This is a genomic window from Labrenzia sp. 011, assembly GCF_003075075.1.
In the GTDB taxonomy this organism is placed as follows: Bacteria; Pseudomonadota; Alphaproteobacteria; order Rhizobiales; family Stappiaceae; genus Roseibium.
In genome coordinates this window covers 230687-288357 of record NZ_QCYM01000002.1, presented here as the reverse complement: position 1 = coordinate 288357, position 57671 = coordinate 230687, and the positions used below count along the sequence as shown (strand labels likewise).

The following is a 57671-nucleotide window of genomic DNA, read 5'->3' as shown; positions in this document are numbered from 1 at the left end:
CTGTTTGCCTGTCTTGCGGAAGATCATGCGGCGCGTCCCGGAAAAGTGGCTCCCAGTGTTGAAGGTATCTTGAAAGAATTCTTGTGACATGCGCCACAACCCGGTAGTTCTTCGCCCCATGTCGATTTCGTCACCGGGTCCATTCAGCAACGTGTTCAAAAGCCTTGTCGTTGCGGCGTTTTGCCTGATCGCCGCAGCCTTCGCGGCGCAGCCTGTGCAGGCGCTCGAGCCGATCCCCGTACCGATCGATATCGAGGCGCTGGACATCACCAATTCCGTCGAACTTCACCGGGAGGCGGGCTCCCGCCTGCAGGTGTCGACCGCACCGGGCGCGGACGGCATCGTCCGCCGCATCGAGGTGCCCTCGCGCGACGGCTCCAACACGAACTGGGCCGTATTCGCGCTGGCCAACACCAGCGACGAACAGATCGACCGGCTGATCGTTGCGCCGAACTACAAGCTTGTGGGATCCAACCTTTTCTGGCCGGACCTGGGCTCCTCGCGCATCGCGGCCATCACGCCGAGTCAGGGCATCGCCCCGGAGCGGCAGAAAAGCCTGGAGGCGGATGTCTTCCTCGTCACGCTCGATCCGGGCTCTATTGTCACCTTCGTTGCGGAGATGACGACCCCGAACCTGCCGGAAATCCGGATCTGGGAACCGGACGTCTATGAGGAAACCGTCAACGCCTATACGCTCTATCGCGGTATTATCCTCGGCATTTCCGGCCTTCTGGCGCTGTTCCTGACGATCCTTTTCGTGGTCAAGGGCACGGTCATGTTCCCGGCCACGGCAGCGCTTGCCTGGTCGGTCCTGGCCTATCTGTGCATCGACTTCGGTTTCTGGGGCATGGTGTTCAACCTCAGTGGCGGCGGCAGTCAGCTCGCCCGTGCCTGTGCGGAGGTGATGCTCGCCGCCAGCCTGATCATTTTCCTCTACGCCTATCTCAATCTGAACCGCTGGAATATCCACTATTCCCATCTGGCGCTCACGACGCTGATCCTGATTCTGGGTTTGCTCGGCGTGGCGGTCTGGGACCCCTCGATTGCCGCCGGCATCGCGCGCCTTGCCCTCGGCGTGATCGGCATCCTGGGATTCGTGACCATCGCCATCCTGGCCTTCCAGCACTATGACCGTGCGATCCTGCTGATCCCGACCTGGTGCCTCCTGATGGCCTGGCTGGTCGGCGCCGCCATGACCATCACCGGTTACCTGTCAAACGACATTGTCCAGCCGGCCCTCGGTGGCGGTCTCGTGCTGATCGTCCTGCTGATCGGCTTCACGGTCATGCAGCACGCCTTTGCGGGCGGTGCGATTGCCCAGGGCCTGATTTCCGACGTGGAGCGCAAGGCACTGGCGCTCACCGGCGCCGGCGACATCATCTGGGACTGGGATATCGACCGGGACCGCATCTACACCGGCAATGAGGTCGAGGATCTCCTCAATCTCAGGCACGGCACCCTCGAGGGGCCGGCACGCGACTGGCTGGAAGTCCTCCACCCGCAGGACCGCGACCGGTTCCGCGCAACGCTCGATGCCGTGATCGATCAGCGGCGCGGCAAGGTTACCCAGACATTCCGCCTGAGATCCGAAGACGGCCATTTCCGCTGGTTCCGCCTGCGTGCCCGCCCGATCATCGGTGCGGACGGCGAAGTGATCCGTTGTGTCGGAACGCTGCTGGACGTCACCGAGGAGCGCACCGCCGAGGAGCGTCTCCTGCATGACGCGGTGCATGACAATCTGACAGGTCTGCCGAACCGCGAACTGTTTGTCGACAGGCTGCGCACCAGCGTGGTGCGCTCCAATGCCGAGGAAACCTCCAAACCGACGATCATGGTTCTCAATCTTGACCGGTTCAAGCAGGTCAATGACAGCATCGGCCTGTCGGCGGGCGACAGCATCCTGCTGACCGTGGCCCGCCGTCTCGGACGCCTGATCGGCCAGCAGGATACGCTCGGTCGCCTGTCAGGAGATCAGTACGGACTGGTGCTGCTGTCGGAACAGGAGCCGGACCGGATCGTTGCGCTGGCGGATTCGCTGCGCAAGGCCGTCCGGGCACCGATCACCTTCGGAGACCGGGAGATCTTCCTGACATGCTCGGTCGGTATCTCCTTTTTCGAAGGCGGCAAGCAGGGCGTCGAGGACATGCTCACCAACGCGGAAATCGCTCTCAACCACGCCAAGCGTCTGGGCGGCGACCGTCAGGAAGTGTTCCGCCCGATCCTGCGGCCGCTCGACAAGAATATCGTCGACCTGGAAGGCGATCTCAGGGAAGCGATCAAGAAGGAAACGCTTGGTGTCTTCTTCCAGCCGATCATCCGTCTCGAAGACCAGTCCATAGCGGGTTTCGAAGTACTCGCGCGCTGGAACCACCCCAAGCGCGGCAAGATCTCGCCCTCCGAGTTCATTCCCGTGGCTGAACAGTCCGGCCTCATCAACGAACTCGGCATGTATATGCTCGACAAGGGCGCGCAGCAGCTTGCCTTCTGGCAGCGCGAATTCCGCACGCACCAGCCCCTCTTCGCCTCCGTGAACCTGTCGTCGCGTCAGCTGCTCAAGCACGATCTGATCAACGACGTGAAGGCGGTCCTGTCACGCACGTCGCTGGAGCCGGGGACGCTGAAGCTGGAACTGACCGAATCCCTCGTCATGTCCAATCCGGAATATTCCGCCAAGGTTCTGGAGCGCCTGCGCGGTCTGGGCGCGGGTCTCTCGCTGGACGATTTCGGCACGGGCCACTCGTCGCTGTCCTATCTTCACCGCTTCCCCTTCGACACGATCAAGATCGACCAGTCCTTCGTGAAGCCGAACGGCTCCTCGGCTAGACCGGTTCTTCTGCGCACGATCGTCGCCATGGGCCATGATCTGGGCATGTCTGTCGTCGCCGAGGGGGCGGAAAGCGAAAACGATGCGCTGGAGCTCTATCAGCTCGGCTGCGAATACGCCCAGGGCTATTTCTTCGGCGAAGCCGTATCGGCGAACGAGGCGACCAAGATCCTGCGCAAGATGCCCGCGCAAGCCGAGTCGGCATAAGAGGCCTTCGGGTTTCCCCTGCCTGCGTTCGGTGCTGCCCGGCGTTTCGAGCGGGATGACGAAGCGTCTGCGATCAGGGAACCAGAATGGGAATTGTCCTGTCCGTTGTCCGGATTTCCAGCGGCGTGGCCCCGAAGGGGTCGCCGTCGATCTGGGCGGCGACCGGAGCATCTGCGGTGATGGTGGCGACGGAAAACGGTCTGACGAGCGCACCGCGGACCTTGTGAATACGGCCGAGCATCAGTGCAATGCCGTAGCGGAGGGACGACCAGGGGTCATCCCTTTCCAGCACCAGCATATACAGTCCCGGATCGGTCGCCCCGCCCGGACAGATGACGAAGGGGCCGCCGTAGTGCCTTGCATTGCTGGCAACGGCCAGCTTTCCCGTGATCGTCTCCCCGTCCAGGGTGATCCTCAGCAGCGTGCCCTTGCGGCCGAAACCGGTTCTGATCGCGGTGATCACATAGGCCAGTTTGCCGAGCCGCCGTTTCAGGGTGAGGGGAACCGCATGGACCACTTCCGCATCGAAACCGGCAGACGCCATCAGGACGAAGGGATGTCCGTTCGCCAGGCCGTAATGCAGCTGCCGGGTCTTCTGGTGCCGGATGATGTCGGCGATGGCCTGCGCGTTGTGCGGCAGGGCCAGTTCCAGCGCCAGAACATTCGCCGTGCCGAAGGGGATCACCGCCAGTTGCGGCGGATCGGGATGGGTCTGAAAACCGGTCAGCGCCTCGTTGATCGAGCCGTCGCCGCCGGCCACAACCAGCGTCCGCACGCGCAGCTCCGGATCGGCGCAGACCTCGCCGATCTCACCGGCATGACGGGTCAGCCTGATTTCGGCCATGAAGCCGTGCTGCTCCAGGCGCGCGCGAACCTTTTCCAGAAATCCGGCATCGTAGCCACCGGAGGTCGGATTGGCCATGATCAGCACGGATCCGGCTGTATCCGCGTGAGGCGCAGACGGCGAAGCGGGGGCGGACCGCGGAGAAGCTCTCACTGGAAATCCTTTGCGAGTCTCACGGGTATCGCGGTTATGCGCCGCCCTTATAGGGGGCCATGCCGCTGCGCGCCAGCTCATCCGCGCGCTCATTGTCCGGATGGCCGGCGTGCCCCTTGACCCAGTGCCAGGTCACGTCGTGACGTTCCCTTGCGGCATCAAGAGCTTGCCAGAGGTCGGCGTTCTTCACCGGTTTGTTCGTCGAGGTGCGCCAGTTTTTTCTTTTCCAGCCGTCCATCCATTCGCTGATGCCGCTGCGCACATAGGTGCTGTCCGTATAAAGGTCGACGGCGCAGGGACGGCTGAGGGCCTTCAGGGCTTCTATGGCAGCCGTCAGCTCCATGCGGTTGTTGGTCGTGTCCGCTTCGCCGCCGCTCAGTTCCTTCTCGTGCTCGCCGAAACGCAGGATGGCGCCCCAGCCTCCCGGGCCGGGATTGCCCGAACAGGCGCCGTCGGTATAGATCGTCACGCGATTTGCACTGCTCATCGTTCCAGCCCGTAAGCCTCCGCGGTTTCAATGGTCTGGTGGAACCTGAGTTTCTTCAGGTATTCCAGCGGGTCCTTCGGTGTCACCAGCGCGCCTTCGGGAACGCTCAGCCAGTCGTAGAGACGTGTGAGCAGAAAGCGGAGCGCGGCTCCCCGGCAGAGCGTCGGCAGCGCGTCATATTCCGCGGATGTCAGCGGCCGGACGGATGTATATCCCTTCAGCAATGCGCGGGCCTTGGTGACATTGAACGCCCCGTCCGCTTCGAAGCACCAGGCATTCAGGCAGATGGCGATGTCATAGGCGAAGGCATCGTTGCAGGCGAAATAGAAATCGATCAGGCCGGAAAGCCTGTCGCCCAGGAAGAAGACGTTGTCCGGAAACAGGTCGGCATGGATCACGCCGGACGGCAGGTCGGACGGCCAGGCGGCTTCCAGATGAGCGAGTTCGCGGGAAATCTCCGCGCCGAGACCGGCATGGACGCTGTCGGCGCGCGCGCTGCACTGGTCGAACAACGGTCGCCAGCCACTGACATCGAGGGCGTTCCGGCGGAAGCCTTCATAGTCCATGCCGTCGAGATGCAGTTCGGCCATGACCTTGCCGAGCTCTCCGCAATGATCCGTACGTGGCCGCTTGACCCACATGCCGTCCAGAAAGGTCACCAGCGCGGCAGGACGTCCGGCCAGCGTGCCGAGCAGCTTGCCGTCCTTCGAGGGCACCGGTGTCGGACAGGAAAGCCCCTTGCCCGCCAGATGCTCCAGCAGGTTGAGGAAATAGGGCAGGTCGTCCGGGTTCACCCGCTTTTCGTAAAGTGTCAGGATGTAGGAGGCCTTGTCGGTGTGGAGCAGGAAATTGCTGTTCTCGACACCTTCGGCGATGCCCTTGAAGGACAGGAGACGGCCAACATCATAGCCGCCGATGAAGTTGTTGAGCTCTTCATCGGTTACTTCGGTATAGACAGCCATTGTTTCATCCGCTGGCCGCTTGAGCGGGCGGGACCGGATCCCTGAGCTCGCGCGGCAGGTTGAAGGAAATCGTTTCTTCGGCGGTGCGTACCGTTTCGACGCGGACATCGAACCGTCCGGCGAAGGCAGCGATGATTTCCTCTACCAGAGTTTCGGGCGCCGATGCACCTGCTGTCAGGCCCAGAGAGCCGATCCCTTCGAAATCCTGCCACTCGATGTCGCCGGCGCGCTGGATAAGCACGGAGGTCTTGCAGCCCGCGCGCTCCGCCACTTCCCGCAGGCGCTGCGAATTGGACGAGTTCGGTGCCCCCACGACGATCATCGCATCGACTTCCGGAGCCACATGCTTGACCGCTTCCTGGCGGTTGGTCGTGGCATAGCAGATGTCTTCCTTGTGCGGCGCGACGATATCGGGAAAGCGCTCCTGCAGAACGGCGACGATTCCGGCCGTGTCGTCCACGGAAAGGGTGGTCTGGGTGATATAGGCGAGCGGCCGGTCCGAGCGCGGCGCATAGCGGCGCGCGTCGTCCTCGGTCTCGATCAGGCTGACGATCCCCTCCGGCAGTTGCCCCATTGTGCCGATCACTTCCGGGTGTCCCTGGTGGCCGATCAGCAGGATCTCCCGGCCGCGGCGGAAATGGATTTCCGCTTCCTTGTGAACCTTGGAAACCAGCGGGCAGGTGGCATCCAGATAGAACATGTTGCGGATCTGTGCGTCTTCCGGTACCGCCTTGGGCACCCCGTGAGCCGAAAAGATCACCGGCCGGCCTGCGTCCGCCGCCGGTATTTCCTCCAGCTCCTCGACAAACACGGCTCCCTTGGCCTTCAGTCCGTCCACCACGAATTTGTTGTGAACGATCTCGTGGCGCACATAGACGGGGCGGCCGTATTTTTCCAGCGCCAGCTCCACGATCTGGATGGCCCTGTCCACACCGGCGCAAAACCCGCGTGGCGCGCAGAGCCGGATGGAAAGAGGTGGTTTTTGCTGCTGGGATTCAGTCATGATGCACTTTCGGCAAACCTTTATGGCCGCAATAAGGGCCTGCAGGTCCCCCCTGTCAAGGGAGGCCGCCCGCCTGCGCGGCAATTCATCCGGTTCGGCCATTGCCGCCGGCAGCCTCTCGCCAACCAAATGCGTAACTGCTATGAAGCTCCGCCAGTTACTTTGCATTCGAGTGGACAGAAGATGATCAGTGCGTTTCAAGCCGTCACCACGACGAAACTCAAGATGGTACTCGCTGCGGGAATATGCGCGGCAGTGCTGGGCGGATGCGGTGGCGCGGACAGCGTTGCGGGAAAGATCATCGCGGGCGGTCAGGAGCCGATTGAAATCTCGCCCGAGACCTTTGCCCCGCCCGTTCCCTGTCCGCCCATGCAGCTCAAGCTGAACACCTATCTGATCATGAAATACGTCCGCGGCAAGGAAAACGACCCCGAGGGACTTCTGTATCAGGCGACGCTGGAGGAATGGGCCAATACCTGCACCCAGGAAGCCGACGGCAAGAGGCGGATGAAGCTCGGGTTTTCCGGTGATGTGACCTCCGGTCCGGCCTGGAAGGGCGGCGAAGTGATCCTGCCGCTGCGGGTTGCGATCATGCCCGGCGGCAGCGATGCGAAGCCCCTGGTGTCCGAGGTCCTGAAGATACCCGTGACCGTCGGGGCCGGATCGCCGAGCGAAACCTGGACCCTGATCGAAAACAAGTTCACCGTCGCGCCGGACCAGGGCGTCAAGGTGGTCTTCGGATTTGACGACGGCGGACGCCGCTGACCACGCGGCGGGCGCTATTGTGCACGGCAAAATCGCGGACGCGCGATGTCGCATATTGACAAGAGTTTGTCCGCCTCGCACAATCGCGCCCTAAATCAGGGTCGTTCCCTGATTGGCGTGGCAGCACGCTGAAGCATGTGCGGGAGAGGCCGGGTTGAAAGATCCCGGCGCCGAAGGAGCAACCGCCCCGGAAACTCTCAGGCAAAAGGACCGCACAGGCCAAAACGCTCTGGAAAGCAGTGCTCCGCAATCGAGTTCGCGGACTGCTCACCGAAGGAGTAACTGCTGGGCGCCGGTTGCGTTCGCGGGAAATCTCTCAGGTACTCGGACAGAGGGGGTGCAGACAGGCGGTCCGGGACAGGACGGTCTGGGACTGCGCAACCCCGATACGAGGACCGTTCATGGCGGACGCCGTTGCAGAGACCGATCTGAAACAAACGCCTCTTCATGACCTTCATGTGGAACTGGGTGCCCGAATGGTACCATTCGCCGGCTATTCCATGCCGGTGCAGTACAAGGCCGGCATCATGGCCGAGCATCTGCACACCCGCGCCAAAGCCGGGCTGTTCGATGTCTCCCATATGGGGCAGGCCTTCCTGGTCGGGCCGGATCACGAAACCACGGCCCGTGCGCTTGAGGCGCTGACCCCGTCCAATTTTGTCGAGCTCGGCCACGGCCGGCAGCGTTACAGCGTGCTCCTCAACGAAGAGGGGGGCATCATCGACGACCTGATGGTGTCACGATCCCCTTCGCCGGAAGATGACGGCAAGCTGATGCTGGTGGTCAATGCGGCGCGCAAGGATGTCGACTACGCCCATTTTCGCGCGCATCTCCCGGACAATGTCACGCTTCAGGTGGTCGAGGACCGGGCGCTGATCGCCGTGCAGGGACCGGAGGCCGTTGCCGCCGTTGCCGCGCATGCGCCGGGTGTCAGCGACCTTGCCTTCATGTCCACAGCCAGCATGGAATTCGATGGCATCGAGTGCCACGTCGCCCGGGCCGGTTACACCGGTGAGGACGGCGTCGAAATGTCCGTTCCGGCAGGCGCCGCTGAGGCCATTGCCCGCGCGCTGCTCGCCGACGAACGGGTGGAACCGATCGGCCTCGGCGCCCGCGACAGCCTGCGCCTTGAGGCCGGGCTCTGCCTCTATGGCCACGACATCGACGAAACCACGACCCCCGTTGAAGGCGCGATCACCTTCTGCATGCAGAAGCGCCGCCGCGAGGAAGGCGGTTTTCCGGGCGCGGAGCGCATTCAGTCGGAACTGAAGGACGGCCCCGGCCGGGTTCGCGTGGGCCTGCGCCTCGAGGGCAGGGCCCCCGCCCGCGAAGGTGCCGAGATCGCCTTGCCGGACGGCCCCGTGATCGGAACGGTGACCTCCGGAGGCTTCGCTCCGACCGTGGGCGCGCCCATCGCCATGGGCTATGTGCCGGTTGAACATGCCGGCGTCGGAACGCCTCTTGAACTTGTCGTGCGCAACCGCCGGCTGCCTGCAACCGTCGCGGACATGCCCTTTGTGCCGAACCGCTATTACCGCAAACCCAAATCCTGATTTTTTGAAATGGACGCACAGCAATGACCACCTACTACTCCAAAGATCATGAGTGGATTTCCGTCGAGGGCGACATCGCCACGGTCGGCATCACCGCCTACGCCCAGGAACAGCTCGGCGATGTCGTCTATGTCGAATTGCCGGAAGCGGGCAGGGAACTGACCCAGGGCGATGAAGCCGCCGTTGTCGAATCGGTCAAGGCCGCCAGTGAGGTCTACGCGCCGATCGACGGGGAAGTGGTCGAGGCCAACGGCGTGCTGGCCGACGAGCCGGCCAAGGTCAACGAGGACCCGGAAGGCGGCGCCTGGTTCCTGAAGATGAAGGTCGGGAATGCCGGCCAGCTGTCGGACCTCATGGATCAGGCTGCCTACAAGGCCTACGTGGAGACACTCTGAACCCATGGCAGGGCATTACTATACGGCTCAGGTAGAATGGGCATGCGAGGGTGACTACGCCGCAAACGCCTATTCCCGCGGACATATCTGGCGCTTCGACGGCGGTCTCGAGATCCCCGCGAGCGCATCGCCGACGGTCGTGCCCCTGCCTCATTCCGTCGAAGCGGCCGTCGATCCGGAAGAGGCTTTCGTTGCCGCCATCTCTTCCTGCCACATGATGACATTCCTGGATCTGGCGCGCCGGGCGAATTTCAATGTCGCCAGCTACCGGGACAATGCGCAAGGCCAGATGAGCCGCGTGGCCAGGGGCCGGATGGCGATCACCAGGGTGGTCCTGCGCCCGCTTGTGACGCTGGTTGCCGATACGGACCCGGATCCGACATGGCTGAGCGATCTTCACGAGAAGGCCCATGACATCTGCTTCATCGCCAATTCCGTGAAGTGCGAGATCGCAGTGGAACCGGAACCGCTGAAGCTGGTCGCGCCGTAGCTGACGGAGCCCTGACAGGCGCCGTGAATTCGGTGCCCGTTCGCATATCAATCTGCCGCGGCGGCGTGTTTTCAAACGGGGATGCGCCACGCGGCCTGTACCGACCAAACCGCTCTGCAAACGGGTGGATCCGGGCCCGGCGAAGCGCCTGGCCGGGATGACGCCCGGCGTTTCCGCCGTTCGTTTTTCAGAGCAAGATCAACCCTTGGGAGCTGCCTGATGCGCTACCTGCCTTTGAACGATACTGACCGAAACGACATGCTTGCGCGGATCGGGGTCGGTTCGATTGACGATCTCTTTGCGGATATTCCGGAAAATGTCCGGCTGAACGGACTGCTGGATCTTCCAAAACGGGCCAGCGAGATGGAGGTGGAGCGCAGGCTGTCCACCATGGCCGCGAAGAACACCTCCGCCGGGACCGTGCCGTTTTTCGTCGGCGCCGGAGCCTACAAGCACCACGTGCCGGCAACTGTCGATCACCTGATCCAGCGTTCGGAGTTCCTGACCTCCTACACGCCCTATCAGCCGGAAATCACGCAGGGCACGCTGCAGTATCTGTTCGAGTTCCAGACCCAGGTCGCCCGCCTGACCGCCATGGATGTCGCCAATGCCTCCATGTATGACGGCTCGACCGGCACCGGAGAGGCGGTGCTGATGGCTCACCGGGTGACCCGGCGCAAGAAGGCCGTGCTCTCCGGCGGCCTGCACCCGCAATATCGCGCCGTTGTCGAAGGCCTGTCGAACATGGCCGGCGACGAGGTCGTCAGCCTGCCGGCCGACCCGAGCGGCACGGAGGACATTCTCTCCCGGATCGACGACGAGACCTCCTGCGTGGTGGTCCAGTCGCCGTCCTTCTACGGTCAGCTGATCGATCTGAAGCCGATCGCCGAAAAGGCCCATGCGCACAAGGCGCTGCTGATCGCGGTCTTTACCGAAGTGGTCTCGCTCGGCCTGATCGAGCCGCCGGGAACGCAAGGGGCGGATATCGTCGTCGGCGAAGGCCAGTCCATCGGCAACGGTCTCAATTTCGGTGGTCCCTATGTGGGCCTCTTCGCCACCCGCCAGAAATATATTCGCCAGATGCCGGGGCGTCTGTGCGGGGAGACGGTGGACGCGGAAGGCAAGCGGGGATTCGTGCTGACCCTGTCCACCCGTGAGCAGCATATCCGCCGCGACAAGGCGACATCGAACATCTGCACCAACTCCGGCCTCTGTTGCCTGGCCTTCACCATTCACATGTCGCTGCTGGGGCAAGCCGGCCTGACGAAACTGGCGCGCATCAATCACGCCAATGCGGTGAAGCTGAAGACGCTTCTTGCCGGCATCCCGGGCGTCGAGGTTCTGAACGCGGCCTATTTCAACGAATTCACCATCTCCCTGCCGAAACCGGCGGATGATGTGGTCGAGCGGCTCGCCGAACGCGGCATTCTCGCGGGGCTGCCCGTCTCCCGGCTGGAGCCGGACAACAGGGATATCGCCAATCTGCTGGTGGTCGCCTCGACCGAAGTCAATACCGATGAAGACCGCGCGGCCTTCGCAGATGCACTGAAGGAGGTGCTGGCATGAGCATGAACACGCAAGGGCGCCCGACCGCAGCGGGCGAAGCGGACGACAGCTTCCGTCCCAAGACCTTCACCGGCAACCGCGGCCTCGACATGGAAGAGCCGCTGATCTTCGAATTCGGCTCTCTGGAAACCACCGGCGTCGATCTGGATGAGGACGACGGCGTGGTCTTCGAACTCGGCGGCCACGAACGGAAAGAGGAAATCGGTCTGCCCGGCCTCGCCGAGCCGGAAGCCATGCGCCACTATGTGCGTCTGTCGCGCAACAACTACGCCATCGACAGCGGGCTGTACCCGCTCGGCTCGTGCACCATGAAGCACAATCCGCGCCTGAACGAGAAGATGGCCCGCCTGCCGGGCTTTGCCGACATCCATCCCCTGCAGCCTGTCTCCTCCGTTCCCGGCGCGCTGGAACTGATCGACGAACTGGCGCACTGGCTGATGGTCTCCACCAACATGTCCGCCGTGGCCATGAGCCCGAAGGCCGGTGCCCATGGCGAATTGTGCGGCATGATGGCGATCAAGGCGGCCCATACCGCCGCCGGGCGCGACCCGAAGATCGTGCTGGTTCCCGAAAGTGCTCATGGCACCAACCCGGCAACGGCCGCGCTGCTCGGCTACAAGGTCGTTTCCATCGGCGCCAAGGACGACGGCACGGTGGATCTCGACGCCCTGAAGGCGACTGCCGCGGAGCACAGCGGCAACATCGCCGGCATCATGCTGACCAACCCCAATACCTGCGGCCTGTTCGAACGCGACATCAAGCTGATCGCCGATCTGATTCATGCGGCCGACGCCTATTTCTATTGCGACGGCGCCAATTTCAACGCCATTGTCGGCAAGGCGCGGCCCGGGGACCTCGGTGTTGATGCCATGCACATCAACCTGCACAAGACCTTTTCGACGCCCCACGGCGGCGGCGGTCCGGGCTCCGGTCCCGTGGTCCTGTCCGAACGGCTGGCGCCCTTCGCGCCGTTGCCCTTCATCCGCAAGACGGACGGCGGGCTGGAGCTGGTCGAGACCGCATCCGCGACAACAGGCGGCGAGCAGCCCTTCGGCCGCATGACCGCCTTCCATGGCCAGATGGGCATGTATGTGCGGGCACTGGCCTACATGATGAGCCACGGTTCCGATGGCCTGAGGCAGGCTTCCGAGGATGCGGTTCTGAACGCGAACTATATCCGCGTCGGCCTGCAGGACCTGATGAGCCTTCCCTTCGGCGAGCGTCCCTGCATGCATGAGGTGCTGTTCGACGACAGCTTCCTGAAGGACACCGGCGTGACGACCCTTGACTTCGCCAAGGCGATGATCGACGAGGGCTATCACCCGATGACCATGTATTTCCCGCTGGTTGTCCACGGTGCGATGCTGATCGAGCCGACCGAATCGGAAAGCCGGGCGGCGCTCGACCTGTTCATCGCCACCATGCGCGATCTGGTCATGAGTGCCGGACGGGGTGAAACCGACCGCTTCTCCGGCGCGCCCTATCTTGCCCCGCGCCGCCGCCTGGATGAGACCGCCGCCGCCCGCAAGCCGGTCCTGAAATGGACAGAACCCGACCCGGCGGAAGTCACTCCGGCCGCCGCGCAATAGGCGGCGGACAGTCGACGGATACGACAGAAAACCCCGGCTTCGGCCGGGGTTTTCTATTGCAGGGACGGGGATTGCGAAAAGCGCATCGGCCGTCCGGTCCGGCTCGACGCACTCATATGCTCACCACAGGCTTGACTTCCGGACGGCGGTAGCTCATTTAACATCGCATGAACAGGATGAGCGCCACCTTTGTGTACTTTTATTACGTCACCGACATACCGGCGGCTGCGTAGGATCTTGTTCACCTCTTGAAACCTCAAAAGCCGCCGCGTCAGGCGGCTTTTTGGTTTTCAGAACCCGGGCTTCCTGGCGGGACACCCAGGACCGTGAAAATGACCAGCCACATGATCGAAGCCGGCAAGCCGGCGACCAGACTGAAATCGGAAGCGCTTGCCGTGCTTCTGGAACGCGGGCTCGTGCACCAGTGCACCGACCTCGAAACCCTCGACCGCACCCTTTCCGAAGGACCGGTGACCGCCTACGCCGGTTTCGACGCGACAGCGGCCAGCCTGCATGTGGGCCATCTGATGCCGCTGATGACCATGCGCTGGCTGCAGAAGCTGGGCCACCGGCCGATCGTTGTGCTCGGTGGCGGCACCAGCCTGATCGGCGATCCGAGCTTTCGCAAGGACGCGCGGCCGATGCTCGAGGAGCAGCAGATCGCCGCGAATATCGCCACGATCCGCCGGTCCGTCGAACGCCTTGTCGACATGGAGGGGCCCGACGGGGCGATGCTGGTTGACAATGCGGAGTGGCTGAACGAGTTCCGCTTCCTGGAATTCCTGCGCGACTACGGCTCCCGGTTTACCGTCAACCGCATGATGACCTTCGATAGCGTCAAGTCCCGCCTCGACGCGCAGATGCCGCTGACCGTGCTGGAATTCTGCTACATGATGCTGCAGGCCGTCGATTTCCTGGAACTCGCCAGGCGCCATGACTGCGTGCTGCAGGTGGGCGGGTCGGACCAGTGGGGCAATATCGTCAACGGCGTCGAACTCGGCCGCCGGGACGGGCACAAGCTGCACGGCCTTACCGTGCCGCTCCTGACCACCGCAAGCGGGGCCAAGATGGGCAAGACGGCTGCCGGCGCCGTCTGGCTGCATCCCGAGCACCTGTCGCCCTTCGGCTTCTGGCAGTTCTGGCGCAACACGGCCGATGCCGATGTCGGCAGGTTTCTGCGGGTCTTCACCGAGCTGCCGATGAGCGAGATCGACCGTCTTGCCGCATTGGAAGGCTCGGAGCTGAACGAGGCCAAGAAGATCCTTGCGACCCAGGTGACATCGATCGTGCACGGGCCTGAAGAAGCGCGCGCCGCGCTTCAGCAGGGGGACGCGCTGTTCTCCGGCGAAGGCGAGATTCTCGAGCCGACCCACCGCATGCCGCTGAGCGCGCTGGCGGAAGGCCTGGGGCTGCTGGAAGTCGTCGTGGCCGTCGGCTTTGCCGCCTCCAACGGCGAAGCCCGCCGGCTGGTCGAAGGCGGCGGCGTGCGCCTCAACAACCGCATCATCGACGATCCCCGCCGCCGCATCGCGATCGGCGACCTTCAGGCCAACGACCGGCTGTCGGTCTCCGTCGGCAAGCGGCGCAAGGCGCTGGTGGGGTTCGAGTGAAGGCGCAAGGCGTGTGAGCCCCATGGTTCGGAACCGCCCTTCCGGCGCCGTCCCGGACCTCCTGCCGGACCTTGGGGTCACGACATGGGTGCGTGAAAAAAGCCGGCGAAGCAAATGGCATCGGAAACCCGCCCCACAAGAAAAACCCCGCCTCCCTTCTGGGAGACGGGGCCTAGTTAATCGCGGGGAACGCGAAGGTCGTTTCTGCTTGTAAGCCTGCTTATGCCTGCAGGCGGGATCTGACTTCCTTGCGGAGTTCGTCGATAGGCGATTTTCTCGGACCGTCCTGGGTGTGCCAGAAGGTCCAGCCGTTGCAGGCTTCCTGACCCTGGACAAGTGCGCCGACCTTGTGGATCGAGCCGGTGTGGTCGCCCGACTTGAGCGAGCCGTCCGCCCGCACGATGGCCATATGCTTGCCCTTGGAACAGGTCAGTTCCGTTCCCGGCGCCAGCAGGCCGCTTTCCAGCAGCGTACCGAAGGGAATGCGCTTCAGGGCGCGTTTTCCCTGCTGCATTTCCAGCGCTTCCGCCTTGCCGGGCTCTATGGCCGCGATGCGGGCCGTGGCGGCGTCGATATAATCCTGCTCGCGCTCCACGCCGACATAGTTGCGGCCGAGTTTCTTGGCGACCGCACCCGTCGTGCCGGTGCCGAAGAACGGATCGAGCACCACATCGCCCGGTCTGGAGGACGCGGTCAGGACCCGGTAGAGCAGGGCTTCGGGCTTCTGGGTCGGATGCACCTTCTGCCCCTGTCTGTCCTTCAGCCGTTCCGCACCGGTGCACAGCGGCAGGTGCCAGTCGGACCGCATCTGCAGATCCTCGTTGAAGGTCTTGAGCGCGTCGTAATTGAAGGTCGGCTTGGCGTCCTTCGATTTCACCGCCCAGATCATCGTCTCATGGGCATTGGTGAACCGCTTGCCGCGAAAGTTCGGCATCGGGTTGGACTTCAGCCAGACGATATCGTTCATGATCCAGAATCCGAGATCCTGGAGCATCGCTCCGACCCGGAAGATGTTGTGATAGGAGCCGATCACATAGAGCGAGCCGTCCGGCTTCATCACCCGGCGCACGGCAAGCAGCCAGGCCCGGGTGAAGGCGTCATAGGCCTGAAAGCTGTCGAACTGATCCCAGTGATCGTCGCAGGCATCAACCTTCGACTGGTCGGGCCTGTGCAGGTCGCCGCCCAGCTGAAGATTGTAGGGCGGATCCGCAAAGACCAGGTCGACCGACCGGGACGGCAGCTTTTCAAGGGCGGACACGCAGTCGCCCTTGAGGATCGTATTGAGCCAGGAAGCGTTAGCCTCCGGCTTGTCGGATTGATGGGGTGCCGCCAGGGACACCCCGCTACGCAGTACACTCATTGCGACGCATTACCTCACGCAATTTAGAGTGTCATGGTTACCGGTTTTGGTAAATCAGATGTTAAGCGCCTGGAATAAAAAATCTCGTTGAATCAATGGTTTGTTTACAATAGTAAAAGCTGAATGAGAGGTTAATGCGCCTGTCCGGCCGAAATCGCCGGAATTCCGCTGATTTCATTGCGGCCACGACCGGAAGTTGCTCTCCAATCGTTAAAGATTGACTGAATCGCCCTCCGGTTTTTTTTCGACATGGCTGCATTCTCAATGACATTTTCGCGGATAACGGCGTTAACCGTATGGCCGTGAGGGAGGAAATTCTGCCGCGCGGCGGCCCGAGGGGTGATTTGCCCGGTGGTTCCATCCGGCCGGCTGCCGGCTGGTCTTCGGCTGCGGGCGACGAGTGACGGCTCGCCCGACTTGTCCGGCAGGCTAATTCTCCCGGTTCTCCTCCAGATAGATCCGTTTGTATTTGTCCAGAAGGTCATCGACCATGGCCAGATAGCCGGGTTCGGCGAGTATGCGGTCGATGTCTTCCAGATGATCCAGATAGGGCGATCTGTTCGAAAGGGAGATATGAAGCGGGCCGTGCACGATCGGCTCGGGCAGGGTGGTGATCCTGTCCCTGTAGCCATGCAAATCGCGTTGCAGCAATCCGATCTCCTTGCCGGTGACAAGGAAGTCCGCCCGTCCGGCGTCGAGGAACCGGAATGCCTGCAGTCTGGTGTCCAGCCGCTGCAGGGTGGTGTTGGTCTCCAGAAAGGCGTCGGTGTCCTGCCCGACGCTGACCCCGTTGAGCATGATGGCGCGTTTGCCGACCAGATCTTCCAGCGTGTCGAATTCGAATTCCGCGCCCCTGGGAACGAACACCGCGATTTCGTTGATACCCATCGGGTTTCGGGTGAAGGTCGCGTATTCCTGCCGCGCGTCGTTCACGAAGGCGCAGATGTTGACGTCGATCTTGCCGCTTTCGACATATTTCTGGCAACGGTTCCAGGGGCCGATATAGTCATTGGTGGCCTTCAGCCCCAGCCGGGCGAAGACGATCTCGGCGACTTCGGCGCAGACCCCGACGGTCTTGCCGTCCTTGTGCCAGTTCCATGGCGGGTAGTCGTCATGACCGCAGGTCGTCACGGTGTCGGTCGCAAGCACCGGTCCGCAGGCCAGACATGCGATGATCCATCCTGCGATAATCGCGCGCATGTCGCGTCTCCTGCTGCAATCATGAAGTGGTCCGGCATCAGCTTACGTTACAAGCCGTTGCCCGGCAAGCCGCCCGGGACTTTATGAGGTCTCGCCCTAGCGTTCTCCGACATCCCTCGTCCGCTCGAACCTGCGCAGCGCAAGCGACAGGGTGATGGTCATCATCAGGTAGATGAGCGCGACCACATTGTAGGTTTCGAAATAGCGGAAGGATCCGGCCGCATAGACCTTGCCCAGCTGGGTGATGTCGGCGACGCCCAGAACGGAGACGAGAGAACTGTCCTTGATCATGGCGACGAAATCGTTGCCGAGGGGCGGCAGGATGGTTTTCAGGGCCTGCGGGAAGACGATCAGCCGGAACCGCTGCCAGGCGGTCATGCCGAGCGCCTTGGCGGCTTCGACCTGTCCCGCATCGACCGCCTGGATTCCGGCCCGGAAAACCTCCGCGATGAAGGCGGAATAACCGATGGTCAGGGCGGCGACGGCCCGCCACAGCAGGGGGAAGTCGCGGGTGCGGATCGCATCGAGGCCCAGCGGCTCCAGGAGCGCATTGACGCCGGCGATGATCAGCGGCGTGGCGACGAACGCGATGTAGAGCAGAAGTACGAGGATCGGAAGGCCGCGCACCATCTCGACATAGAACCTTGCCGTCTGCCTCAGGACAATCGAACCGGAGAGGGAGGCGAGCGCCAGCAGCAGTCCCAGAACCGAGGCCAGGAAAAATCCGGTCAGGGTCACGAAGACCGTCAGGCCGATCCCGCGCGAAACCGTCGCCATCACCTGCGAATAGACTTCGTCCGTGCCGATCTGGAAAAGCAGGAAGACGGCAAGTCCGCCGGCGGCCAGAAGCCAGTAGGGAAACTCCTGCTTCGGAGCAGTGGACTGGGGTTTCTTGCCGAACATGGTCCTGCCCTGGGTTCGAGGGATAGGGGAATGAAGAAGATGTCTGCAGTGCTGACAGCGGGTGCCCAAGGGGGGACGGGCTTCCCTCCGCAAGGCCACAGGGCCAGATCTCAATCAGACAGGCGGCGAAAAAGACGGCCGCAAGACGGGAAAGGCCTCCGGGCGGAAGGACACAGGCTGCATCTTCCGCTCGGTCAGGCGATTATTCGGCGGCCTTGTAGTCGAAGAACCATTTCTGATTGAGCGTATCCAGCGTACCGTCGGCGCGCATGCTGGCGATCGCCGCGTTGAACGGTGCGATCAGGTCGGAGCCCTTGGGGAAGATGAAGCCGAAATCCTCCGCTCCCATCGGCTCGCCGATCAGCTTGAAGGTGTCCGGATTGGTGGCGACATATCCCTCGCCGCCGGTGCTGTCTGTCAGCACAAGATCCACGTCTCCGGACTTGAGCGCCTGCACGGCGGCTCCGAAGGTTTCGAACAGTTTGATACGCGGATTGGCTTCGTCGCCATCCAGAACCTCATAGACGGTGACATAAAAGGGCGTCGTTCCCGGCTGGGCACCGGCCAGGAAATCGGGGTTCGCCGCAAACTCCTGCGCACCGGTGAAGCGGTCCTCGTCCGCACGCACCAGCATGAACATTTCCGAACGCATGTAAGGCTCCGAGAAGGCCACCTGTTCCGCCCGGTCCGGGCGGATGGTGATGCCGTTCATGGCGACATCGTATTCGCCCGCCGAGATCCCCGGGATCATCGCGTCCCAGCTGGTGTTTTCGAAGGTTGCCTTGAGGTTCAGCCGCGTGGCGATTTCCGCGATCGCATCGTATTCCCAGCCGATGGCCGCGCCGGTCGCGGGGTCGACGAACTGCAGCGGCGGATAGGTGTTCTCCGACGCGATGACGATTTCCCGCCCGCCAAGGTCGGGAAGCGTGTCGGCAGGGGCCGCCTGGCCGGCGCCGATCAGCGCAGCGGCGGCAACCGCGAGTTTCACAATGGTTCGATGCATGAGATGCTCCTTGACGATAGTGTGAAGAACATTACCGGTATCCGGGGGCGTGGAAAAGAGCGTTGCGGCCGCTTCGGGAGGCGGGGATGAAAACTTTTTCTCCTGACGAAAAAAATTCCGAATTCTGCGACCCGGTCTATTGACCCGGATGAGACTTGGCGGGACTGTAATCAAAAACAACAATAAGGAGACGGTACATGTCCGAGACCACCAGCAGGAAACAGCAGCCGGGGATCCGCAGGATCCGCTTTGCTCCCGCCCATCCGCTTGAAGTCTTCACCGACGCGGACAAGGCGGTGGAGCGGCTGATGGACATCTTCGAGGCGAACACCGACTTTCTCCGATCCCACTTCCACGATCTTCTCGACGGCAGGGACATCGAGGGCCGGGTGCGCGCCTTCTACCCGCAGGTACAGATCGTGACGGACAGCCACAGTCGTCTCGACAGCCGGCTATCCTACGGCTTTGTCTCCAGGCCGGGCCGGCATGCCTCCACGATCACGCGGCCGGACCTGTTCAGGCATTATCTGCGGACGCAGTTGTCGCTGCTGATGAAGAACCACAAGGTTCCGGTGCTCATCGGCGACAGCGAAATGCCGATCCCGCTGCATTTCGCATTCTATGACGGCACCCATGTGGAAGGCGGGGCGGCCGCGGCCAATCTGACCAGACCGCTGGCCGATATCTTCGATCTGCCGGACCTCACCGTCATGGATGATTCCATCGCCAACGGAACCTACGAGCCGAGCGACGGCGTCATGCCCCTGGCGTCCTTCACCGCGCCGCGGGTCGACTATTCCCTGCACCGGCTGCAGCACTATACGGCGACCCGCGCGGAGCATTTCCAGAACTATGTTCTGTTCACCAACTACCAGTTCTACATCGACGAATTCTGCCGCCTGTCGAAGGAAATGCTCGCCGATCCGGACAGCGGCTACGAATCCTTCGTGGCGCCGGGAAATCTCGTCACCCTGGCCGGAGCCAGCGAACCGGACAGCGGTGTGGAACTTCCCAAGCTGCCGCAGATGCCGGCCTATCACCTGAAACGGGCGGACGGCAGCGGCATCACCATGGTCAATATCGGCGTCGGCCCGTCCAACGCCAAGACGATCACCGATCACATCGCGGTTCTGCGTCCCCACGTCTGGCTGATGCTCGGTCACTGTGCCGGGCTCAGGAACAGCCAGACACTGGGCGACTATGTGCTGGCACACGGTTATGTGCGCGACGACAATGTGCTCAATCAGGACCTGCCCATCTGGGTGCCGATCCCGCCGCTGGCCGAGGTTCAGGTGGCCCTGGAAGATGCGGTGGGCGAGGTGACCGGTATCGACGGCTATGAACTCAAACGCGTGATGCGGACGGGCACGGTGGTCTCGCTCGACAACCGCAACTGGGAACTCTGGGACCAGCCGGAACTCGTGAAGCGGTTTTCCCAGTCCCGGGCCATCGCCCTCGACATGGAATCGGCCACGATTGCCGCCAACGGCTTCCGTTTCCGGGTGCCTTATGGAACGTTGCTGTGTGTGTCGGACAAGCCGCTCCACGGTGAGCTGAAGCTTCCGGGCATGGCCACCGACTTCTACAAGCGCCAGGTTGCCCAGCACCTGGAGATCGGCATCCGCGCGATGGAAAAAATGCGCGCCATGACGGCGGAGCGGCTGCATTCGCGCAAACTCAGAAGCTTCGCGGAAACGGCGTTTCAGTAAGCCGGAAACGGTTCCTGAAGCGGGCGTGGCGGAGCGGAACGAAAAACCGCAGGCGCGCTGGGCGCCTGCGGCAAATGTGGTGTGGATGGGGCGTTGTTTGTGTTGTTATTCGGCTTCGTCGGCGGGAGCTGCGTTCAGCAGCCCGTAACGCTCGACACCGATTTTTTCCAACAGCTCAAGCTGGGTTTCCAGGAAGTCGATATGGCCTTCCTCGTCCGTGAGCAGTTCCTCGAAAAGCTGCATGGAGACATAGTCGCCTTCCTTGTGGCAGATTTCGCGGGATTTGGAATAGGCCGTGCGGGCGTCATATTCGCCGGCAAGGTCCGATTCCAGAACTTCCTTGATGTTCTGGCCGATGCGAAGCGGTGCGAGCTTCTGCATGTTCGGATGGCCTTCGAGGAAGATGATGCGGTCGGTCAGCTTGTCCGCATGCTGCATTTCCTCGATGGATTCCTCACGCTCCTTCTTGGCAAGGCGCGCAAAGCCCCAGTCGTTCAGGAGGCGGTAATGAAGCCAGTACTGGTTGATCGCACCCAGTTCGAGAAACAGGGCCTCGTTCAGACATTCGATAACTTTTTCGCTGCCCTTCATGGCTAGCCCTCCATCTGATGAAACCGGGACAACTTTAGAAACGTTCTAAATTATTGTCCAGTGGTGATTTGGACCTTGATCGGAATTTTTATCAGGTCTCCGCATACCTTGTCCGTTTGGCAGGTTTCGGACGCCTTGATGCAGGTCATTGTCTCATCCGGAACCGGGGCGTTCCGGTTCCAGTGCCGCCGCAAGCGCCTTTCGCATCACCGTCGGCAGGGCTTCGCCCTCGATCCTGTCCGGCGCCGACCACCAGGCGTCCTCCAGCCCCGGCGTGCCGGTTGCCTCCAGATCGGCCCGAAAGATGGTCAGTCTCAGGTGGAAGTGGGTGAATGTGTGTTTGACCTCACCTGTCTTCTGCGTCCATGGCGCCGGGAAAGGCGCGTCTTGCGCCGCCGCGCTCCGGTCGAAATCCTCTGACCAGTGCGTGCCGGGCACTTCCGTCATGCCCCCGAGAAGACCGCTGGGCGGGCGACGCCGCAGCAGTACCGCGCCCGTGTTCCTGTCGACCGCGACAAACGCCGCGCCGTACCGGGTCGGCTTTTCCTTCTTCGGTGCCTTGCGGGGCAGACTTTCCGCCAGGGCGGATCCCTGCACGGCGCAGGCGCTCATCCACGGACACAGGACACAGGCGGGCCGCCTGGGTGTGCAGACCGTGGCTCCCAGATCCATCACCGCCTGTGCGAAATCGCCGGGCCGGGCCTGCGGGGTCAGGTCACCCATCTTTGCCCGGATCTCCGGTTTCGCGTCGGGAAGCGGCGTTTCGATGCGGAAGAGCCGCGACAGGACCCGCTCCACATTGCCGTCCACCACGGCGGCATGCCGGTCGAAAGCGATGGTGGCGATGGCGGCTGCCGTATAGGGACCGATACCCGGAAGCTTCAGAAGCTCTTCCTCCGTATCGGGAAAGCGTCCCCCGTACTTCCCGGCGACCGTATCGGCGCATTTTTTCAGGTTGCGCGCCCGCGAATAATAGCCGAGCCCGGCCCAGGCCTTCATCACGTCTTCTTCCGCAGCTGCGGCGAGAGTCTCCACGGTCGGCCATGCCCGGGTGAATTTCTCGAAATAGGCCTTCACCGCTGCCACGGTCGTCTGCTGCAGCATGACCTCCGACAGCCAGATCCGGTAGGGATCGGGGACTTCGCCCTGTTGACGGTTGCGCGGACTGACGCGCCAGGGCAGCGGCCTTGCGTGGCGGTCGTACCAGCTCAGAAGCGTTTCGGCGGCGGAAGCAGGGGGCATGAGATCAGCTGAACTAGTGTGGATGAATGATACGGCAAAACACTGGATAGCCTGGGGAAAACTCTGGTCTGAGGGTCTTGCTGTTCGGCTCGGTTAAAGTATTCGTCGTCATTTCGTCTTAATTTATTGAGACACATCATCCCGATTCCTGAACCGGGCCGGTGAAAAGGCGGATCCTGCCGGTCATGTCCCGGGTAGGATGAGGAGGTAGGTCATAAGCGCGGCAAAGGCAAACCCTGTGCGCAGGCCGAAAGAGGCCAAACTGCTTGCCGAGCTCGTCGGCAAGGCGATGACGCCTGCCTGCAGGAAGCGCGGCTTTGCCTCCGTCGACATCGTCGCCTCCTGGGCGGATATCGTCGGCGAGCGGTATGGCACGAAGGTTCAGCCGGACCGGCTGATCTGGCCCCGGCGTCCGGATCGCAGCGATCCGGAAAATCCGCCTCAGCCCGCCACCCTTGTCGTCCACACCGATGGTGCGACGGCACTGCTCCTGTCCCACGACAGCGGGCAGGTGATCGAACGCGTCAACACGTTTTTCGGCTGGGCCGCGATCGGCCGCATCAAGATCCTGCAAAAGCCTGTCACGGTGAAGTCCCCCGAACCCCGCCGGGAACTGCGGTCCCTGACCGGTACCGAGCAGCAGCGTCTCGAGAAGCGGCTGGAAGGGGTGGAGAACGACCGGTTGCGTCAGGCCCTGAAGAAGCTCGGTACCCAGGTGATCGCACGCAAGCCGTGACCTGAGCCATTCTGGCTGCATGAAATTCCGGTGTGAAAACCGCCTGCCGATAACAACTGCGTGAAGCGGTGCCCTCCTGCCGTCCTCTGTGCTGCCACATTTGAAAAGCTCTGTTGACGCACAGTGCCTGAACAGGCACATGAGAAAACACGATCCGCACCGTCAGGTGCCGCACCAGAATGCTTACGAACTTCAAGGTCGATCAGCTTTCCTGCTTTCGGATGAAAACGGACCGGAACGCAGGTTGATCCAAGGAACAGGACGAACCCGTGACCCAGACCCGCAGACAGTTTCTCAAAACCACAGCCCTGGCCGCAGCCACGCTTGCCCTGGCCGGAACCTTTCCGGCACTGGCGCAATCGGTTGACCTGGACGAGCTGCTGAAGCCGGGTCCGCTCGGCGACAAGGTTCTGGGCGAGGAAGACGCGCCGGTGACCATCGTCGAATACGCGTCCATGACCTGCGGTCATTGCGCGAATTTCCACAAGCAGACCTACGCCGACCTGAAGAAGGACTACATCGACACCGGCAAGGTCCGCTTCATTTTCCGGGAATTCCCGCTGGATCCGGTTGCCGCTGCCGCCTTCATGCTGGCGCGCTGCGCCCCGGCCGACAAATATTTTGAAATCGTGGACATCATGTTCGAGCAGCAGCGCAGCTGGGCCTTTTCGGACAATCCCTACCAATCCCTGCTCGACTTTTCCAAGCAGATCGGATTTACACAGGAGTCCTTTGAGGAATGCTTGACAAACCAGGGCCTGCTGGACGCAGTAAATGCGGTGAAGGATCGCGGCGCCGGTGAGTTCGGCGTGAACTCAACGCCGACATTCTTCATCAACGGGGAAAAACACTCCGGGGCGCTGTCGATTGACGAAATGGGCAAGATCATCGAGGAGAACCTGTAAGCCGGCGTCATATCCGCTGGCTGCCGGGGCTTGCCCTGATCCCGACGCCTGTCCTTCGGCGCCCGGCTTCGCAAGAGGTGGGCGCCGGTGAAGTTTTCCAAGCTCCGTATCGTGGGTTTCAAATCCTTTGTCGAGCCGATGGAGTTCATCATCGGCAACGGCCTGACCGGCGTGGTCGGGCCGAATGGCTGCGGCAAGTCCAACCTGGTCGAAGCCATGCGCTGGGTGATGGGCGAGAACTCCTACAAGAACATGCGCGCCTCCGGAATGGACGATGTGATCTTCTCCGGAAGCCTCAATCGCCCGGCCCGCAATACCGCGGAAGTGACCCTTTATCTCGAGAACTTCGACCGCACGGCACCGTCCGCCTTCAACGATGCGGACCTGCTGGAAGTCAGTCGCCGGATCGAGCGCGAGCAGGGGTCCAGCTACAAGATAAATGCCCGCGACGTGCGCGCCCGCGACGTGCAACTGCTCTTCGCCGACGCATCCACCGGCGCCCGCTCGCCCGCCATGGTGCGTCAGGGGCAGATCGGTGAACTGATTGCGGCCAAGCCGACCTCCCGGCGCAAGATCCTCGAAGAGGCCGCAGGTATCTCCGGGCTGCACTCCAGACGCCACGAGGCGGAGATCCGCCTGCGGGCCGCGGAGCAGAACCTGGAACGCCTGGAGGATGTGCTCGTCCAGATCGACAGCCAGCTCGACAATCTGCGCCGGCAGTCCCGACAGGCCTCGCGCTACCGCAACCTGTCCTCCGAAATCCGCGCGGCGGAAGCCGCCATTCTCTATATCCGCTGGACGGAAGCCCGCGACGCGCTCTCGGCTGCCGAGACCCAGTTTGCGGATGCGCAGAAAGACGTCAATGAAGCAACCGCCCTGCAGGCGGAAAGTGCCCGTATCCAGGCGATTGCCGCCCACAAGCTGCCCGAACTGAGGGAGGAGGCCGCCGGTGCCGGTGCCGCCCTGCAGCGCCTGGTGATTGCCCGCAACGAGCTGGATGCGGAAGAGCGGCGCGTCAAGGAGCGGCTGCAGGATCTGGACCGGCGGCTGGTTCAGCTCGTCGAGGACATCCGCCGCGAACAGGGCATGGTTTCCGAAAACGACGAGGTTCTGGAACGGCTGACGGAAGAGCGTGCAGAACTTCTGGAAGAAAACGAGATGGTGCAGGAACGCACCGAAAGCGCACGCGAAAAGGCCACGGAAGCCGAAGATGCCGTGCGAGGCCTGGAAACGCAGCTTTCCGAGCTGACCGCTGCGGAGGCGCGGGCGAATGCCGAACGCCACCAGCTGGAGCGCGCGGTTGCCGACAGCCGTCAGCGCGCCGACAGGCTGGTTGCCCAGGCGCAGGAGGCCCAGCAGGCACTGGCGGAAATCGATGCGCGCATGGCCGAACATGACGGCATTACCGACAACCGCGAGGCACTGGAGCTTGCCGAGGAAGCGCTTGCGGAAGCCGAGGCAGCCGTGGAGGAAGCCGAAACGCTGACGCGAGAGGCGCGGGAGCAGGAGCAGGCCGCGCGCGGCCCGCTGGGCGATGCCCGGCAGGTTCTGCAGGGTCTTGAAACAGAGGCTCGCACCCTGGAACAGGTGCTCAACCTTCACTCCGAACAGGATCACACGCCGGTCGTGGAGCAGATCCGTGTGGAGCAGGGCTATGAAACTGCCCTCGGCGCCGCCCTGGGGGAAGATCTGGATGCCTCGCTGGATGCGGCGGCTGCCGTCAGATGGGGCAGCACGCTGACCGCGGACGCGGACCCGCAGCTGCCTGACGGAGTGCGCGCGCTGGCGGATTTCGTCGAAGCGCCGGAAGAACTCGCCAGGCGCCTGCGTCAGATCGGTATCGTCGATCAGGAACGGGGGCAGGGTCTTCGTGCAGCACTGAAGCCGGGGCAGCGGCTGGTCTCGCGGGAAGGGGACCTGTGGCGCTGGGACGGATTCGTGGTCGCTGCCAATGCACCGACGCCGGCGGCGCAGCGCCTGTCCCAGAAGAACCGTCTGGCGGAACTTGCCGATGAAATCGAAGTGGCGCGCGGGACGGTGGAGGACCGGAAAGAGGCCATGGAAGCCGCTGCCGCGCGCGTTCGCCAGACCGTCGAGTTCGAGCAGGCTGCTCGCGGCAAGGTCCGTGACGGTCAGCGGCAGGCCGCCGCCGCCCGCGAGGCGCTGGCCGCTGCCGAACGCGCGGTCTCCCAGCTTGCCGCCCGCAAGGAAGCCGCGCAGGACCGGGCCGAGCGCCTTGCCGAGGACGCCGCTCTGGCACGCGAACAGGTCATTGAAGCCGAAGAACGCCTCGAGGCGGCGCCTGACGGCACAAGCTACCGGAGCGGGATCGAGGATCTCCAGGCACGGGTCGAAACCGCGCGCGGCGCTCTCGCCGAAGCCCGGGCCGTGTCGGAAGGACTCGCGCGCGAACAGCAGATGCGCGACCGGCGCCTGGAGGCGATTGCCCGCGAATATGACGGCTGGAAAACACGTGCGGCCAATGCTGCCCAGCAGATCGCCGTTCTGCAGGAACGCCGCGAGGAGGCGGAAGAGGAACGGGCGGAGTTGATCGAGGCCCCCGAGGACATCGAGATCAAGCGCCGGGAACTTTTCTCCGCCATTGCCAGAGCGGAAGAGGAGAAAAAGGCGCGTGACGACCGGCTTCAGCAGGCCGAGCTCGATCTGGCAGAGGTCGACCGTGCTGCCAGGGCGGCGCTGGAGGCCATGACCGGGGCCCGCGAGACGAAGATTCGGGCGGAGGAACGCCTTGAGGCGGCTCGTGAGCGCAAGAGCAATCTGGAGCGGCGCATCGACGAGGATCTCGAGGTGTCCGTTGCCGCTCTGCCCGAAATTGCCGGACTGAAGGAAGGCGCGCCGCTGCCCGATCCGGAAGCGACCGAACGCAAGCTGGAGCGCCTGAAGGCGGAGCGCGAACGCCTCGGTGGCGTGAATCTGAGGGCCGAGGAAGAACTGCGCGAGATCGACGAACAGAAAACCACCCTGACGTCCGAGCGCGACGACCTGATCGAGGCGATTCGCCGTCTGCGCACGGGCATATCCAACCTCAACCGCGAAGCGCGCGAACGTCTTCTGGCCTCCTTCGAAGTGGTGAACGGCCATTTTCAGCGGTTGTTCACCCATCTTTTCGGCGGCGGCACGGCGGAACTGCAGCTGGTCGATTCCGACGATCCGCTGGACGCGGGGCTGGAAATCATCGCCCGGCCGCCGGGCAAGAAGCCGCAGACCATGACGCTGCTTTCGGGCGGAGAACAGGCCCTCACGGCCATGTCGCTGATCTTTGCGGTCTTCCTGACGAATCCGGCTCCGATCTGCGTTCTCGACGAGGTCGACGCGCCCCTCGACGACGCCAATGTGGAGCGTTACTGCGACCTTCTGGATGAAATGGCGTCCAGCACGGAAACCCGCTTCGTGGTCATCACCCACAATCCGATTACCATGGCCCGCATGAACCGCCTGTTCGGAGTAACCATGGCCGAACGCGGGGTTTCCCAGCTCGTTTCGGTGGATCTGGAGACGGCGGAACGATTCCGGGAAGCCGGCTGAGATCGCATCTGCCGCGGCAGGGCCGCAAAACCTTATGCAACTTAGGTCTCGGCATATCCCTCGAGTTGCCGAAAAACTCTTTAATTTCAATTGGATATAGTTTGTTTAAGGCTCCTTGACACGACATGAGGCGCCGACTATGGTGCGCGCGGCTTAAGGGGCTCCCCTGTTGTTTGGATCTGACAAGTCGGCACGGGCTGAGGACTTACGAACATGTCTTCGCACAATGGCGATAAGGAAGGTCGGGCGGCGGGAAACCCGGAAGCTGGTCTGTCTGAACGACGGGCCCGATTGAACCGGAAACTTGACGACCTGAAGGCGGTGGAAGAAAAGACCGCGCGAAAGTCGCAAGGCAGCTCATCGGGATACGGGCAGGCAATGAAACTCTCTTCCGAGTTCATTGCGGGCGTACTGGTGGGGGTCGGGATCGGTTGGGTTGTTGACCAGTGGCTTGGAACATCGCCTTTCGGGCTGATCGTTTTCCTGCTGCTGGGGTTCGCGGCCGGTGTCTTGAACGTTCTGCGCTCGGCGGGTGTTGCCGAGCAGCCGGGCGTGAAGATCCAGCGCGAGGGCGACGCTCAGGACGACAGATCGGACTAGGTTTTTGTCGCGCTTTCGGGCGCAGTGATTATGAACGAGCGAAGAAGGCTGGCCGGTGGCGAACGATCCGATCCATCAGTTCGAAATCCAGAAGATCTTTCCGATTGAAGTTGGGGAGATGGATTTCTCTTTCACCAATTCTTCGCTGTTCATGGTTTTGACCGTGGCAGCGACGTGTGCGTTCCTGATTCTTTCGACCAGCGGTCGCGGCCTTGTGCCCTCCCGCCTGCAGTCGGTTTCGGAAATGGCCTATGAATTCGTCGCGGGCATATTGCGAAGTTCTGCGGGAACCGAAGGGATGCGGTTCTTCCCCCTGGTGTTCTCGCTCTTCATGTTCGTGCTCGTGGCAAACCTCTTCGGGATGTTCCCGTATTTCTTCACTGTCACCAGCCACATCATCGTCACCTTCGCTCTGGCGATGCTCGTGATCCTCACGGTGATCATCTATGGCCTGTTGCGCCACGGTCTCAAATTCTTCCACCTGTTTGCTCCGGCTGGCGTGCCGCCGGTGCTGCTGCTGATCGTTGCGCCGATCGAGGTGGTTTCCTTCCTGTCCCGTCCGATCAGCCTGTCGGTTCGTCTGTTCGCGAACATGCTGGCCGGCCACATCACCCTCAAGGTTTTCGCCGGCTTCATCGTGAGCATGAGCGCCGCGGGTGTTGCCGGTGTCGCCGGGGCAATTCTTCCGCTTGGTATGACGGTCGCGCTCACCGCGCTCGAATTCCTCGTCGCGTTCCTGCAGGCCTATGTCTTTACGGTTCTGACCTGCATGTATCTGAACGACGCCCTTCATCCGTCGCACTGAGCCAAACGGTCTTGCGATGGCCACAGGCCGTCGCTTGGTGAATCTGAAATCTGCAAACACTACTTAGGAGCACGTGTCATGGAAGCAGAAGCAGCAAAATACATCGGCGCTGGTATCGCATGCCTCGGTATGGGTGGTGCGGCGATCGCACTCGGCACCATCTTCGGCAACTACCTCAACGGCGCCCTGCGCAACCCGACTGCTGCTGATGGCCAGTTCGGCCGTCTGGTGTTCGGCTTCGCCGTTACCGAAGCTCTGGGCATCTTCTCCCTGCTGATCGCTCTTCTCCTGCTCTTCGCCGTTTAAGTCTCCGGCTCGTTCGAGTAGGAAGACGCGACTCCGGGGGCGGTGTCCGCACCGCCCGACCGGAATTTGGAGATAGGAAATGGCAGGCAACGCCGAACAAACGAATACGGAACTTCATATTCCGGAAGCCGAACACGGCGCTGGGTTCCCGCCCTTCGATGCCACCACCTATGCGTCTCAGATCCTGTGGCTGGCCATCACCTTCGGCCTGTTCTACTGGATCATGAAGAATGTCGCGGTGCCCCGGATCGCGGGTATCCTCGAAGATCGCAGGGACCGTATCGCCGGAGATCTCGCCGAGGCAAACCGCCTCAAGGAAGAGACCGACGCGGCGATTGCAGCCTATGAGCAGGCGCTGGCTGAAGCCCGCAACAAGGCTCATGGCATCGCGCATGAGACGCGGGCAAAGCTCAAGACGGATCAGGAAACCCGTCGTGAAAAGGCTGAAGCCGAACTCGGCGAGAAGCTCAAGGCCGCTGAAGCCCATATCGCAGGTATCAAGACCGAGGCCCTGTCCCAGATCGGGGATATCGCCGGAGAGACCACGTCAGCGCTCGTCGAGCAGCTGATCGGGAAAGCTCCGACGAAGACCGATCTGAACAAGGCGCTGAAGTCGGCGATGAACTGAGGAGACCGTCATGGATGCTACTTTTTGGGCCATGATCGGTCTGATTCTCTTTCTGGCGCTGATCGTCTACATCAAGGTTCCGGGCAAGATCGGGTCATCGCTCGATGACCGCGCCGAGACCATCCGCAAGGAACTGGAAGAAGCGCGCAAGATGCGTGAAGAAGCCCAGGCTCTCCTGTCGGAATATCAGCGCAAGCGCCACGAAGCCGAAGGCGAGGCGGAAGCCATCATCGCGGAAGCCAATTCCGAAGCCGAGCGTCTGACGGTGGAAACCAATCAGGCCCTGGAAGAGATGATCACCCGCCGGACCAAGGCTGCGGAAGACAAGATTGCTCAGGCCGAATCCCAGGCAATCGCCGAAGTCCGTGCCAGGGCGGCCGATATCGCCGTGGCCGCTGCCGAGGAAATCCTCACGGCCAAGGTCAAGGACAAGGTTGCCGACGATATTCTTTCCAAGAGCATCGCTCAGGTGAAAGATCGGTTGAACTAGGCCTTTTCCTGCATCACAGAGAATTCCGGAAAGCGGCCCTTGTGGCCGCTTTTTTGGTTTTCGGTCTGCCTTCCGTACGGCATTCTAGCTCTGCTCCCCTGCCGCCAGTCGCACCGGCCTGAACGACATCCGGTGATGCGGGCAGGGGCCGAGCCTGTTCAGGGCCGCTTGATGCTGCGGGACGCCATATCCCTTGTGGCGGGCGAAGCCGTATCCGGGCAGCTGTTCGTCGAGCCGAACCATCATCCGGTCCCGTGTGACCTTGGCAACGATGGAGGCGGCCGCAACGCACAGGCAGCGGCCGTCTCCCTTGATCAGGGCCTGGCCCGGCTGGCGGAGACCGGCCGGGACGTCCCGGCCGTCGACAAGCACATAGGCCGGCGGCTTCGCCAGCCCCTTCACGGCGCGGACCATCGCCGAAAGGGTCGCGGCCCGGATATTGTCCCTGTCGATGGACGCAGGAGAGGCGCTGGCGACCGCAACATGGGCGCTCGAAACGATCTGCTCGAAGAGCCTCTCCCGGGTGGCCTCGGTGAGCTTCTTGGAATCGTTCAGTCCCTCAGGAACCCGGTCGTAGTCCAGAATGACGGCGGCGGTCACAACCGGGCCTGCCCAGGGACCGCGCCCGGCTTCGTCGACACCGCAGATCAGACCGCCGAAGGACGCCGCGTGTTTGCGTTCCAGCGTGAGGTCCGGCGCGTCGGAAAAGGCAAGGTCGAAGAGCGATTGGCTGTCGGTCATGGGCTTGAATCTGCCGTGGGCGGCAGTGCGGTGCAAGCGGGTTTCCTGGGTGTGAACGCATAAATGAAGACGAAATGGCATGGGAAATGGCGAAACCCAATTTCTTGTGCTTTCGCGCCGTGATGAAGACCGGTCCGCTTCAAAGCAGTTCATCTGGATTCATGAGTTCGCGTCCTAAAACAGATCCAGTTGCACACCGCCTTTCTGCGGCTGGACAAAGGCGTCCGAATTCAGCTTCTTGCGGCGAAGGTTCAACCCCAGGCGCTTGGCGGCAAGGGAGAAGCGCTTGGAAATCTGATCCGCGTAGGGACCGCCGCCGCGCATGCGCTCGCCCCACTTTGCATCATAGTCCTTTCCGCCGCGCATGGAGCGGATGAGGCTCATGACGCGCTGATAGCGGTCCGGCCGCTCGCGAAGAAGCCAGTCGCGGAACAACTCGGATACCTCCAGCGGCAGGCGCAGCAGCACATAGCCTGCCTCCACCGCACCGTGCCCGGCGGCTTCCTCCAGCAGGTTCTCGATTTCGCTGTCCGTCAGCGCGGGGATGATCGGAGCCATCATGATGGACGTGGGAATGCCGGCCGCCGACAGGGCCTTTATGGCGCCGAGCCGCTTGTGCGGCGCGCTGGCACGTGGCTCCATGGCCCGGCAGAGCTTGCGGTCGAGAGAGGTCACCGACAGGGCGACCTTGACCAGGTTGCGCTCGGCCATGCGGGCGAGGATGTCGATGTCGCGGGTTACCAGTGCGGATTTGGTGACGATCGCGACCGGATGGCCGCAGTTTTCCAGCACCTCCAGGATGTCGCGCATCAATCCGTACCCGCGCTCCAGGGGCTGATAGGGGTCGGTGTTGGTGCCAATGGCGATGACGCGCGGCGTGTAACCGGGTCTGGAGAGTTCGCGCTCCAGAAGCTGGGCGGCATTCGGTTTGGCGAAGAGCCGTGTTTCGAAATCCAGCCCCGGCGAAAGCCCCAGAAAGGCGTGGCTCGGGCGGGCGAAACAGTAGATGCAGCCGTGTTCGCATCCCCGGTAGGGATTGATCGAACGGTCGAAGGACAGGTCGGGCGACTCGTTGCGGGTGATGATCGTCCGCGCGCGCTCTTCCTGCACACGCGTCTGCAGCGGCGGCAGATCCTCAAGGCTGTCCCATCCGTCATCGAAGCTTTCCCGGGACAGGGGCTCGTAGCGGCCACTCTTGTTCAGGGCGGCGCCGCGGCCGCGCCTGCGCTCCTCCGGCACACGGGCAGAGTCCGGATTTTCCGTCAATGCGGGAGCTACTGCAGATTGAATAACGGTTACCATGAACGTCTGCCGCGAGATAAAAAGAACATAACAGGAACATTAATCAGATTCAGCGCTGCAACAAGCCCTTACTCTCGCGCTGCCAAAAAAATCATGTAAAACTTGCCAACATGATCAGCGTCATTATTCCGACAAAAAATTCCGAAACCGAACTGGTGCACGCCCTGTCGGCTCTGGTTCCGGCAGCAGCTGAAGGTGTGATCCGCGAAGTTATCGTCGTTGACGGGGGCTCTTCGGACAATACGGAACGGGTCGCGGATGCGGCCGGCTGCGAGTGGGTCTGTCTGCATGCGGCACGCAGCGAACGCCTTTCCTTCGGGGCCACCCGGGCGAGACGCGGTGAGTGGCTGCTGTTCCTGCATCCCGAAACGATACTGGAAAACGGCTGGCATCACGAAGCCCAGGCATTCGTCGATCGTGCCTCCAGAGCCTCCAATGGCGACCGTACAGCGGCCAGTTTCCGGCTTCGCTACGAGTCCTTCGGTCTCGGCGCGCGGGTCAGCGAATCCATCGCGGCCCTGCGCTCTCAGCTTCTCGGCATGCCCTACGGCAACCAGGGTCTTCTGATTTCCCGGCAGTTCTACGAGAAGATCGGTGGGCACAGGCCTTTGCCTCAACTGGAAGACCTCGACATCGCCAGACGCATCGGCCGCAGCCGGATTATCTTCCTGCGGGCGGCCGCTGTCGCCTCCGGTCAGGCTCAAGGCGAAGAGGGGCGGGTTTCAAGGCTCCGTCAGGCCCTGGCGCGCTTTTGCGTCGGAACCCTGCGCCTCCCGGCCAGCGTGGCGGTCAAGCTGCACGGCTGAGACCGATACGACCGGGCGCAAGTCCCGTCGTCCGGTCGTTTGAAACGCCGGCCTAGACCTCCTGCAGCTTGCCGCGTTTCAGGTGTTCGTCGAGCCTCGGCATGATTTCCACGAAGTTGCAGGGCATGTGCCGGTAGTCGAGCTGCCATTTCAGGATGCCGTCCCAGGCATCCTTGCAGGCACCGGGGGAGCCGGGCAGCACGAAGATATAGGTGGCGCCCGCGACACCGCCGGTCGCCCGGGACTGGATCGTCGACGTGCCGATCTTGTCGTAGGAAATCCGGTGAAACACCTCGGAAAACCCGTCCATCCGCTTTTCGAACAGGGGCTCCATGGCTTCGGGGGTGACATCGCGGCCGGTAAAGCCCGTGCCGCCCGTTGAGATGATCACGTCGATGCCCCTGTCGGCCATCCAGGCCTTCGCGATGGCCTGGATGGCCGGCACATCGTCGGTGACGATCCTTCGGTCCGCCAGCTTGTGGCCGGCCTTTTCGATCCGTTCCGCAAGCGTGTTCCCCGACCGGTCTTCCGCCGGTGTCCGCGTGTCTGAAACCGTCAGGACGGCGATATTCAGCGGGATGAAGGGGCGTGAATCATCAAGACGCGACATGGAGATCTCCTTTGTCATCAACACATAGGCGATTGTCGGTTGTCCTTCCAGTGGCGAACGGACAACCGCAGCCCGGATGGGTCTATTGAAATAAAATTACAAAAAATAACAAGATTGAGACACTTGCAAAATATTTAGGTCAGCATTATTGACTTAAACAACACATCAACGCCAAAGAGCAGATCATGACCACCTGGGACAGCCTTTATGCCGGGCGCGCCAGCCGAATGCGCGCCTCCGAAATCCGTGAACTTCTCAAGCTGCTGGACCAGCCGGACGTGATTTCCTTTGCCGGAGGCATCCCGGATCCGGCGCTGTTTCCCTCCGGGGCGTTCAGGCAGGCTTATGACGACATTCTGGGCGGACCGGAGGCCGGAAAGGCCCTGCAGTACGGCTTGAGCGAAGGCAGCCTGCGTCTCCGCCGATGGATCGCCGGTCACATGCGCGACCTTGGCGTTGACTGCAGCCCGGAGAATATCCTGATCACTTCCGGCTCCCAGCAGGCGCTTGACTATATCGGCAAGCTGTTTCTGACCGCAGGCGATACGGCGCTGGTTCAATGGCCGACCTATCTCGGCGCCCTGCAGGCCTTCAACGCCTATGAACCGCGTTTCGACCGCCTGGTTCCGGGAGCGAACCGGCCGGCTGCCGATTATGGATCGAAGGCGGGCGAAAGCGGCGGTCGTGTCAAATTCGCCTATCTGTCGCCGGACTTCGCCAATCCGACCGGCCAGACCCTCGATCTTGAAGAGCGGCGGCAGATCCTGTCGCTTGCCGGAGAGCTGGACTGCGCCGTGATCGAGGATGCTCCCTATCAGTGCCTGCGCTATGACGGCGACCCCGTCCGGCCGTTGCTGGCGCTCGACTGCGAGACCGCCGGAGGCATCGAAAACACACGCACGCTCTACTGCGGCAGCTTCTCCAAATCCCTGTCTCCGGGCCTGCGTCTGGGTTGGGTCTGCGCTGCTTCCGAGGTGATTTCCAGGCTGGTGCTGATCAAGCAGGCAAGCGACCTGAACACGCCGGTGCTCAATCAGGAAGCGATGGCACGGGTGGCCGAAGCGCATTTCGACGACCATACGGCCAGAACAAGAGCTGTCTACAAGACACGTCGCGATGCCATGCTGGCAGCTCTGGAAAAGCACATGCCGGCGGGAACGCGCTGGACCAGACCGGAAGGGGGCATGTTCATCTGGGTGGAACTTGCCGACGGGATCGACAGCGCCGAACTGCTGGCGCGCTCGATCGCCTCCGCCAGGGTTGCCTTCGTTCCGGGCAAGGCCTTTCATCCGGACGGCAGCGGGGCCAACACCTTGCGCCTGAGTTTTTCCTGCGCGGATGAGGACAGGATCGAGACCGGCATTGCCCGGCTTGGAAATGTCATTGCACAGACTGTCAAATCCGGGGTGTAATCAGATGTACTGACTGCGGCGGACGGATGAGGGAAGCGCGGCCGAATGGCGCTGAGCGATCAGGTGGACAATTACTGCGAACGGATCGGACCGGAATTCTGGTCGGAGCCGCTCAACGCGCTCACCAACGCCGCCTTCCTGGTCGCCGCCCTTGCGGCCTGGATGATCTGGCGCGGAAAAACACCGGACGATCTGCCCGCGCTCGCGCTCATCGGAATTGTCTTCGCCACGGGTCTCGGGTCCTTCCTGTTCCACACTTTCGCGACCCGCTGGGCAAGCCTGACGGACGTCATTCCGATCGCGCTCTTCATCCATATCTATCTGCTTTTCGCGCTGAGGCGTTTCCTGGTGCTGCCCTGGTGGGGGGCGATCGCGCTGGTCGCCGTCTTCGTCGCCCTCTCGCCCCTTGTCATCGCGGGAGCGGCTCCCGTCGTCGGGTCCACGGCGGGATATCTTCCGGCCCTGCTGGCGATTTTTGCGGTCGGCGGACTCTTCCGCATGAGGGACCGGAGACTTGGCGGCCAGATTCTGCTGACGGGCGTGATCTTCACCGCATCGCTCGGGTGCCGGATGCTGGACGGGCCGGTCTGCGCGCAAATGGCCATTGGAACTCATTTCCTGTGGCATATTCTGAACAGCATCGTGCTCTTCGCATTATTACGGGTTCTCATTTTGCAGCGTGCCGGGTAAACCTCAGTGACAATTCACGATTTCGCAACGGTTCGCGCAGACGGTAACGACTGGAGTTTCAGACGGGAAAACCGGCTTTCATGCGTGGTCGCGCAAGCGCGGTGAGATCGATCGAACTTTGAAAGATCGCGCATCCCTTTCCCGAGTGACAGCGGGATGCGACGGAAGACTGATCCAGAGGAAGAGGGCAGGGACGTCATGAGCGAAGGCAAGAATACGGAAAGCGATCTGACCGATGCGGCCCTGTTCTATCACGAGCATCCGCGTCCCGGGAAACTGGAGATCCAGGCGACCAAGCCGCTCGGGAACCAGCGCGATCTGGCTCTTGCCTATTCTCCGGGGGTTGCCGCGCCATGTCTTGCGATTGCCGATGACCCTTCCAAGGCGGCGATCTACACGTCGCGCGCCAATCTTGTCGCTGTGATTTCCAACGGCACCGCCGTGCTCGGACTTGGCAATATCGGCCCGCTGGCCTCCAAGCCGGTGATGGAAGGCAAGGCGGTTCTCTTCAAGAAATTCGCCGGGATCGACGTCTTCGACATCGAAGTTGCCGAAACCGACGTCGACAGATTCGTCGACGCGGTGTCTGTTCTCGAACCGACCTTCGGCGGCATCAATCTGGAAGACATCAAGGCGCCGGAATGCTTCATGATCGAGGGCCGGCTCCGGGAAAAGATGAACATCCCGGTCTTCCATGACGATCAGCACGGCACCGCGATCATCGTCGGCGCCGCCGTCCGCAACGGTCTCGAACTGGCGGGCAAGAAGATCGAGGATGCCAGGATCGTCGCGTCCGGTGCCGGGGCTGCCGCGCTGGCCTGCCTGAACATGCTCATTTCGCTTGGTGCCCGGCGGGAAAACATATGGGTCACCGATATCGAAGGTGTCGTCTACGAGGGCCGCGAAGCCCTCATGGATGAATGGAAGTCCGCTTTCGCCCAGAAAACCGACAAGCGCACCCTGGACGACGTGATCGGCGGTGCCGACGTGTTCCTCGGCCTGTCGGCCGGAGGCGTGCTGAAACCCGAGATGGTCGCGAAGATGGGCAAGGGTCCGCTGATCCTGGCGCTGGCCAATCCGAACCCGGAAATCATGCCCGAAGCGGCCCAGGCCGTGCGCGACGATGTCGTCATGTGCACCGGCCGGTCCGACTACCCGAACCAGGTCAACAACGTCCTGTGCTTCCCTTACATCTTCCGCGGTGCGCTGGATGTGGGCGCGACGACGATCAACGAGGAAATGAAACGCGCGGCGGTGGAAGCCATCGCCGGTCTCGCACGGGAAGAGCCCTCCGATGTGGCCGCCCGCGCCTATGGGGGCAAGACCGAAACCTTCGGTCCGAATTACCTGATCCCGTCACCTTTCGACCAGCGCCTTATCCTGCGCATTGCACCGGCCGTGGCGAAGGCGGCCATGGACTCCGGTGTCGCCACCCGGCCGATCGAGGATTTCGACGCCTATATGGATGTGCTGAACCGCTTCGTGTTCCGCTCCGGCCTGATCATGAAGCCGATCATCCAGAACGCCTCCAAGGATCCGCAGCGGATCATCTATGCCGAAGGGGAAGACGAACGCGTATTGCGTGCGGCGCAGGTCCTGATCGAGGACAGGATTGCCACACCGGTTCTCGTCGGTCGGCCCGATGTCCTCAAGACCCGTTGCGAACGCTTCGGCCTCAAGATCCGCCCGGGCACCGACTTCGAGTTCATCAACCCGCAGGACGATCCGCGCTATCGCGACTATGTGGACGAATATCTCGAATGCGTCGGCCGCCACGGCATGCCGCCCGATGCGGCGCGGACCGTCGTGCGCACCAATTCCACTGTCATCTCCGCGCTTGCCGTCAGACGCGGCGAGGCCGATGCGGTCATCTGCGGACTGGAAGGCCGCTTCAACCGCCATCTGCGCGACATCAAGCAAATCATCGGCGTCTGCAAGACCGCGCGCGACCTGTCGGCCATGTCCCTTCTCATCAACAGCCGCGGCGCGCTCTTCCTGTCCGATACATTCGTCTCCGAGGATCCGACCGCGGACGAGATTTCCGAAATGGCCATGCTGGCGGCACAGGAAATCCGCCGCTTCGGTATCGAACCGAAGATCGCACTGCTGTCACTGTCGAATTTCGGCTCCCGGGAAACCGCTTCCTCGCGCAAGATGCGTGCGGCGACCGAGCTGATCTGGAAGCGCTATCCGGATCTTGAAGTCGATGGCGAAATGCACGGCGATTCAGCTCTGAGCGAAGCGCTGAGGCAACGGGTGATGCCCAACAGCAAGCTGACCGGTGAAGCCAATCTTCTGCTGTTCCCCAATCTCGATGCGGCCAACATCGCCCATAACCTGCTCAAGGTCTCGACCCAGGCCCTGCATGTCGGTCCGATCATGCTGGGCACGGCAAAGCCGGCCCATATCCTGACGCCGTCTGTGACGTCGCGCGGGGTGGTCAACATGTCGGCACTGGCAAGCGTCGAGGCGCAGACCCGGTCCGAACGCTAAGCGGCAGGAAAGACGTGCTGCCGAGCTGAAGCCCGAAAAGCGGGTGACGAAAATTGCCCTTCTTGCCCTGACGGCGGGTCTTGTCGGAGCCTTGCATGGTGGACATCCGGCGAGGCTCCCGCTTGACGGGAACGCGGTCGTGGCGCGGGAAAAACGTCTGATGGATCCCGGCGAGCGCATTCGTGACGTGCGTCGGGGACGCGACGGTTTCATCAACGTTCTGACCGGCAGCGACAACGGCCAACGGATCCGTCTGGGGCCGTGAGCGGGGCAAGGGGACGCCCTGGCGTTTCGGGCAATTGATCATCTCCGCTTGACATTTCAGGCATCTAAGCCGATATAGCACCATGTAGCCGCTGCCGCGTGAGCAGACAGCGCGCCCTGTTGTATTAAAACCATAGTGTTTCCAGGGCAGCCGCTTATCGGTTGCAGACAAGGGCCCAATGAGGGGTCCAACCAGTTCCCATGTCACGCGAGGGTCTGGCGGCGAAGAGCCCGTTTTCCGAAACGATTCGGCTGCCGCACTCCAAAAACGAACCGCAAGGATGCGTTCCTGCGGTTATCCGGGTGTGTTTGTCACGCCCGAACCAAGGAATTTATATTGACCGACTTTCAAAGCCTGGGACTGTCCGACGGCCTGCTGAGCGCTGTTGCTGATAACGGCTACGACGAACCGACACCGATCCAGCAAAAAGCGATCCCTCTGATCCTGGACGGCCGAGACCTCATGGGTCTGGCCCAGACAGGCACAGGTAAGACGGCTGCCTTCGGACTGCCCCTGATCGACTGCCTTCTGGCGGACAATCTCAGAGCCCGGCCGAAAGGCACCCGCGCGCTTATTCTGGCGCCGACCCGCGAACTGGTGAACCAGATCGCCAAGAACCTGATTTCCTTCCTGAGGAACACCCCGTTGCGCGTCACCGCCGTCGTTGGCGGCGTGTCGATCAACGGCCAGATCAAGCGCCTGTCAAAGGGCACGGACATCCTGGTCGCGACACCGGGGCGCCTTCTGGACCTGGTCGACCGTCAGGCGGTGGATCTTGCGTCCGCCTCCTATCTCGTCCTCGACGAGGCCGACCAGATGCTGGACCTCGGCTTTGTCCATGCGCTGCGCCGCATCGCCGGGCTGGTCGCGAAAGACCGGCAGACGATGCTCTTCTCCGCGACCATGCCGAAACAGATCAATGAACTGGCCCAGTCCTACCTGCGCAATCCCGAGCGGGTGGAAGTTTCTCCGGTCGGCAAGACCGCGGACAAGGTTACCCAGTCCGTTCACTTCATGGACCAGAATTCCAAGGGTGATTTCCTGGTTCAGCAGCTGCAGTCGAAACCCGACGGTATGTCGCTGGTCTTCTGCCGCACCAAGCACGGTGCGGAACGGCTGATGCGCAAACTGACGCAAAGCGGTATTGCTGCCGGCTCGATTCATGGCAACAAGAGCCAGAATCAGCGCGAGCGGGCGATCCGTGAATTGCGTGAGGGCAAGATCAACGTGCTGGTGGCAACGGACGTTGCCGCACGCGGCATCGATATTCCCGGCGTCAGCCACGTTTACAATTTCGAACTGCCGGAAGTCGCCGAAGCCTATGTCCACAGGATCGGCCGTACCGCGCGTGCGGGAGCCGAAGGCGAGGCGGTCGCCCTGTGTGCACCGGAAGAAATCGGCCTGTTCCGTCAGATCGAAAGGCTGATCGGCATCGACATCGAGGTCGCCAGCGGCGAAGTTCCCCCGTTGTCGGCGGCTGTCAAGCTGAAGCGCGGTGGCGGTGGAAACCGTGGCGGCGGCAAGCCGGGCGGGAAAAAGCCCTTCGCCAAGCGCAGCTCTCCCAGCGACAACGACAATCGCTCGCAGGCTCGCCGTCCGAATCGCCGGCGCACGAATGGCCGCAAGAGCGCTGCCTGATGCAACTCGCGGTCCGTTGAACGCGGACCGCTCTTCCGCCCGAGAGGTGATCTGCCGGTTTTCATATGGACTCATGTGAAGCCGGACTTCTGATCGGGCCCGAAATGCAAAACCTCCCGCACTCGGAAGAGAGCGGGAGGTTTTTTATGGCACTGTCCGGCTTGCTCCCTGGCAGGAGCCAGCGGAAGTCAAAAAAAACACCGGGAAGTGGCCTTCCCGGTGCCGAGCCTTGTGGTCGATGGGGCCCAGACCGGCTGTAACCAATCTGTATGTTTTCGAAAGCTTTTCAAAGCCATCCCCGAACCCGCCGCGGTTCGAACATGGACCTGTATACTTTCCGCCCACAAGGCATCTGACCGCATGTTTACAGTCAGGTCTTATATTGTCTCAGGACTTCCGTTCGAAACATCCAGGAATTTCTTGGTATTCCAGCGTGTCGCCCCGTTGAAGGTAAATCTAAATTAACAAACATGAATAGGCAATCATAGCCTTTTGGCCTAGCTGGCGCGTGTGGATAATGGATTAGTCTATATGGAACAGCGGCTTATTGAAGTAGCCGGCAAACGGACCTGTGTAGGGGCGATAATCGTCGAATTGGTTGCGCGTGCGGTCCTCCGAGAAATGCTTTGGTTTCAAAGAATTGGAAGGTTTATTTTCTTAATTTATTGCGGCATAGAAAAAATCTATAACAGGCATAATGGCGGCTGAAAGCCCTAAAACGCAGAAAAACATCAGAAAAATGCGGCCGCGCCATATGGCAGGCATGGGGCCGAGCCTTCGTTTTACTGAGCTTGTATCATTTTCTCAGGCACTGCTCTTTGCCAGCTATCCGGGTACATCGGAAATTTGATCGTCGGCATAGAGGGCGGTTCTGGAGCCATAGTTTAATTTTATCACGTTTATTATTAGGGTTGACCTTACCGTAACGTCACGCTATTCCACCTCCATCGAGGGTTTGGTTAATGTGATTTAAAAAATACGAACCCCAAAAAAATCCAGAATCAATTCTGGGACAAAAGTGCACGTCGGCTCTGAATAGATCCTGACCCCATATAATTGCCTGGCGTTCAATTCAGGCAAACTCCTTGTGGCGCGGACTTCGCGCACTGGAAGGCGGATGCGCGGCGCATCCACTTTCCTGGTCATGCGCGGATGATAACCGCAACAGGCTGGTCCCCCATTAAAGCCAGCCTGAAACGACCCATCGGCCACAAGACTTCGGCACCGGGAAGGTTTCCTTCCCGGTGCCGCTTGTTTTTCAGCCTGCAATAATTGAACCGGCGCGAAATTCCGCGGGGTTCCCGTTGGAAAACGCCTACATGTTCGGGTAGTTTGGTCCGCCGGAGCCTTCGGGGACGGTCCATGTGATGTTGCCGTTCGGATCCTTGATATCGCACGTCTTGCAGTGGACGCAGTTCTGGGCGTTGATCTGGAACCTGGGGGCGTCAGAGCCTTCTTCCACCCATTCGTAGACGCCGGCGGGGCAATAGCGGTTGGAGGGCCCGGCATAGACATCGTGCTCGGATGTCTTCTGCAGCTCAGGATCCTTGACCTTCAGATGGATCGGCTGGTTTTCCTCGTGATTGGTATTGGACAGGAAGACGGAAGACAGCTTGTCGAAGGACACCACGCCGTCCGGTTTCGGATAGTCGATCTTCTTGCAGTCCCTGGCGGGCTTCAGGGTGTCGCAATCCCTTTTCCCGTGCTTCAGCGTTCCGAAGAAGGAAAAGCCGAACAGTTCGTTGGTCCACATGTCGAGACCGCCGAGCCCAATGCCGAGCACGGTTCCGAATCTGGACCAGAGCGGTTTGGTATTGCGAACCGTCTTCAGATCCGCGCCGATCGGGCTTTCGCGCCACGCCTTGTCGAAATTGCTCAGCTCCGTATGAGCTTCCCCGCGTCCGATGGCCGCCATCACCTCTTCGGCCGCGAGCATGCCGGACAGCATTGCGTTGTGGGACCCCTTGATGCGCGGCACATTCACGAAGCCGGCCGAGCACCCCATGAGAAGACCGCCGGGAAACGACAGCTTCGGCACGGACTGATAGCCGCCTTCGGTGATCGCGCGCGCGCCATAGGAAATGCGCTTGCCGCCCTCCAGAGTGTCGCGGATCGCCGGATGGGTCTTGAAGCGCTGGAACTCGTCGAAAGGGGAGAGCCAGGGATTTTCGTAATTGAGATGGACGACGAATCCGACAGCCACCTGATTGTCTTCCAGGTGATAGAGAAAGGAGCCGCCGCCTGTCTTGCCGTCAAGCGGCCAGCCGAAGGAATGCTGCACGAGGCCGGGCTTGTGTTTTTCCGGATCGACCTGCCAGAGTTCCTTGATCCCGATGCCGAATTTCGGCACGTCGCTGTCCTTGTCGAGCTCGAATTTCTCGATGAGCTCCTTTGCCAGAGAGCCGCGGGCGCCTTCGCCGATCAGGGTGTATTTCCCGCGCAGTTCCATGCCTCTTGTGAAGCTGGCGGTCGGCTTGCCGTCCCGGCCGATCCCCATGTCGCCTGTGGCAACGCCGGTCACACGGCCCTCGTCGTCATAAAGCAGTTCGGCGGCGGCGAAACCGGGATAGATTTCAACGCCAAGGGCTTCGGCTTTCTCGGCAAGCCAGCGACAGACATTGCCGAGCGAGACGATGTAATTGCCGTGATTGTTCATCAGTTTCGGCATGAACATGTTGGGAAGGCGCAGCGACCCGGCCGGGCCCAGGATCAGGAAATGATCCTCCGTAACCGGCGTCTTGATCGGCGTCTCTTCCTCGCGCCATTCCGGAAGCAGCTGGTCGAGGGCAATCGGATCGATGACGGCACCGGACAGGATATGCGCACCGACTTCGGAGCCCTTTTCCAGAACCACGATACTGAGCTCTTCGTCTTTTTCGTCTGCTATCTGCTTCAGCCTGATGGCGGCGGCAAGGCCCGCCGGGCCAGCGCCCACGATCACGACGTCCACGTCCATGCTTTCGCGTTCGCCAAGCGCTTCCTGTTCGCTCATTTTTGTCTCCCTCTGCCCGAAGGGGCCAAGCTTCTATGGTCCTGTTTGCCTTATTTTGCGGTGCGAAACACGACATTTTTCACCGCTGAATGCGAATTCGGGCAACATTTCCCATCATGAATGAATCTCAGATAGACCAAAGCGGGCCACCCCCGTCAAGAGCAAGGGTAACGCTTACGTAAGAGTAAGCCGCAAGGTTCGCGCAATGACATGTGAACAGAAGCGGGAAAACCGGCCTGCCGGGCATTGATGCTTCTGAGGGTGCTTGTACCCGGCTGGCACCCGGCTAGGGTGTGAAGGCGTGTTGTCACGGCCAATCCGGCACGCGAAGATCCGCCGCGCCATGCCGGGGGCAGGGCAAAGGCTTTGACGGAGCTTTTCAAAGTCGTATTGATGGATGTCGGATCGCACCGAAATCATGATTGGATCAACCCCGAACTCCGCCACCGGAGAAAGCGCTCATGCAGCAAACCCCGCAGGACCTGCGCCAGATCGAAGCTCTGCTGGATTTTTACACCGCTTCCGGCGTGGATTGCTTTCTGGGGGACGAGCCGGTCGACTGGTTTGGCCTGACCAGCGAACAGGCTGCGCAGCGTCTGCAGAACATGGGGGCGGTGGCACAGGCGCCGCAGACCGGACAACCCGCCCTTGGCGGCGACATCCGGCATGTCCCCGCCGCTCCTCGGCAACAGGGGGGCGGGCCCGCCTCTCTGTCCTCGCCGGCAGCTGCTGCCCCATCGGGAGCGTCCGCGACCGGTGCGCCGGTCGGACAGGTGCCTGTAACAGGCCAGTCTGCCGTGCTTCCGGACAAGGCGATCATTGCAGCCGCGCGCGAGCTGGCCGCCTCGGCGGCCTCACTGGACGACCTGCGGCAGTGTCTTGAGTCGTTTGACGGCTGCAATCTGAAACTGACCGCGAAAAAGCTCGTATTTGCCGACGGCAATCCACAGGCCAGGCTGATGTTTGTCGGCGAAGCGCCCGGCCGGGACGAGGATCAGCAGGGCAAACCGTTTGTCGGCCGCTCGGGACAGCTTCTTGACCGGATGCTGGCGGCGATCGGACTCGATCGGACGGCCGTCTATATCGCCAATGTGGTTCCCTGGCGTCCGCCCGGAAACAGGACCCCGACACCGCAGGAAACCGAGATCTGCAAACCCTTCATCAAAAGGCAGATCGAGCTGGTCGATCCGGATGTCCTGGTGTTTCTGGGCGCGGCTTCGGCAAAAACCCTTTTGGGAGTGCAGGACGGTATCCGCAAGATGCGTGGCCACTGGATGACCTATCCCGGTTTGACGCGGGAAATTGCCGCGATCGCGACCTATCATCCCGCTTATCTGCTCCGCAGCCCGCTGGAAAAGCGGCTGTCCTGGCGGGACTTCCTTTCTATCCGGCAGGCTCTGCAAGACAATCAGAAAGAGAAATCCTGATAAATACAACCCGGATATTCAAGTTTTCGTTTTATTCTATGAATTAGAACAAGAGTGCTTAAACCGTTCATTACAATGCGCAAACGGACTGTATTTCGCTCGGCTGGGCCCTGATGTCCGTGATTTATATACGCAGATTTAGTTATTGTTAAAAGTAACATGTATTTTTAGTGGCATATGCTTCCCAGTTCCTGTCTGTGGAGCGGATCAGCCTGACCAAGTGATTTGAAGAGGGTAATTTGACAGGACCGGACATCAACATTCCAGAACGCGCAGTTCTGCATATCCTGGTCCTGGACTTCGACACCCTGGCGTGTGAGGAGACATCGGCCTCCGGCTTCAGCAGCCGGGGATGTCGTGTTCGCACCAGCGCTCACAAGGAAGTCGGAAAAACCATCGGATTGCGCCTTGCCGGGTTCGATCAGATGATCAAGGGCAGGGTCCGGGAGATCCTTGAGTCCGAAATTCTGGTGTCCTTCGAATTCACAAACAGCACCATTGTCGAAAAACGCCGGGAGCGCAGGCGCAAGGTTTCCATACCCGCCCTGGTCAGCGGCCGTGCCTCGCAGGACGGCATCAGGTGTGAAATTGTCGATGCAAGCCTCTCCGGCTGCCGTCTGGCCAGCCGGAGACTGGAAAACCTCCCCAGGGACATACAGCTCCAGATTCCGGGCCTGGATCTGCCGGTCGCGGGGGAGATCGTCTGGCGTTCTCCTGAACTTGCAGGCGTAAAGCTTGTCTGGCAGTTCTCGAACGGGCAGGAATTCAACCGGAAGGGTCTTCGCTCGCCGGAGGCCGCGGACAAGCCGGCCTCAAGGCCGGTGCGGGACACATCCGGTTTCGGGGTCCGGCGCAAGAATCCGTCGAATTAGGTCATTCTCCCGGCGCGGCCATTTCTACTTTTGCTGGTGAGGAATAAGCTCTGCCAGTCGATGGTGACTTCCTGCGACGCGTCTTGAATTGCGGCGCGGTTCGAAAGTAATTTCGTTGTTCCGGATGCCGAACGCTGCGTGGCATTGTTGTTCCACGATCCGGGGCAGGTCGGAGGGAATGAACTTTCCCGGCCGTGAAGCCTTTGCAAGTCGCCGCCCGATACATATATCGGAAGGAACGTGCATTCCCGGGGCTGCCCAGACCGATGCAAACCGGATGCACCAGAAATTCGAAATCGATCTGCCGTTCGCCGTTGCGGTGCTCCGCCGGCAGGCAGATCCAGCGAGGTTGTTTCCGGGTGTTTTCAAACATACGCCGTTTCCTTCCCAAGCCCTTGCGTGACGACAGTACGGTCATTCCCGTCGTCCGCCTGCAGGGCACCATCACCACTGCCGGCCCCCTGCGCCCCGGCCTTTGCCTCTCGGCGGTGGCCCAGCCCCTGGAGAAAGCGTTTTCGGAGAAAAAGGCGCCGGCCGTTGCGCTGATCGTCAATTCTCCGGGCGGCTCCCCCGTGCAGTCGCGGCTGATCTTCAAGCGCATTCGCGATCTGGCGAAGGAGAAGGAAAAGGATGTCCTTGTCTTCGTGGAGGATGTTGCGGCCAGCGGCGGCTATATGATTTCCCTGGCCGGGGACGAGATTTTCGTCGACCCGTCATCGATTGTCGGCTCGATCGGTGTGGTTTCGGCCGGGTTCGGTTTCACGGAGCTGATCGGCAAGATCGGCGTCGAGCGCCGCGTCTACACCGCGGGCGAGAAGAAGGTCATTCTCGATCCGTTTCAGCCGGAGGTTCCCGAGGATGTCGAATATCTGAAGGGCCTGCAGCAGGAAATTCACGAGACCTTCGTCGACCTGGTCAAGTCGCGTCGCGGCGATGTTCTCGCTGACGATCCGGATCTGTTCAGCGGCAAGTTCTGGACAGGACGCTCGGCCATTCAGCTTGGTCTGGCCGATGCTGTCGGAGATGTCAGAAGCGTTTTGAAGGAACGCTACGGCGAAAAGGCCGAACCGAAGCTGTTTTCGGCACCGCGCGGCCTGTTCGGCCGCCGGGCCGGCCTTGGTCTCGGTCCGGTGCATTCCGGCCGAAGTCTGACCGAGGGCCTTGGCGAGGATCTTATCTCGGCAGTGGAAAACAGGGCGCTGTGGATGCGCTATGGTCTTTAGCGTGAGGTCGTAAAGGGGAACGATTGTGACCGAATTGATAGGTGTGGCGGCGCTGGCCGTCGGCGGCTACTGGATCATGCAGCGGATCAAGCGCAAGATGGCCGCGGTGGAAAGCCAGATATCCAGGGCCGCCGCCAAGGCCGATCCCAATGGGCGTGGAACCGAGCTGGTTCGGGACCCGGTCAGCGGCAGATACAAGCCCAAGGCATAGGCCAGGTCGTAAAGCGTTGGCGGACCGAAACTCTCGGCCCGCCTGTGCCTCAGCCGTCAGAGGCCATGGTCTGTTCCGCCCTGGCGGCGCGGAACAGTCCCCAGCGTGCCGGACCTCTGCGCGCCCTGACGGACAGCACCGACAGGGTCAGCAGGGCGAGAAGGGCCTCGCCCAGGGGACTGGCAAGCCAGATTCCGGGCTCGCCCACAAGGAGCGGCAGCATGAGGACAAGCGGCAGAAAGAACAGATAGGGCTTGGCAAGGCTCAGGAGTGCCGCGCGCAGGGCGTCCCCCACGGCCTGAAAATACATCGCGACCACAAACAGCGGACCGGCCGCGAAATAGAGCGCGGTCATCGTCGGCAGGATGCGCGCAACCTCTCCGGCGACACCCCGGTCATCAACGAACAGAAATCCGATCGGGCCGGCAAGGAGCGACAGGACCGTCTGCACGCTCGCGCAGTAGAGGAATGCGGCGGCAAGACCGAGACGTAGCGTATCGTCCGAGCGCTGCCAGAGCCCGGCGCCGTAGTTGTTGCCGATCATCGCCTGAAGCGCCTGGGTTAGACCCATGAACGGCAGATACGCGAAGGTCATGATGCGCGTTATGATGCCGAAGGCGGCCACGGTGGTCTCATAACCCGGGGCTCCGATGTGCTGCAGCATCGCGAAGGTCGCGGCAGAACCGAGCGCGATGCCGATGAAACTCAGGCTTTGCGGCGCGCCCAGAGCCAGAATGGCAGCCCAGTGCGAGGCGGGCGGAAACCTGACCAGAGCGCCGGGCCGCAGAACCGTTCTGCCACGCAGCCGGAACCCCAGCAGCAGGACGAAGGCAAGCAATTGCGCCATGCCCGTTCCGTAGGCGGTGCCGGCAACACCGAAGTCCAGGAGGCCGACCAGCACGAAGTTGAGGCCGATATTTGCAAGGCTCACCAGCAGGCTCAAACCCGCCATCAGTATGACCCGGCCTTCGCTGCGCAAGGCGTCGGCGTTGATGGAGAGTATGAAAAGCAGCGGCGAGAACCAGACCGTGATCGACAGATATGTGTCGGCCATTCCGGCAATCGGGACGGATCCTTCAGCCGCGGCAAGGGTCATCTGGTGTCCCAGGGACAGATAAAGCGCAATCACCAGCCCGCTGACGCATAGCGCCAGCCAGTGGGCGCCGGCAAAGACGGCCTGCGCCGTCTGTGTTCGCCCGCCGCCCAGATGCCGCGCGAGTTCGCTCGACATGCCGCTGGACACAAGTGTCGAGAGCGCGGCGAGAAGCATGTAGGCGGGAAACATCAGGGTGACGGCGCTCAGCGCCTGGGGGCCGACGAAGATGCCGAGAAAAACGGCGTCAGCTACGGTCATCAGGCCGTTCATGCCCATCACGAGGATGATCGGCAGCGCGGTCCTTGCAAGGGTGCCCGCCAGCGGCCCCTGCGTATAGGTGTTCATGCGGGAAGTGTCCGACGACATTCCTGTCTCCAGTTCGTGACATTTCGCAAGGAAGGAGGGGCCCGCATTGCCACCAGCACGAAATGCATGGAGCAGAAAAAAGTCGACAGGTCAGATCTTCACCAGGACGGCAACGTCCGCGGGCGGCAGGTGTCTGAAACCGGACCCGCTTGATACGAGCCGGTCGGGGCGCCGTCAATCCTGTTTCGTGGAAAGCAGGGCTGGTCGCACAGGACCGGCCGGATGCGGGAGCGGCGGCAATGAGCCGGTCTGGCGCCGCCCGTCTTGACCTTCTCCGCGCATCGTGGCACCTCTCGCGCCGAAACGGCGGATCTCATCTCACCGGCACAGCACATTTGCGGAAGTCATTCATGTCGAGCGAAACCCTCCCGGCGCACATGCGGCCGGAAAATTCCTTCCAGGGTCTGATCCTGACCCTGCAGCGCTACTGGGCAGACCAGGGCTGCGTCGTTCTGCAGCCCTATGACATGGAAGTCGGCGCCGGCACGTTTCACCCGGCCACCACCTTGCGCTCTCTCGGTCCGCGCCCGTGGAAAGCCGCCTATGTGCAGCCGTCCCGCCGCCCGACCGACGGCCGCTATGGGGAGAACCCCAACCGGCTGCAGCATTATTACCAGTTCCAGGTGATCCTCAAGCCGTCTCCGCCGGACCTGCAGGACCTCTATCTGAACTCGCTCTATGCCATCGGCCTGGACCCGAAGGTGCACGACATCCGCTTCGTCGAGGACGACTGGGAAAGCCCGACCCTGGGTGCCTGGGGACTTGGATGGGAATGCTGGTGCGACGGCATGGAAGTGTCCCAGTTCACCTATTTCCAGCAGGTGGCAGGCTTTGAATGCGCGCCGGTCTCGGGCGAGCTGACCTACGGCCTGGAACGTCTGGCCATGTATATCCAGGGCGTCGATAACGTCTATGAGCTCAACTACAACGGCAGGCAGGGCGACGAAAAGGTCACCTATGGCGATGTCTTCCTGCAGGCCGAACAGGAATATTCCCGGCACAATTTCGAACATGCCGATACCGAAATGCTGTTCCGGCATTTCAAGGACGCGGAATCGGAGTGCAAGGCGCTTCTGGACGCGGGCGCCAAGGCGCGCGAGGCGGCAGGGGCGAACGTGCACCAGGTGGTGCTGCCCGCCTATGATCAATGCATCAAGGCCAGCCACGCGTTCAACCTGCTCGATGCGCGCGGCGTGATCTCCGTCACCGAGCGCCAGAGCTACATCCTGCGTGTGCGCGAACTGGCCAAGGCCTGTGGGGCCGCCTTCCTGGAAACGGAGGCCGGCGGTGTCGGCTACGAGAACCGGGCCGCAGGATAACGTCCCGGTCCGGCCGGCTGCAGGTGGCCTCCTGAACCGCCAACCTGTGTTGCAGATTACAGTTTGTCGTTTGAGCCGGGGCAGGGCGCCGGAAGAGGATGACAAGCCCGGAAACAGTGAGTAGCCTTCGCGTAAATTTTTCGGAGGGTTACATGATTGCCTGGTTCATTCTTGCGTTTATGATCGCGCTTTCGGTCGTCGCAATCGTTCTCTACAACAGTCTCGTGCGCAAACGGCAGATGGTGCAGGAAGGCTGGAGCGGCATTGATGTCCAGCTCAAGCGCCGGGCCAATCTGGTTCCCAATCTGGTGGAAACCGTCAAGGGATATGCCAGCCACGAAACGGAGACCCTGGACAAGGTCACGGAGCTGCGGTCGCGGGTGAATTCCCTGCCGCGCAACGACGTGGCGGGCCGCGCCGAGGCGGAAGGCCAGCTTTCCCTCGCCCTGGGCAGGCTCTTTGCCGTGGCCGAGGCTTATCCCGATCTGAAGGCCAGCAACAATTTTTCCGAGCTGCACCAGTCTCTGGACGAGATCGAAAACGCCATCCAGATGGCCCGTCGCTATTACAACGGTGCCGTTCGTGGACTGAATGTGGCGGTGGAGAGTTTCCCCTCCAACCTGATTGCCAGCAGGTTCAAATTCGAAAAAGCCGACTATTTCGAGATTGAGGACGAGGCCGAAAGGGCCGTTCCCAGAATTTCATTTTAAGATTTTTCAGGTTCCGGGAGACCTTCCCATGATTTTATGCCGTCCTGTTGCATGTATGCTCGCTGTGCTGTTTTTCACGGTCGCCGGTACGTCGGCCTCGCACGCAGAAGAATTGATAAAACGCTTCGTCTCGAATGTGGAGGTTGCCGCGAACGGGACCCTGACTGTCACCGAGACGATCACGGTCCGCGCGGAAGGCGACCAGATCGAGCGGGGAATCTTCCGCGATTTTCCGCTTACGGCGGAAGGGGCGAACGGCCGGCTCTACGAGGTCGGCTTCAAGCTGCTGTCCGTATTGCAGGACGGTGAGCCGGCGCCGCATTTCACCAAACGCAACAGCCAGGGGATCCGGATCTACATCGGTGAGGAACACGTGCTGCTGCAGCCGGGCGACTACACCTACACGATCGAATATGAAACCGACCGGCAGATCCGTTTTTTCGAGGATCATGACGAGATCTACTGGAACGCCACCGGTAACGAGTGGGCCTTTCCCATAGAACAGGCGACCGCCCGGGTTGTTCTGCCGAAGGGTGTCAAGGCCACCGGCTGGACCGGCTTTACCGGAAAATACGGCGAATCCGGCAGTGACTTCACGGCCCATGCCGCCGAAGACGGACGAGAGGTGATTTTCGCCACAACAAAACCCCTGTGGGACTATTCGGGCCTGACCGTTGTCGTCAACTTGCCCAAAGGCTCAATCACGCCGCCATCTGAAATCGAACAGTTGCGCTATTTCCTGAGCGATTACCGCTCAGAGCTGATCGGCGGTGCCGGCATCGCCCTGTGCCTTGTCTATTATCTCATTGCCTGGATGTTCGTCGGCCGGGATCCGCAAAAAGGGGTTGTGTTCCCGAGGTTCAAGCCACCTGCCGGAATTTCGCCGGCCCTTGGCGCCTATATCGCCGACCGCGGCTTTTCGGGGGGCGGCTGGGTGGCCCTGTCGGCTGCCTGCCTCAATCTTGCAGTCAAGAAGCGCCTGCGGCTGGAGGAGACGGACGGGGACATGACCCTGGTGCTGGAGACCGATGAGCCCCAAGACCGTCGCGCCGGTTCGGGGCTGTCGAAGGGGGAGGCCGCCCTTGAGAGCTATCTGAGCGCGCGCGGCACTCCCCTGACGCTCGACAAGGGAAACGGCAAGTCGATCCAGGCGCTCGGTGCGAAATTCCGCACAGCCATCGAGCGGGAAAATCGCAATGTCTTTTTCAAGTCCAACAAGCTCTACCTGATCCCGGGGGTGCTTCTGAGTATCGGGACGATCGTCCTCCTGCTCGCCTATGGAAAGCTGCAGCGCGACCAGTCCGAGTTCGTCATCTTTTTCCTGATGTTCTCCATTTTTGCTTCGCTCACCTCGGTGACGGTCGGCAAGGCCGTTTTCCGTCTATCCGGCATCAAGCTGCGCATGGCGATGATCTTCGGCATTTTCGGCGTGGCCATGGCCGCTGCAGGCACGGGAGCATTTCATTTTACCGGTGGATTCCAAAGCATTCCGGTGTTTCCGTTCATTGCGGTGGCTCTGGCAGCCCTGAATATCCTGTTCTTTTTTCTGATGGGGGCGCCAACTGTGCTCGGCCGTCAGGCGCTCGACAAGATCGAGGGCCTCAAGCTCTATCTGACCGTCGCCGAGAAGGAACGGCTCAACATGGCCGAGGCGCCGGACATGAGCACCGGCCATTTCGAGGAACTCCTGCCGTATGCGGTCGCGCTGGGCGTTGAAAAACCCTGGGCGAAGGCCTTCGAAAGCTGGCTGGCGACGGCCGCTGGTGCCGCAGCTGCGGCCAGCTACCATCCCAACTGGTATTCGGGAAGAACCTTCGATGCGCGGCATGTCTCGGACAGCATCGGGTCTACCGCAAGCTCCATGGCCGGATCCTTCCGTTCGTCCCTGCCTGCGCCCAAATCCTCCAGTTCCGGGTCCTCGGGCGGATTTTCCGGCGGCGGTGGCGGCGGCGGCGGCGGGGGCGGCTGGTAATCCGCTTGCCTATTCAACCGGCAGACGGTTGAATTGATCCGGCGCGGGCCGGTTGCCGCAAACCGCGCCGGATACAGGTGGGAAGATGACGGAAGATGCACTGCCGCTCAGTGAATTCGTAAGCTTCAACCTGGCAATACTGGTCTATTTCCTCGGCGTCCGGCTGAACAGGCAGATTCCTCTTCTGCGCCACTACAACATTCCAGAACCGGTTTCCGGCGGATTGCTGGTGGCGGTGGGGGCCTTCGTCGTCTTCCTGGCTCTGGATACGGAAGTCAGCTTTTCGCTGCAGTCGCGGGACTATCTGCTCTATTGCTTCTTTACCGCGATCGGGCTCAACGCCCGCTTCGGGGATCTGGTCAGGGGCGGCAAGCCTCTGCTGATCCTGCTGTGCCTGACCGTCGGCTACATGCTGGTGCAAAACGTAGTCGGCACATCAATTGCCGCCATACTCGGACTGCCCGTCGGCTTCGGTCTTCTGGGCGGAACCGTGTCCCTTGTCGGCGGACACGGGACGGCAATCGCCTGGGGGCCGAAACTGGCGGCCGACTACGGTGTTGCCGGTGCGGTGGAAATCGGTGCGGCCACCGCAACCCTCGGTCTTGTCGCCGCAAGTCTGCTGGGCGGCCCCATAGGCAATTACCTGATCGAAAGACGCGGGGCGAAGCCGGACCCCGGACGTCCCGAGGAGGCGCCCATCATCGGCATCGAGACCGACCGCGAGGCGGACCTCCGGGTTACCCATACGGGCCTGATGCGCTCCCTGCTGGTGCTCAACATCGCGATCGCTCTCGGTGTCGGTCTTCAGGAGGCGCTGGACGCGGGAGTGGGCCTGGATCTGCCCGTCTTTGTCACCTGCCTGTTCTGCGGCATCGTGTTGTCCAATTCCGTGCCGCTTATCTTTCGCCGGATGACCTGGCCGGCCGGGTCGCCGTCACTCGCGGTGATCTCGGACCTGGCGCTGGGGATCTTTCTGACAATGTCTCTGATGAGCCTGCAACTGTGGACCCTTGCCGGACTGGCCGGCCCGATGCTGCTGATCCTGTTCATGCAGATCGTCATCGCGGCGCTGTTCATCATCCTGGCGGTCTTTCCCCTCATGGGCCGGGATTATAACGCGGCGGTTCTGGGGGCGGGATTCGCCGGCTTCGCTCTGGGAGCAACCCCGACCGCCATCGCGAACATGACGGCTGTCACCAAGCGCTACGGCCCGGCCACACAGGCGTTCCTCATCCTGCCGCTGGTCTCCGCGTTTTTTGTCGATCTGGCAAACGCGATGATCATTCTGCTGTTTCTGGGGGGCTGATGGCCGCCGGCGTCGATTGGTCGAGCCGGTGAGGAGATCATCCCGGATGCGCGACGCGTGTCGCCCGGCCTGTCAGTCCGTGCCGGGGCTTTCGGAAAACAGGGGGTGTCCCTGTGCCTGCATGCCGAGAAGTCCGGCAACATCTTCCGCACTCACCGCAGCCGCATAGAGAAAACCCTGACTGTAGTGGCAGCCGCCCGCCGAGAGAGCTTCATGAGTGGCGCTTTCTTCCACCCCTTCGGCGATCGCATCGATCTCCAGCCCTCTGGAAAGGACAAGAATGGCCTCAATGATGGCTGCGCACTGCTTGTCCGTCAGCATGCGCTCGGTAAAGGACCGGTCGATCTTGACCTTGCAGATCGGCAGATCGCGCAGGTAACTCAGGCTGGAGTGACCGGCTCCGAAATCGTCCAGGGCAACGGAGACGCCCGCCTCGGTCAGTTCCGTCAATATGCGCCTTGCGGTATCGGGGTTCTTGACCAGGGAGGTCTCGGTAATCTCCAGCACCAGGCGTCTGGAGGGAAAGTCGCATGTCTCCAGAATGGAGATGATCTGATTGGACAGGGCCGGATCCTGAAGCTGCACCGGTGAAAGGTTGAAGGACAGGTAGATCTCGTCCGGCCAGTCCTTCGCGGCGCTGCAGGCCTGCGCCAGCAGGTGCCGGGTCAGCTCGAAGATGATGCCGCAATCCTCCGCGATGGGGATGAATTCCAGCGGCGGAACCTCACCGAAATCGCTGTCGGTCCAGCGCGCAAGCGCCTCGAATCCGGCGATCTTCCCCGAAGCCATATCGATGATCGGCTGGAAATGGACGTTGACCAGGTTTTCCGAGATCGCCAGGCGCAGCCGTTGTTCCAGAAGGGTTCTGTGCAGGATGGAGGCATCCATATCCACTTCGAAGAACCGGTAGGCGGAGCGCCCGGAGGACTTGGCCCGGTAAAGGGCTATGTCGGCCCGGCGCAGGAGTTCGGTGATCGCGTGCCCGTCCTGGGGGTAGAGGGCGATGCCGATGCAGGCGCCGATCGATATCTGCCGGTCTTCGAAGTCGAACCGGTCACCGATGCGCTTGAGAATGCGCCGCGCAAATCCGGCCGCTTCCGATTTTTCGCGGAAAACCGGCGACACGATGGCGAATTCGTCACCCCCGAGGCGCGCGACGATCCCCTCTGCGCCGACGGTCTGGGCGAGCCGGTCGGCGAAGCTGCTCAGCAGGTTGTCCCCGAAGGCATGGCCGTAGACATCGTTGATGGGTTTGAAGCCGTCGAGATCGAGCATCATGACCGACCGGAAACTGTCTGGCTCCAGATTTCTGCCCAGGTCGTCGAAGGCTTCCACCAGACGGCGCCGGTTGGGAAGACCGGTCAGCGCGTCATGCTGCGCCAGCGCCAGCGCCTCCGAATGGGCGAAAGAGCGGGCTTTCAGTTCCTTGCGCAGACGCCACATGGACCTGGAGCCGTAGAGGAGGCCGATAACGGACGCGCTGATCAGCGCCGCGATGATGAGTTCAAGTGAGGGGTGGTCGTGATCGGTATGGGTCGAGGTTAGAAAGTGAAAGAAGATAAATACACTGATATAAATGGCAATTGTTATGAGTGATAAAACAACTATAGATCGAATTATGTAAATACCGGGCGAAATATCTCGTTTCATCACGTAGGTGATCCTGAGGAAATATATGGATAGACTGTATTTTAACTTCGCATGCATTTGTTGATGAAGGATGAAGCCGAATTTTCAAGTTGAATTGCGAGGAAGCTTGTCATGCCGGTGTCCGGCCGGGAGGGAAAGGGGGTGACAAGAGGTCAATGACTTGGTAACGGACGCGCAACCCAGTTTCCGTGGCGCCCCGCCAAGACCGAAGGCTCTAATCTTCATGCCCGATCTTCTGCTTGAGCTGTTCAGCGAAGAAATTCCGGCCCGCATGCAACGCAAGGCGGCCGAAGATCTGAAATCCCTTGTGACCAATGCCCTCGTGGAGGCCGGCCTGCCCTATGAGGGCGCCAAGGCCTTTGCCACCCCGCGGCGTCTCGCGTTGCATGTGGCAGGCGTTCCTGTCGGCTCCGCCGCCACCCGCGAAGAGCGCAAGGGGCCGCGCGTCGGCTCTCCCGAAAAGGCCGTCGAGGGATTTCTGCGCGGCGCGGGTCTGTCCTCCGTCGACGAGGCGACAATTCAGAACGACCCGAAAAAGGGCGATTTCTATGTGGCAGTGATCGAGAAGCCGGGCCGGCCGGCCATCGATATCATCGCCGGTTTCATGCCGGAGATTCTGCGCAATTTTCCCTGGCCGAAGTCCATGCGCTGGGGATCGACGTCGACCCGCTGGGTCCGTCCGCTGCATTCCATCGTCGCCACCTTCGGTCCGGAAACGGAAGACCCCGATGTCGTCCCGTTCGAATTCGACGGCATCCAGTCGGGCAGGATCACCCGAGGCCACCGCTTCCTGGCCAACGAGGCATTCTCCGTGCGCCGCTTCGACGACTATGCGACCAAGCTTGAAAAGCACAAGGTGGTGCTCGATGCGGATCGCCGCAAGGAGATCATCCAGAACGACGCAAAGGATCGCGCCCTGGCGCTGGGGCTCGACCTTGTCGAGGATCCGGGGCTTCTGGAAGAAGTCGCCGGCCTTGTGGAATGGCCCGTCGTGCTCACCGGCAGTTTCGACGAGGACTTCCTGACGATCCCGGACGAATGCGTTCAGCTCACCATCCGGGTCAACCAGAAGTGCTTTGTCCTCAGGAACCCGGATACCGGGCGCCTGGCCAACAGGTTCGCGCTCGTCTCCAACCTTGTCGCCGAGGATGGTGGCAAAATGATTGTCGCCGGCAATCAGAAGGTCATCCGCGCGCGGCTGTCCGATGCGCGGTTCTTCTGGGATACGGATCTCAAATCCAGGCTCTCCGACAACCTGCCCAAGCTCGATGACGTGAAGTTCCACGAAAAGCTCGGCAGTGTCGGTGAACGGGTAACGCGCCTGATCGCCCTTTCCGCCGGCCTGGCGCCCCTTGTCGGCGCCGACGAGACCAAGGCCAGACGCGCTGCCGAACTCGCCAAGGCCGACCTCGTTTCGCATATGGTTTATGAGTTTCCCGAGCTGCAGGGACTGATGGGTCGCTACTACGCTGCTGCCCAGGGTGAGGATGCGTCCGTCGCCACCGCGATCGAGGAGCATTACAAGCCGCAGGGTCCGAGCGACAGCGTTCCCACGGATCCTGTGGCCATCGCGGTCGCTCTTGCCGAGAAGCTGGATCTGCTGGCCGGGTTCTGGGCAATAGACGAAAAGCCCACCGGTTCCAAGGATCCCTACGCGTTGCGCCGCGCGGCGCTGGGGATCATCCGGATCGTGCTGGAGAACGGCCTGAGGATCAACCTGGGCGAAGCCGTCCTCTCGGCCTCCGGGCTGCATCAGGTCAAGCTCGACGATCCGTCGGCGCTCGTTGCCGACCTGCTTGCCTTCTTCGCCGACCGCCTGAAGGTCCATCTGAAGGACGAGGGCGCCCGTCACGACCTGATCGACGCGGTCTTCGCCCTCGAGGGGCAGGACGATCTGCTGATGGTTGTCCGCCGCGTCGAGGCGCTCGGAAAATTCGTGTCCTCCGACGACGGTGTGAACCTGCTGGCCGGCTACAAGCGCGCGGTCAATATTCTCAGGGCCGAGGAAAAGAAGGATGGCGCCCCGGTCACGGGCAGGCCGCACGCCGACCATTTCCAGGAACAGGCCGAGATCGACCTGGCGGCAGCCATCGACACC

General features: G+C 61.7%; 50 protein-coding genes and 1 riboswitch (2 of these 51 running past the window's edge). Of the genes, 33 read left to right on the top strand and 17 right to left on the bottom strand.

The window, feature by feature from the left end:
* Together DCO57_RS04095 and DCO57_RS04090 are read left to right on the top strand one after the other, a co-directional pair.
* Nucleotides 1-87, top strand: partial view of a GNAT family protein gene (locus DCO57_RS04095; RefSeq protein ID WP_116697574.1) — the final stretch only. 552 nt of this gene lie to the left of the window's left edge; the window shows 87 of its 639 coding nt (coding positions 553-639); the start codon falls outside the window, past its left edge; the stop codon is at nt 85-87.
* A gap of 31 nt (nt 88-118) precedes the next feature.
* The gene (locus DCO57_RS04090; RefSeq protein WP_116697735.1) at nt 119-3031 is read left to right on the top strand and encodes an EAL domain-containing protein; all 2913 of its coding nucleotides are present in this window, start codon (nt 119-121) and stop codon (nt 3029-3031) included.
* 73 nt (nt 3032-3104) lie between these two features.
* Here the strand turns inward: DCO57_RS04090 and DCO57_RS04085 are convergent, their stop codons facing one another.
* The 4 genes from DCO57_RS04085 to ispH all read right to left on the bottom strand — a co-directional run bounded on the left by DCO57_RS04085 (nt 3105) and on the right by ispH (nt 6480).
* Nucleotides 3105-3953 (bottom strand): YegS/Rv2252/BmrU family lipid kinase, encoded by an 849-nt coding sequence (locus DCO57_RS04085; protein WP_208977778.1) that lies wholly within the window; start codon nt 3951-3953, stop codon nt 3105-3107.
* A 109-nt stretch (nt 3954-4062) separates the two neighbouring features.
* A complete protein-coding gene (gene rnhA / locus DCO57_RS04080; RefSeq protein WP_116697572.1) occupies nt 4063-4515 on the bottom strand; it encodes a ribonuclease HI in 453 nt (150 codons plus the stop codon).
* Nucleotides 4512-5477 carry a homoserine kinase gene (gene thrB / locus DCO57_RS04075; protein ID WP_116697571.1) on the bottom strand — a complete coding sequence of 322 codons (966 nt, stop codon included), beginning with the start codon at nt 5475-5477 and terminating at the stop codon, nt 4512-4514. The genes rnhA and thrB overlap by 4 nt, the downstream gene beginning before the upstream one ends.
* Nucleotides 5478-5481: 4 nt before the next feature.
* Nucleotides 5482-6480 (bottom strand): 4-hydroxy-3-methylbut-2-enyl diphosphate reductase, encoded by a 999-nt coding sequence (gene ispH, locus DCO57_RS04070; RefSeq protein WP_116697734.1) that lies wholly within the window; start codon nt 6478-6480, stop codon nt 5482-5484.
* A gap of 183 nt (nt 6481-6663) precedes the next feature.
* Between ispH and DCO57_RS04065 the strand changes: the two genes are divergently transcribed.
* The 7 genes from DCO57_RS04065 to tyrS all read left to right on the top strand — a co-directional run bounded on the left by DCO57_RS04065 (nt 6664) and on the right by tyrS (nt 14448).
* Nucleotides 6664-7245, top strand: a complete 582-nt coding sequence (locus tag DCO57_RS04065) for a hypothetical protein (protein ID WP_116697570.1) — start codon at nt 6664-6666, stop codon at nt 7243-7245.
* Nucleotides 7246-7375: 130 nt separating this feature from the next.
* Nucleotides 7376-7468: riboswitch (glycine riboswitch) on the top strand.
* A gap of 178 nt (nt 7469-7646) precedes the next feature.
* Nucleotides 7647-8798 carry a glycine cleavage system aminomethyltransferase GcvT gene (gcvT, locus tag DCO57_RS04060; protein ID WP_116697569.1) on the top strand — a complete coding sequence of 384 codons (1152 nt, stop codon included), beginning with the start codon at nt 7647-7649 and terminating at the stop codon, nt 8796-8798.
* 23 nt (nt 8799-8821) lie between these two features.
* Nucleotides 8822-9193: a glycine cleavage system protein GcvH gene (gene gcvH, locus DCO57_RS04055; protein WP_116697568.1), complete on the top strand. Its 372-nt coding sequence runs from the start codon at nt 8822-8824 to the stop codon at nt 9191-9193.
* Nucleotides 9194-9197: 4 nt separating this feature from the next.
* Nucleotides 9198-9683, top strand: a complete 486-nt coding sequence (locus DCO57_RS04050; protein WP_116697567.1) for an OsmC family protein — start codon at nt 9198-9200, stop codon at nt 9681-9683.
* Nucleotides 9684-9902: 219 nt separating this feature from the next.
* The gene (gene gcvPA / locus DCO57_RS04045; RefSeq protein WP_116697566.1) at nt 9903-11249 is read left to right on the top strand and encodes an aminomethyl-transferring glycine dehydrogenase subunit GcvPA; all 1347 of its coding nucleotides are present in this window, start codon (nt 9903-9905) and stop codon (nt 11247-11249) included.
* Nucleotides 11246-12838 carry an aminomethyl-transferring glycine dehydrogenase subunit GcvPB gene (gcvPB, locus tag DCO57_RS04040; RefSeq protein WP_116697565.1) on the top strand — a complete coding sequence of 531 codons (1593 nt, stop codon included), beginning with the start codon at nt 11246-11248 and terminating at the stop codon, nt 12836-12838. The genes gcvPA and gcvPB overlap by 4 nt, the downstream gene beginning before the upstream one ends.
* 332 nt (nt 12839-13170) lie before the next feature.
* Nucleotides 13171-14448 (top strand): tyrosine--tRNA ligase, encoded by a 1278-nt coding sequence (gene tyrS, locus DCO57_RS04035; RefSeq protein ID WP_116697733.1) that lies wholly within the window; start codon nt 13171-13173, stop codon nt 14446-14448.
* Nucleotides 14449-14668: 220 nt separating this feature from the next.
* Here tyrS and DCO57_RS04030 read toward each other — a convergent pair whose 3' ends face one another.
* The 4 genes from DCO57_RS04030 to DCO57_RS04015 form a co-directional block, all read right to left on the bottom strand.
* Nucleotides 14669-15808 carry a site-specific DNA-methyltransferase gene (locus DCO57_RS04030; protein ID WP_116697564.1) on the bottom strand — a complete coding sequence of 380 codons (1140 nt, stop codon included), beginning with the start codon at nt 15806-15808 and terminating at the stop codon, nt 14669-14671.
* Between the two features lie 429 nt (nt 15809-16237).
* On the bottom strand, nt 16238-17008 hold the full coding sequence (locus DCO57_RS04025; protein ID WP_116697563.1) for a transporter substrate-binding domain-containing protein: 771 nt from the start codon (nt 17006-17008) through the stop codon (nt 16238-16240).
* 96 nt (nt 17009-17104) lie between these two features.
* Complete coding sequence (locus DCO57_RS04020; protein WP_116697562.1) at nt 17105-17911, bottom strand: amino acid ABC transporter permease; 807 nt, start codon at nt 17909-17911, stop codon at nt 17105-17107.
* Nucleotides 17912-18113: 202 nt separating this feature from the next.
* Nucleotides 18114-18914, bottom strand: a complete 801-nt coding sequence (locus DCO57_RS04015; RefSeq protein WP_116697561.1) for a transporter substrate-binding domain-containing protein — start codon at nt 18912-18914, stop codon at nt 18114-18116.
* Nucleotides 18915-19111: 197 nt separating this feature from the next.
* Between DCO57_RS04015 and DCO57_RS04010 the strand changes: the two genes are divergently transcribed.
* Nucleotides 19112-20623, top strand: coding sequence for an AMP nucleosidase (locus DCO57_RS04010; protein ID WP_116697560.1), 1512 nt, complete (start codon nt 19112-19114; stop codon nt 20621-20623).
* 105 nt (nt 20624-20728) lie between these two features.
* Here the strand turns inward: DCO57_RS04010 and bfr are convergent, their stop codons facing one another.
* Nucleotides 20729-21214: a bacterioferritin gene (bfr, locus tag DCO57_RS04005; RefSeq protein ID WP_116697559.1), complete on the bottom strand. Its 486-nt coding sequence runs from the start codon at nt 21212-21214 to the stop codon at nt 20729-20731.
* A gap of 153 nt (nt 21215-21367) precedes the next feature.
* On the bottom strand, nt 21368-22456 hold the full coding sequence (mutY, locus tag DCO57_RS04000; RefSeq protein WP_116697558.1) for an A/G-specific adenine glycosylase: 1089 nt from the start codon (nt 22454-22456) through the stop codon (nt 21368-21370).
* 238 nt (nt 22457-22694) lie between these two features.
* Here mutY and DCO57_RS03995 point away from each other — a divergent pair, with 238 nt between their 5' ends.
* From DCO57_RS03995 to DCO57_RS03960, 8 genes are all read left to right on the top strand, one after another.
* Nucleotides 22695-23192, top strand: a complete 498-nt coding sequence (locus DCO57_RS03995) for a DciA family protein (protein WP_208977777.1) — start codon at nt 22695-22697, stop codon at nt 23190-23192.
* A 269-nt stretch (nt 23193-23461) separates the two neighbouring features.
* A complete protein-coding gene (locus tag DCO57_RS03990) occupies nt 23462-24097 on the top strand; it encodes a DsbA family protein (RefSeq protein WP_116697557.1) in 636 nt (211 codons plus the stop codon).
* 87 nt (nt 24098-24184) lie between these two features.
* Complete coding sequence (smc, locus tag DCO57_RS03985) at nt 24185-27643, top strand: chromosome segregation protein SMC (RefSeq protein ID WP_116697556.1); 3459 nt, start codon at nt 24185-24187, stop codon at nt 27641-27643.
* A 213-nt stretch (nt 27644-27856) separates the two neighbouring features.
* Nucleotides 27857-28243: an AtpZ/AtpI family protein gene (locus DCO57_RS03980; RefSeq protein WP_116697555.1), complete on the top strand. Its 387-nt coding sequence runs from the start codon at nt 27857-27859 to the stop codon at nt 28241-28243.
* Nucleotides 28244-28298: 55 nt separating this feature from the next.
* Nucleotides 28299-29048 (top strand): F0F1 ATP synthase subunit A, encoded by a 750-nt coding sequence (locus tag DCO57_RS03975; RefSeq protein WP_116697554.1) that lies wholly within the window; start codon nt 28299-28301, stop codon nt 29046-29048.
* Between the two features lie 78 nt (nt 29049-29126).
* Nucleotides 29127-29354 carry a F0F1 ATP synthase subunit C gene (locus DCO57_RS03970; protein ID WP_008191441.1) on the top strand — a complete coding sequence of 76 codons (228 nt, stop codon included), beginning with the start codon at nt 29127-29129 and terminating at the stop codon, nt 29352-29354.
* Nucleotides 29355-29433: 79 nt separating this feature from the next.
* Nucleotides 29434-29982, top strand: coding sequence for a F0F1 ATP synthase subunit B (locus DCO57_RS03965; RefSeq protein WP_116697553.1), 549 nt, complete (start codon nt 29434-29436; stop codon nt 29980-29982).
* 10 nt (nt 29983-29992) lie between these two features.
* Complete coding sequence (locus DCO57_RS03960; RefSeq protein ID WP_116697552.1) at nt 29993-30472, top strand: F0F1 ATP synthase subunit B; 480 nt, start codon at nt 29993-29995, stop codon at nt 30470-30472.
* Between the two features lie 84 nt (nt 30473-30556).
* Here the strand turns inward: DCO57_RS03960 and DCO57_RS03955 are convergent, their stop codons facing one another.
* Together DCO57_RS03955 and DCO57_RS03950 are read right to left on the bottom strand one after the other, a co-directional pair.
* A complete protein-coding gene (locus DCO57_RS03955) occupies nt 30557-31213 on the bottom strand; it encodes a ribonuclease HII (protein ID WP_116697731.1) in 657 nt (218 codons plus the stop codon).
* A gap of 174 nt (nt 31214-31387) precedes the next feature.
* Nucleotides 31388-32515: a PA0069 family radical SAM protein gene (locus DCO57_RS03950; RefSeq protein ID WP_116697551.1), complete on the bottom strand. Its 1128-nt coding sequence runs from the start codon at nt 32513-32515 to the stop codon at nt 31388-31390.
* 110 nt (nt 32516-32625) lie between these two features.
* On the opposite strand from DCO57_RS03950, the gene DCO57_RS03945 reads away from it, so the two are divergent.
* Nucleotides 32626-33321, top strand: coding sequence for a glycosyltransferase (locus tag DCO57_RS03945; RefSeq protein WP_116697550.1), 696 nt, complete (start codon nt 32626-32628; stop codon nt 33319-33321).
* A 52-nt stretch (nt 33322-33373) separates the two neighbouring features.
* Here DCO57_RS03945 and moaB read toward each other — a convergent pair whose 3' ends face one another.
* On the bottom strand, nt 33374-33931 hold the full coding sequence (gene moaB / locus DCO57_RS03940; RefSeq protein WP_116697730.1) for a molybdenum cofactor biosynthesis protein B: 558 nt from the start codon (nt 33929-33931) through the stop codon (nt 33374-33376).
* A gap of 185 nt (nt 33932-34116) precedes the next feature.
* Between moaB and DCO57_RS03935 the strand changes: the two genes are divergently transcribed.
* From DCO57_RS03935 to DCO57_RS03915, 5 genes are all read left to right on the top strand, one after another.
* Entirely contained in the window at nt 34117-35343 is a 1227-nt protein-coding gene (locus DCO57_RS03935; protein WP_116697549.1) for a PLP-dependent aminotransferase family protein, read from the top strand.
* A gap of 45 nt (nt 35344-35388) precedes the next feature.
* The gene (locus DCO57_RS03930; protein WP_116697548.1) at nt 35389-36033 is read left to right on the top strand and encodes a ceramidase domain-containing protein; all 645 of its coding nucleotides are present in this window, start codon (nt 35389-35391) and stop codon (nt 36031-36033) included.
* Nucleotides 36034-36231: 198 nt separating this feature from the next.
* Nucleotides 36232-38526 (top strand): NADP-dependent malic enzyme, encoded by a 2295-nt coding sequence (locus DCO57_RS03925; RefSeq protein WP_116697547.1) that lies wholly within the window; start codon nt 36232-36234, stop codon nt 38524-38526.
* A gap of 43 nt (nt 38527-38569) precedes the next feature.
* Nucleotides 38570-38791, top strand: coding sequence for a PQQ-dependent sugar dehydrogenase (locus DCO57_RS03920; RefSeq protein ID WP_208977776.1), 222 nt, complete (start codon nt 38570-38572; stop codon nt 38789-38791).
* A 336-nt stretch (nt 38792-39127) separates the two neighbouring features.
* On the top strand, nt 39128-40429 hold the full coding sequence (locus DCO57_RS03915) for a DEAD/DEAH box helicase (protein ID WP_116697545.1): 1302 nt from the start codon (nt 39128-39130) through the stop codon (nt 40427-40429).
* 1315 nt (nt 40430-41744) lie between these two features.
* Here the strand turns inward: DCO57_RS03915 and DCO57_RS03910 are convergent.
* The gene (locus DCO57_RS03910) at nt 41745-43421 is read right to left on the bottom strand and encodes an electron transfer flavoprotein-ubiquinone oxidoreductase (RefSeq protein ID WP_116697544.1); all 1677 of its coding nucleotides are present in this window, start codon (nt 43419-43421) and stop codon (nt 41745-41747) included.
* Between the two features lie 461 nt (nt 43422-43882).
* Between DCO57_RS03910 and DCO57_RS03905 the strand changes: the two genes are divergently transcribed.
* Both DCO57_RS03905 and DCO57_RS03900 read left to right on the top strand, forming a co-directional pair.
* Nucleotides 43883-44848, top strand: coding sequence for a uracil-DNA glycosylase (locus tag DCO57_RS03905; RefSeq protein WP_116697543.1), 966 nt, complete (start codon nt 43883-43885; stop codon nt 44846-44848).
* 239 nt (nt 44849-45087) lie between these two features.
* The gene (locus tag DCO57_RS03900) at nt 45088-45720 is read left to right on the top strand and encodes a PilZ domain-containing protein (protein WP_116697542.1); all 633 of its coding nucleotides are present in this window, start codon (nt 45088-45090) and stop codon (nt 45718-45720) included.
* A 1-nt stretch (nt 45721) separates the two neighbouring features.
* Here DCO57_RS03900 and DCO57_RS23475 read toward each other — a convergent pair whose 3' ends face one another.
* The gene (locus DCO57_RS23475) at nt 45722-46093 is read right to left on the bottom strand and encodes a hypothetical protein (protein WP_165814617.1); all 372 of its coding nucleotides are present in this window, start codon (nt 46091-46093) and stop codon (nt 45722-45724) included.
* Here DCO57_RS23475 and DCO57_RS03895 point away from each other — a divergent pair.
* Together DCO57_RS03895 and DCO57_RS03890 are read left to right on the top strand one after the other, a co-directional pair.
* On the top strand, nt 46080-46943 hold the full coding sequence (locus DCO57_RS03895) for a S49 family peptidase (protein ID WP_244287876.1): 864 nt from the start codon (nt 46080-46082) through the stop codon (nt 46941-46943). The two genes, DCO57_RS23475 and DCO57_RS03895, sit on opposite strands and share 14 nt — an antisense overlap.
* Nucleotides 46944-46968: 25 nt before the next feature.
* Nucleotides 46969-47154 carry a hypothetical protein gene (locus DCO57_RS03890; RefSeq protein ID WP_116697540.1) on the top strand — a complete coding sequence of 62 codons (186 nt, stop codon included), beginning with the start codon at nt 46969-46971 and terminating at the stop codon, nt 47152-47154.
* A gap of 49 nt (nt 47155-47203) precedes the next feature.
* Here DCO57_RS03890 and DCO57_RS03885 read toward each other — a convergent pair whose 3' ends face one another.
* On the bottom strand, nt 47204-48616 hold the full coding sequence (locus tag DCO57_RS03885) for an MATE family efflux transporter (protein WP_116697539.1): 1413 nt from the start codon (nt 48614-48616) through the stop codon (nt 47204-47206).
* Nucleotides 48617-48966: 350 nt separating this feature from the next.
* On the opposite strand from DCO57_RS03885, the gene DCO57_RS03880 reads away from it, so the two are divergent.
* The 4 genes from DCO57_RS03880 (at nt 48967) to gltS (ending at nt 53923) form a co-directional block, all read left to right on the top strand.
* On the top strand, nt 48967-49935 hold the full coding sequence (locus DCO57_RS03880) for a glycine--tRNA ligase subunit alpha (protein WP_208977775.1): 969 nt from the start codon (nt 48967-48969) through the stop codon (nt 49933-49935).
* A 152-nt stretch (nt 49936-50087) separates the two neighbouring features.
* Nucleotides 50088-50645: a LemA family protein gene (locus DCO57_RS03875; RefSeq protein WP_116697538.1), complete on the top strand. Its 558-nt coding sequence runs from the start codon at nt 50088-50090 to the stop codon at nt 50643-50645.
* 28 nt (nt 50646-50673) lie between these two features.
* Nucleotides 50674-52617, top strand: a complete 1944-nt coding sequence (locus tag DCO57_RS03870) for a DUF2207 domain-containing protein (protein WP_244287875.1) — start codon at nt 50674-50676, stop codon at nt 52615-52617.
* Nucleotides 52618-52702: 85 nt separating this feature from the next.
* Nucleotides 52703-53923, top strand: coding sequence for a sodium/glutamate symporter (gltS, locus tag DCO57_RS03865; protein WP_116697536.1), 1221 nt, complete (start codon nt 52703-52705; stop codon nt 53921-53923).
* A gap of 72 nt (nt 53924-53995) precedes the next feature.
* Here the strand turns inward: gltS and DCO57_RS03860 are convergent, their stop codons facing one another.
* A complete protein-coding gene (locus DCO57_RS03860; protein ID WP_116697728.1) occupies nt 53996-55573 on the bottom strand; it encodes an EAL domain-containing protein in 1578 nt (525 codons plus the stop codon).
* A gap of 223 nt (nt 55574-55796) precedes the next feature.
* On the opposite strand from DCO57_RS03860, the gene glyS reads away from it, so the two are divergent.
* Nucleotides 55797-57671, top strand: partial view of a glycine--tRNA ligase subunit beta gene (gene glyS, locus DCO57_RS03855; protein ID WP_116697535.1) — the 5' portion only. Its footprint extends 213 nt past the window's final position; the window shows 1875 of its 2088 coding nt (coding positions 1-1875); its start codon is at nt 55797-55799; its stop codon lies off the right edge, out of view.

Bases quoted from the DNA above. Each gene is read 5' to 3' on its own strand.
- DCO57_RS04090 (WP_116697735.1), top strand. From the start codon at position 119: ATGTCGATTTCGTCACCGGGTCCATTCAGCAACGTGTTCAAAAGCCTT.
- DCO57_RS04085 (WP_208977778.1), bottom strand. From the start codon at position 3,953: ATGGCCAATCCGACCTCCGGTGGCTACGATGCCGGATTTCTGGAAAAG.
- rnhA (WP_116697572.1), bottom strand. From the start codon at position 4,515: ATGAGCAGTGCAAATCGCGTGACGATCTATACCGACGGCGCCTGTTCG.
- thrB (WP_116697571.1), bottom strand. From the start codon at position 5,477: ATGGCTGTCTATACCGAAGTAACCGATGAAGAGCTCAACAACTTCATC.
- ispH (WP_116697734.1), bottom strand. From the start codon at position 6,480: ATGACTGAATCCCAGCAGCAAAAACCACCTCTTTCCATCCGGCTCTGC.
- DCO57_RS04065 (WP_116697570.1), top strand. From the start codon at position 6,664: ATGATCAGTGCGTTTCAAGCCGTCACCACGACGAAACTCAAGATGGTA.
- gcvT (WP_116697569.1), top strand. From the start codon at position 7,647: ATGGCGGACGCCGTTGCAGAGACCGATCTGAAACAAACGCCTCTTCAT.
- gcvH (WP_116697568.1), top strand. From the start codon at position 8,822: ATGACCACCTACTACTCCAAAGATCATGAGTGGATTTCCGTCGAGGGC.
- DCO57_RS04050 (WP_116697567.1), top strand. From the start codon at position 9,198: ATGGCAGGGCATTACTATACGGCTCAGGTAGAATGGGCATGCGAGGGT.
- gcvPA (WP_116697566.1), top strand. From the start codon at position 9,903: ATGCGCTACCTGCCTTTGAACGATACTGACCGAAACGACATGCTTGCG.
- gcvPB (WP_116697565.1), top strand. From the start codon at position 11,246: ATGAGCATGAACACGCAAGGGCGCCCGACCGCAGCGGGCGAAGCGGAC.
- tyrS (WP_116697733.1), top strand. From the start codon at position 13,171: ATGACCAGCCACATGATCGAAGCCGGCAAGCCGGCGACCAGACTGAAA.
- DCO57_RS04030 (WP_116697564.1), bottom strand. From the start codon at position 15,808: ATGAGTGTACTGCGTAGCGGGGTGTCCCTGGCGGCACCCCATCAATCC.
- DCO57_RS04025 (WP_116697563.1), bottom strand. From the start codon at position 17,008: ATGCGCGCGATTATCGCAGGATGGATCATCGCATGTCTGGCCTGCGGA.
- DCO57_RS04020 (WP_116697562.1), bottom strand. From the start codon at position 17,911: ATGTTCGGCAAGAAACCCCAGTCCACTGCTCCGAAGCAGGAGTTTCCC.
- DCO57_RS04015 (WP_116697561.1), bottom strand. From the start codon at position 18,914: ATGCATCGAACCATTGTGAAACTCGCGGTTGCCGCCGCTGCGCTGATC.
- DCO57_RS04010 (WP_116697560.1), top strand. From the start codon at position 19,112: ATGTCCGAGACCACCAGCAGGAAACAGCAGCCGGGGATCCGCAGGATC.
- bfr (WP_116697559.1), bottom strand. From the start codon at position 21,214: ATGAAGGGCAGCGAAAAAGTTATCGAATGTCTGAACGAGGCCCTGTTT.
- mutY (WP_116697558.1), bottom strand. From the start codon at position 22,456: ATGCCCCCTGCTTCCGCCGCCGAAACGCTTCTGAGCTGGTACGACCGC.
- DCO57_RS03980 (WP_116697555.1), top strand. From the start codon at position 27,857: ATGTCTTCGCACAATGGCGATAAGGAAGGTCGGGCGGCGGGAAACCCG.
- DCO57_RS03970 (WP_008191441.1), top strand. From the start codon at position 29,127: ATGGAAGCAGAAGCAGCAAAATACATCGGCGCTGGTATCGCATGCCTC.
- DCO57_RS03965 (WP_116697553.1), top strand. From the start codon at position 29,434: ATGGCAGGCAACGCCGAACAAACGAATACGGAACTTCATATTCCGGAA.
- DCO57_RS03960 (WP_116697552.1), top strand. From the start codon at position 29,993: ATGGATGCTACTTTTTGGGCCATGATCGGTCTGATTCTCTTTCTGGCG.
- DCO57_RS03955 (WP_116697731.1), bottom strand. From the start codon at position 31,213: ATGACCGACAGCCAATCGCTCTTCGACCTTGCCTTTTCCGACGCGCCG.
- DCO57_RS03950 (WP_116697551.1), bottom strand. From the start codon at position 32,515: ATGGTAACCGTTATTCAATCTGCAGTAGCTCCCGCATTGACGGAAAAT.
- DCO57_RS03945 (WP_116697550.1), top strand. From the start codon at position 32,626: ATGATCAGCGTCATTATTCCGACAAAAAATTCCGAAACCGAACTGGTG.
- moaB (WP_116697730.1), bottom strand. From the start codon at position 33,931: ATGTCGCGTCTTGATGATTCACGCCCCTTCATCCCGCTGAATATCGCC.
- DCO57_RS03935 (WP_116697549.1), top strand. From the start codon at position 34,117: ATGACCACCTGGGACAGCCTTTATGCCGGGCGCGCCAGCCGAATGCGC.
- DCO57_RS03930 (WP_116697548.1), top strand. From the start codon at position 35,389: ATGGCGCTGAGCGATCAGGTGGACAATTACTGCGAACGGATCGGACCG.
- DCO57_RS03925 (WP_116697547.1), top strand. From the start codon at position 36,232: ATGAGCGAAGGCAAGAATACGGAAAGCGATCTGACCGATGCGGCCCTG.
- DCO57_RS03910 (WP_116697544.1), bottom strand. From the start codon at position 43,421: ATGAGCGAACAGGAAGCGCTTGGCGAACGCGAAAGCATGGACGTGGAC.
- DCO57_RS03905 (WP_116697543.1), top strand. From the start codon at position 43,883: ATGCAGCAAACCCCGCAGGACCTGCGCCAGATCGAAGCTCTGCTGGAT.
- DCO57_RS23475 (WP_165814617.1), bottom strand. From the start codon at position 46,093: ATGTTTGAAAACACCCGGAAACAACCTCGCTGGATCTGCCTGCCGGCG.
- DCO57_RS03885 (WP_116697539.1), bottom strand. From the start codon at position 48,616: ATGTCGTCGGACACTTCCCGCATGAACACCTATACGCAGGGGCCGCTG.
- DCO57_RS03880 (WP_208977775.1), top strand. From the start codon at position 48,967: ATGTCGAGCGAAACCCTCCCGGCGCACATGCGGCCGGAAAATTCCTTC.
- DCO57_RS03875 (WP_116697538.1), top strand. From the start codon at position 50,088: ATGATTGCCTGGTTCATTCTTGCGTTTATGATCGCGCTTTCGGTCGTC.
- DCO57_RS03870 (WP_244287875.1), top strand. From the start codon at position 50,674: ATGATTTTATGCCGTCCTGTTGCATGTATGCTCGCTGTGCTGTTTTTC.
- gltS (WP_116697536.1), top strand. From the start codon at position 52,703: ATGACGGAAGATGCACTGCCGCTCAGTGAATTCGTAAGCTTCAACCTG.
- DCO57_RS03860 (WP_116697728.1), bottom strand. From the start codon at position 55,573: ATGAAACGAGATATTTCGCCCGGTATTTACATAATTCGATCTATAGTT.